General features: G+C 50.4%; 51 protein-coding genes (2 of these 51 cut by a window edge). 27 read left to right on the forward strand and 24 right to left on the reverse strand.

What is annotated here, in order from left to right; translation table 11 throughout:
• The 3 genes in view from csm3 to csm5 are tightly spaced (at most 7 nt apart) and all read left to right on the forward strand, a layout consistent with a single transcriptional unit that may run on beyond the window.
• On the forward strand, positions 1-545 hold the 3' portion of the coding sequence (csm3, locus tag ACV7NC_RS13710; protein ID WP_458153163.1) for a type III-A CRISPR-associated RAMP protein Csm3. It extends 253 nt beyond the left edge of the window; only the last 545 of its 798 coding nucleotides appear in the window; the start codon falls outside the window, past its left edge; it ends in the stop codon at positions 543-545.
• Position 546: 1 nt separating this feature from the next.
• Complete coding sequence (gene csm4 / locus ACV7NC_RS13715; RefSeq protein ID WP_458153165.1) at positions 547-1,503, forward strand: type III-A CRISPR-associated RAMP protein Csm4; 957 nt, start codon at positions 547-549, stop codon at positions 1,501-1,503.
• A gap of 7 nt (positions 1,504-1,510) precedes the next feature.
• Positions 1,511-2,683 carry a type III-A CRISPR-associated RAMP protein Csm5 gene (gene csm5, locus ACV7NC_RS13720; protein WP_458153167.1) on the forward strand — a complete coding sequence of 391 codons (1,173 nt, stop codon included), beginning with the start codon at positions 1,511-1,513 and terminating at the stop codon, positions 2,681-2,683.
• Between the two features lie 402 nt (positions 2,684-3,085).
• On the opposite strand, the gene ACV7NC_RS13725 is transcribed toward csm5, so the two are convergent.
• The 3 genes from ACV7NC_RS13725 to ACV7NC_RS13735 form a co-directional block, all read right to left on the reverse strand.
• The gene (locus ACV7NC_RS13725) at positions 3,086-4,573 is read right to left on the reverse strand and encodes a protein adenylyltransferase SelO (RefSeq protein ID WP_458153169.1); all 1,488 of its coding nucleotides are present in this window, start codon (positions 4,571-4,573) and stop codon (positions 3,086-3,088) included.
• A 139-nt stretch (positions 4,574-4,712) separates the two neighbouring features.
• Positions 4,713-5,429, reverse strand: a complete 717-nt coding sequence (locus tag ACV7NC_RS13730; protein ID WP_458153171.1) for a hypothetical protein — start codon at positions 5,427-5,429, stop codon at positions 4,713-4,715.
• Between the two features lie 204 nt (positions 5,430-5,633).
• The gene (locus ACV7NC_RS13735) at positions 5,634-6,785 is read right to left on the reverse strand and encodes a class I SAM-dependent RNA methyltransferase (RefSeq protein WP_458153172.1); all 1,152 of its coding nucleotides are present in this window, start codon (positions 6,783-6,785) and stop codon (positions 5,634-5,636) included.
• 44 nt (positions 6,786-6,829) lie between these two features.
• Between ACV7NC_RS13735 and msrB the strand changes: the two genes are divergently transcribed.
• The 7 genes from msrB (at position 6,830) to ACV7NC_RS13770 (ending at position 12,802) form a co-directional block, all read left to right on the forward strand.
• Positions 6,830-7,300, forward strand: coding sequence for a peptide-methionine (R)-S-oxide reductase MsrB (gene msrB / locus ACV7NC_RS13740; protein WP_458153174.1), 471 nt, complete (start codon positions 6,830-6,832; stop codon positions 7,298-7,300).
• A 9-nt stretch (positions 7,301-7,309) separates the two neighbouring features.
• On the forward strand, positions 7,310-8,731 hold the full coding sequence (nhaC, locus tag ACV7NC_RS13745) for a Na+/H+ antiporter NhaC (RefSeq protein WP_458153176.1): 1,422 nt from the start codon (positions 7,310-7,312) through the stop codon (positions 8,729-8,731).
• Positions 8,732-8,996: 265 nt separating this feature from the next.
• The gene (locus ACV7NC_RS13750) at positions 8,997-9,605 is read left to right on the forward strand and encodes an FxDxF family PEP-CTERM protein (RefSeq protein ID WP_458153177.1); all 609 of its coding nucleotides are present in this window, start codon (positions 8,997-8,999) and stop codon (positions 9,603-9,605) included.
• Between the two features lie 134 nt (positions 9,606-9,739).
• Positions 9,740-10,138 (forward strand): lysophosphatidic acid receptor, encoded by a 399-nt coding sequence (locus ACV7NC_RS13755; protein WP_458153178.1) that lies wholly within the window; start codon positions 9,740-9,742, stop codon positions 10,136-10,138.
• 8 nt (positions 10,139-10,146) lie between these two features.
• Positions 10,147-10,608, forward strand: a complete 462-nt coding sequence (locus ACV7NC_RS13760; protein ID WP_458153180.1) for a methyltransferase family protein — start codon at positions 10,147-10,149, stop codon at positions 10,606-10,608.
• Between the two features lie 206 nt (positions 10,609-10,814).
• Positions 10,815-11,429 carry a PEP-CTERM sorting domain-containing protein gene (locus ACV7NC_RS13765; RefSeq protein ID WP_458153182.1) on the forward strand — a complete coding sequence of 205 codons (615 nt, stop codon included), beginning with the start codon at positions 10,815-10,817 and terminating at the stop codon, positions 11,427-11,429.
• 335 nt (positions 11,430-11,764) lie between these two features.
• Positions 11,765-12,802, forward strand: a complete 1,038-nt coding sequence (locus ACV7NC_RS13770) for an IS630 family transposase (protein ID WP_458151853.1) — start codon at positions 11,765-11,767, stop codon at positions 12,800-12,802.
• Between the two features lie 24 nt (positions 12,803-12,826).
• On the opposite strand, the gene ACV7NC_RS13775 is transcribed toward ACV7NC_RS13770, so the two are convergent.
• From ACV7NC_RS13775 to ACV7NC_RS13815, 9 genes are all read right to left on the reverse strand, one after another.
• Positions 12,827-13,129, reverse strand: coding sequence for a hypothetical protein (locus ACV7NC_RS13775; protein ID WP_458153183.1), 303 nt, complete (start codon positions 13,127-13,129; stop codon positions 12,827-12,829).
• 186 nt (positions 13,130-13,315) lie between these two features.
• Positions 13,316-15,691 (reverse strand): endopeptidase La, encoded by a 2,376-nt coding sequence (gene lon, locus ACV7NC_RS13780; RefSeq protein WP_458153184.1) that lies wholly within the window; start codon positions 15,689-15,691, stop codon positions 13,316-13,318.
• Between the two features lie 138 nt (positions 15,692-15,829).
• The gene (locus ACV7NC_RS13785) at positions 15,830-16,279 is read right to left on the reverse strand and encodes a CBS domain-containing protein (protein ID WP_458153186.1); all 450 of its coding nucleotides are present in this window, start codon (positions 16,277-16,279) and stop codon (positions 15,830-15,832) included.
• A 182-nt stretch (positions 16,280-16,461) separates the two neighbouring features.
• Entirely contained in the window at positions 16,462-16,965 is a 504-nt protein-coding gene (locus ACV7NC_RS13790) for a BCAM0308 family protein (protein ID WP_458153188.1), read from the reverse strand.
• A 165-nt stretch (positions 16,966-17,130) separates the two neighbouring features.
• Positions 17,131-18,498, reverse strand: coding sequence for a nicotinate phosphoribosyltransferase (locus tag ACV7NC_RS13795; protein WP_458153189.1), 1,368 nt, complete (start codon positions 18,496-18,498; stop codon positions 17,131-17,133).
• Positions 18,495-19,079: an isochorismatase family protein gene (locus tag ACV7NC_RS13800; RefSeq protein ID WP_458153191.1), complete on the reverse strand. Its 585-nt coding sequence runs from the start codon at positions 19,077-19,079 to the stop codon at positions 18,495-18,497. The genes ACV7NC_RS13795 and ACV7NC_RS13800 overlap by 4 nt, the downstream gene beginning before the upstream one ends.
• A 171-nt stretch (positions 19,080-19,250) precedes the next feature.
• Positions 19,251-19,808 (reverse strand): ribosome hibernation-promoting factor, HPF/YfiA family, encoded by a 558-nt coding sequence (gene hpf, locus ACV7NC_RS13805; protein ID WP_458153192.1) that lies wholly within the window; start codon positions 19,806-19,808, stop codon positions 19,251-19,253.
• Positions 19,809-19,842: 34 nt separating this feature from the next.
• Entirely contained in the window at positions 19,843-21,270 is a 1,428-nt protein-coding gene (locus ACV7NC_RS13810; RefSeq protein ID WP_458153194.1) for an RtcB family protein, read from the reverse strand.
• On the reverse strand, positions 21,267-21,674 hold the full coding sequence (locus tag ACV7NC_RS13815; RefSeq protein ID WP_458153196.1) for an archease: 408 nt from the start codon (positions 21,672-21,674) through the stop codon (positions 21,267-21,269). The genes ACV7NC_RS13810 and ACV7NC_RS13815 overlap by 4 nt, the downstream gene beginning before the upstream one ends.
• Before the next feature lie 138 nt (positions 21,675-21,812).
• Between ACV7NC_RS13815 and polX the strand changes: the two genes are divergently transcribed.
• The 4 genes from polX (at position 21,813) to ACV7NC_RS13835 (ending at position 25,300) form a co-directional block, all read left to right on the forward strand.
• Positions 21,813-23,543 carry a DNA polymerase/3'-5' exonuclease PolX gene (polX, locus tag ACV7NC_RS13820; RefSeq protein WP_458153198.1) on the forward strand — a complete coding sequence of 577 codons (1,731 nt, stop codon included), beginning with the start codon at positions 21,813-21,815 and terminating at the stop codon, positions 23,541-23,543.
• Positions 23,544-23,563: 20 nt separating this feature from the next.
• Positions 23,564-24,211 (forward strand): phosphoribosyltransferase, encoded by a 648-nt coding sequence (locus tag ACV7NC_RS13825; protein WP_458153200.1) that lies wholly within the window; start codon positions 23,564-23,566, stop codon positions 24,209-24,211.
• Between the two features lie 34 nt (positions 24,212-24,245).
• Entirely contained in the window at positions 24,246-24,746 is a 501-nt protein-coding gene (locus ACV7NC_RS13830; protein WP_458153202.1) for a hypothetical protein, read from the forward strand.
• A 104-nt stretch (positions 24,747-24,850) separates the two neighbouring features.
• Entirely contained in the window at positions 24,851-25,300 is a 450-nt protein-coding gene (locus ACV7NC_RS13835) for a hypothetical protein (RefSeq protein WP_458153203.1), read from the forward strand.
• Between the two features lie 70 nt (positions 25,301-25,370).
• Here ACV7NC_RS13835 and ACV7NC_RS13840 read toward each other — a convergent pair whose 3' ends face one another.
• From ACV7NC_RS13840 to ACV7NC_RS13870, 7 genes are all read right to left on the reverse strand, one after another.
• A complete protein-coding gene (locus ACV7NC_RS13840; RefSeq protein ID WP_458153205.1) occupies positions 25,371-26,099 on the reverse strand; it encodes a PEPxxWA-CTERM sorting domain-containing protein in 729 nt (242 codons plus the stop codon).
• Positions 26,100-26,353: 254 nt separating this feature from the next.
• Entirely contained in the window at positions 26,354-27,052 is a 699-nt protein-coding gene (locus tag ACV7NC_RS13845) for an SDR family oxidoreductase (protein ID WP_458153207.1), read from the reverse strand.
• Between the two features lie 27 nt (positions 27,053-27,079).
• A complete protein-coding gene (locus ACV7NC_RS13850; RefSeq protein WP_458153209.1) occupies positions 27,080-28,174 on the reverse strand; it encodes a DUF6765 family protein in 1,095 nt (364 codons plus the stop codon).
• Positions 28,164-28,937, reverse strand: a complete 774-nt coding sequence (locus tag ACV7NC_RS13855) for a radical SAM protein (protein ID WP_458153211.1) — start codon at positions 28,935-28,937, stop codon at positions 28,164-28,166. Before ACV7NC_RS13855 ends, ACV7NC_RS13850 begins: the two co-directional genes overlap by 11 nt.
• Complete coding sequence (locus ACV7NC_RS13860; protein WP_458153213.1) at positions 28,927-29,577, reverse strand: hypothetical protein; 651 nt, start codon at positions 29,575-29,577, stop codon at positions 28,927-28,929. The genes ACV7NC_RS13855 and ACV7NC_RS13860 overlap by 11 nt, the downstream gene beginning before the upstream one ends.
• A 1-nt stretch (position 29,578) precedes the next feature.
• Positions 29,579-32,569, reverse strand: coding sequence for a pyruvate formate lyase family protein (locus tag ACV7NC_RS13865; protein ID WP_458153214.1), 2,991 nt, complete (start codon positions 32,567-32,569; stop codon positions 29,579-29,581).
• A 155-nt stretch (positions 32,570-32,724) separates the two neighbouring features.
• The gene (locus tag ACV7NC_RS13870; RefSeq protein WP_458153215.1) at positions 32,725-35,193 is read right to left on the reverse strand and encodes a hypothetical protein; all 2,469 of its coding nucleotides are present in this window, start codon (positions 35,191-35,193) and stop codon (positions 32,725-32,727) included.
• A gap of 219 nt (positions 35,194-35,412) precedes the next feature.
• On the opposite strand from ACV7NC_RS13870, the gene ACV7NC_RS13875 reads away from it, so the two are divergent.
• From ACV7NC_RS13875 to ACV7NC_RS13890, 4 genes are all read left to right on the forward strand, one after another.
• Positions 35,413-37,437, forward strand: a complete 2,025-nt coding sequence (locus ACV7NC_RS13875) for a CopD family protein (RefSeq protein ID WP_458153216.1) — start codon at positions 35,413-35,415, stop codon at positions 37,435-37,437.
• Complete coding sequence (locus ACV7NC_RS13880) at positions 37,427-38,050, forward strand: hypothetical protein (RefSeq protein WP_458153218.1); 624 nt, start codon at positions 37,427-37,429, stop codon at positions 38,048-38,050. Before ACV7NC_RS13875 ends, ACV7NC_RS13880 begins: the two co-directional genes overlap by 11 nt.
• 124 nt (positions 38,051-38,174) lie before the next feature.
• Positions 38,175-40,259, forward strand: coding sequence for an NACHT domain-containing protein (locus ACV7NC_RS13885; RefSeq protein ID WP_458153219.1), 2,085 nt, complete (start codon positions 38,175-38,177; stop codon positions 40,257-40,259).
• Positions 40,214-42,235, forward strand: coding sequence for a hypothetical protein (locus tag ACV7NC_RS13890; protein WP_458153221.1), 2,022 nt, complete (start codon positions 40,214-40,216; stop codon positions 42,233-42,235). The genes ACV7NC_RS13885 and ACV7NC_RS13890 overlap by 46 nt, the downstream gene beginning before the upstream one ends.
• A 240-nt stretch (positions 42,236-42,475) precedes the next feature.
• Here the strand turns inward: ACV7NC_RS13890 and ACV7NC_RS13895 are convergent, their stop codons facing one another.
• On the reverse strand, positions 42,476-43,066 hold the full coding sequence (locus ACV7NC_RS13895) for a DUF3617 domain-containing protein (protein WP_458153223.1): 591 nt from the start codon (positions 43,064-43,066) through the stop codon (positions 42,476-42,478).
• A gap of 129 nt (positions 43,067-43,195) precedes the next feature.
• Here ACV7NC_RS13895 and ACV7NC_RS13900 point away from each other — a divergent pair, with 129 nt between their 5' ends.
• Entirely contained in the window at positions 43,196-44,971 is a 1,776-nt protein-coding gene (locus ACV7NC_RS13900; protein WP_458153224.1) for an SLC13 family permease, read from the forward strand.
• Between the two features lie 202 nt (positions 44,972-45,173).
• Positions 45,174-46,592: a C13 family peptidase gene (locus tag ACV7NC_RS13905; RefSeq protein WP_458153225.1), complete on the forward strand. Its 1,419-nt coding sequence runs from the start codon at positions 45,174-45,176 to the stop codon at positions 46,590-46,592.
• A 190-nt stretch (positions 46,593-46,782) separates the two neighbouring features.
• Here the strand turns inward: ACV7NC_RS13905 and ACV7NC_RS13910 are convergent, their stop codons facing one another.
• Positions 46,783-49,188 (reverse strand): Lon protease family protein, encoded by a 2,406-nt coding sequence (locus tag ACV7NC_RS13910; RefSeq protein WP_458153226.1) that lies wholly within the window; start codon positions 49,186-49,188, stop codon positions 46,783-46,785.
• A gap of 353 nt (positions 49,189-49,541) precedes the next feature.
• Here ACV7NC_RS13910 and ACV7NC_RS13915 point away from each other — a divergent pair, with 353 nt between their 5' ends.
• Positions 49,542-50,135, forward strand: coding sequence for a cytochrome P460 family protein (locus tag ACV7NC_RS13915; RefSeq protein ID WP_458153227.1), 594 nt, complete (start codon positions 49,542-49,544; stop codon positions 50,133-50,135).
• A gap of 172 nt (positions 50,136-50,307) precedes the next feature.
• Here the strand turns inward: ACV7NC_RS13915 and gloB are convergent, their stop codons facing one another.
• Positions 50,308-51,081, reverse strand: coding sequence for a hydroxyacylglutathione hydrolase (gene gloB / locus ACV7NC_RS13920; protein WP_458153228.1), 774 nt, complete (start codon positions 51,079-51,081; stop codon positions 50,308-50,310).
• 56 nt (positions 51,082-51,137) lie between these two features.
• On the opposite strand from gloB, the gene ACV7NC_RS13925 reads away from it, so the two are divergent.
• From ACV7NC_RS13925 to dnaQ, 3 genes are read left to right on the forward strand one after another with little or no spacing between them, the layout of a single operon-like run.
• A complete protein-coding gene (locus ACV7NC_RS13925) occupies positions 51,138-51,887 on the forward strand; it encodes a class I SAM-dependent methyltransferase (protein WP_458153230.1) in 750 nt (249 codons plus the stop codon).
• A gap of 19 nt (positions 51,888-51,906) precedes the next feature.
• Positions 51,907-52,386 (forward strand): ribonuclease HI, encoded by a 480-nt coding sequence (gene rnhA / locus ACV7NC_RS13930; RefSeq protein WP_458153231.1) that lies wholly within the window; start codon positions 51,907-51,909, stop codon positions 52,384-52,386.
• 1 nt (position 52,387) lies between these two features.
• On the forward strand, positions 52,388-53,092 hold the full coding sequence (gene dnaQ / locus ACV7NC_RS13935) for a DNA polymerase III subunit epsilon (protein WP_458153233.1): 705 nt from the start codon (positions 52,388-52,390) through the stop codon (positions 53,090-53,092).
• A gap of 138 nt (positions 53,093-53,230) precedes the next feature.
• Here dnaQ and ACV7NC_RS13940 read toward each other — a convergent pair whose 3' ends face one another.
• Together ACV7NC_RS13940 and ACV7NC_RS13945 are read right to left on the reverse strand one after the other, a co-directional pair.
• Positions 53,231-54,742 carry a YifB family Mg chelatase-like AAA ATPase gene (locus ACV7NC_RS13940; RefSeq protein WP_458154951.1) on the reverse strand — a complete coding sequence of 504 codons (1,512 nt, stop codon included), beginning with the start codon at positions 54,740-54,742 and terminating at the stop codon, positions 53,231-53,233.
• A gap of 230 nt (positions 54,743-54,972) precedes the next feature.
• Positions 54,973-55,239, reverse strand: coding sequence for an accessory factor UbiK family protein (locus ACV7NC_RS13945; RefSeq protein ID WP_458153234.1), 267 nt, complete (start codon positions 55,237-55,239; stop codon positions 54,973-54,975).
• 225 nt (positions 55,240-55,464) lie between these two features.
• Here ACV7NC_RS13945 and ACV7NC_RS13950 point away from each other — a divergent pair, with 225 nt between their 5' ends.
• The 3 genes in view from ACV7NC_RS13950 to pepP are tightly spaced (at most 26 nt apart) and all read left to right on the forward strand, a layout consistent with a single transcriptional unit that may run on beyond the window.
• On the forward strand, positions 55,465-56,469 hold the full coding sequence (locus tag ACV7NC_RS13950; RefSeq protein WP_458153235.1) for an aminoglycoside phosphotransferase family protein: 1,005 nt from the start codon (positions 55,465-55,467) through the stop codon (positions 56,467-56,469).
• Positions 56,470-56,488: 19 nt separating this feature from the next.
• A complete protein-coding gene (gene murU, locus ACV7NC_RS13955; RefSeq protein WP_458154953.1) occupies positions 56,489-57,184 on the forward strand; it encodes an N-acetylmuramate alpha-1-phosphate uridylyltransferase MurU in 696 nt (231 codons plus the stop codon).
• A gap of 26 nt (positions 57,185-57,210) precedes the next feature.
• Positions 57,211-57,671, forward strand: the 5' end (the start) of a protein-coding gene (pepP, locus tag ACV7NC_RS13960) for a Xaa-Pro aminopeptidase (protein ID WP_458153236.1). Its footprint extends 847 nt past the window's final position; the window shows 461 of its 1,308 coding nt (coding positions 1-461); the start codon lies at positions 57,211-57,213; the stop codon falls past the right edge of the window.

Here is a 57,671-nt window from a genome sequence, read left to right on the forward strand (position 1 = left end):
TGAAAAACGGCAAATTGGAAGCTGCGGCGGGTATCAATCCGGAAACGTTACTCGGCAAACTCTTCGGTGTGTCCGCCGACAAAAACAATGGCCAACCGACCCGCTTGATGGTTCGGGATGCGCATTTAACCAAGGAAAGCAAAAAACAATTGGAAAACGCGCCCAATACCGATATGCCGATGACTGAAGTCAAAACCGAAGTCAATATCGACCGTATCACCTCAGCGGCCAATCCACGCCAATTCGAACGCGTGCCTGCCGGAGCGGAGTTTAACTTTGAACTGGTGTTAACCCTTCTGGAAGGTGATGACGAAAAGCAGTTCTTAAACCTGATCCGGGAAGGCTTGGAACTGACGCAGCACGACAGTCTTGGAGGTCACGGTTCACGGGGTTATGGTGCAGTTGAATTCCGCATCGAAACCTTGCAAGAGCGCACCATGCAGCACTATCAGCAAGAAGGCCATGCGGCAAGCGATGTTAGCGATCATCTGGTTGTGCTGTTCGCCAATTTGCGATCAAACGCCGCTACTGTTGCCGGAGCTTGATATGCATTGCTATCGGCTTAAGTTTACTGCTCCATTTCACGTCGATAGTCGCGGCAATGCTTTTTACGAAGAAAGCGGCAGTTTCATTCATTCTGACACACTAAGCTCTGCGATTTTGGCGACTTGGGCGTTGATTTGGCCGGAGCAAATAAACCAACAGGCGCAAGTACCCTCATTTCGCCTCAGTTCCGCGTTTCCGTACTATCAGGATTGTTACTTCTTACCGCGCGTACTCAGCAGTCAGGCTATTCGCTTGCCTGCGGATAAACTGAAGCAAACCAAAAAACTAAAAAAAATTCAGTGGTTGGATACGAAACTTTGGCTGGCATCGTTGGCCGACCCGAATTGGGCAAATATTATCGACCTGGAAAAAGGCATCTGCCAGAGCGTTCTGGTTAGCCAATCGAACGCGCTGCCGGAGAAACTTTGGCTGGAAGAAGAACGTCCGCGCTTGTCGATTAACCGCATTAACAATCAAGCCGCCGAAAACCAAATCTTCAATTTCAGTCGCATTTGGTTCGTTCCAGATGGTGGTTTGTACTTTCTGGCGGTATTCGAAGATGAAGCGAGTCGGCAACAATTTGAAACCGTGCTAAGAGTATTGGGCGATAGTGGCATCGGCGCGGATCGTACCAGCGGTAATGGCTGCTTTGCCCCGAGCGAAGGACAGATGCCGGAATTGCAACTGGCCGGACAGGGCCAAGCCGTAGCGCTATCGTTGGTCAATCCTGCTCCCGGCGATTGCCAAACTGGTTGGCTGGATGGCGCAGCCTACAAGCTGGTGTCGCGCGGCGGTTGGATTGGCGGTATTGGCAAACGTAAACAACGTGTGCGCATGTTTGCCGAAGGCAGCGTATTTAACCAGCCATTGACGGGACGAATGATTGATGTTTCGGTTGATCAATTGCCGCATAAAATCTTTCGAGACGGGCGCGGTTTTTTTGTGAAAGCGGGATGAGGTGTTCATGAAAGGTATCAATCACACGGTCAAATTGGGACTTGAAATCATCACGCCGACTCAATCCGGTTCCGGCGCTGAATTATATAAAGAACTCAATTATATCGAACGCAACAATAAGGTTTTTGTCGTTGATCAACAGGCTGTCTTTCAGGCTATAGCCTCCGGCAATCTGGCATTGGACGCGCAATTGTTGGCGGGTAATCGATTGAGCGATTGGGTCAATGTCGCAGGGCTGGATTTTGGTTATCGCCTGGACTGGATTGGCAGCCCGGCAAAAGTGCCGGAGAAATTCCGCGAGCAACTCAAGGATGCCATGAATCGGCCATACTTGCCTGGATCAGCGATTAAGGGCGCGATTCGCACGGCTTTGATTGCTGAGTGGTTGCGTAGTGCAACCGAAAATGAGGTTATTTCAAAACGGATTACTGGACTATTGCCTTACGCTGAAATAAACGGAAAGCCATCTAAGTCAAGAACATTTGCTTCATCGGATTTGATCAAATCTCTAATAGGAAAAGACGCCAAACAAGATATTTTCCGTTCCTTCAAAGTCAAAGATACATTATTCGCCAATTCAGAATTACGCCTAGCCGACATTCGATGGTTGAACGAAGCTCGTTGGCGTAGCATGAGTCAGAGAAAAAGTTTCAATGACTGGCAGCAAGCCGACGGCATTCATGCCGAAGTATTGCAACCGGGGGCATTGGGTTTGTTGGCCTTGCAATGGGACAGTTTTTTGCTGAGCAATATCAGCACATGGCAACAAAACGGAACGGTTTCTGCAATCGCGCCAAAGGATTTTGACGATTTGAGGCAACGCCTTAATCGACACGCCGAATACCGTTTACAGCGAGAAATCCAGTTTTACAAGCAACAAGGTAAACCAGCTCCAGAACATGAATGTCAGCGTATTTTGAATATGATGAAAGCGGACCAGCAATCGGCTTTCCTGCAAATGTCCTGGGGTAGCGGTTGGCGTGGCATGACCGGCGATTGGGCATCCGATGAACAGGTAAAAACCTTCAGGGAACTATTCAATCTCGGCCGTACTGGCAAGCCTTTCCCCAAAACCCGTCGTTTGGTGGTTTCGGGCGAGCCAAAACTACCTATGGGTTGGATACGTTTAGTGCCTTATGATCTTATAGTCGACAAATTAGAAAAACAGCAAACCTTGTAACAGGCTACTAATGCCCAATCCACCTGGGTAAATCAGAAACTAATACAAATTGCTCAGCAAAATCATAGCTCAGAAAAAGAGGCGTTACGCGGCAAAGCGCTAGCGGAAGCTTGGCAAGCTTTGCCGGATGGGGAAGAGAAACAAGCTGCATTGGCGGATATAAAAGCACGATGGCAAACGGAGGATTGGTGGGAACAGCCTAGCGGTAAATCGGCCAAGCAAGCTAAAATAATCTATGAACAGGGTTGCACATGAATTGTAGTTGCTCAGATCAAATTGTCCAATTTATTAGAACCACATTATCTGGAAATGGCGAAACGATCGATTCTTTTTTCAAAAGAAAAGATCGGCGATGATTCTAATTGCCGCCAATTTTTCATTATTCACATTGCATTAATCAGTTCATGTTCCGCAAAACGTTTGATAAACCCGTTCCGACGGCGCGGGCGGGGTGCGGTAGTCGAAGTGTTCCGGTTTGTCTTCATACGGTTGCACGAGCGCGTTGAGCAGGCGCTGTAAGACAGTGTAATCACCCTGTTCCACAGCGGCTGCCAGTGCTTCCTCGACACGGTGGTTACGCGGAATGATGGCTGGATTGTTCGCCTGCATCAATTGCAATGATTCGGATGCCGGTTGCGGTTGACGCGTCAGCCGTTGCTGCCAGCGGCTATGCCATTCCATGAAACTGCTTTCGCGGAACATTGCATCTTGCGGCAATGCCGGTTCGGTCAGCGCGCGGAAGGTGTTGGTGTAATCGGTTTGGTGTTGAGTCATCCAGTCGAGCAGACCGGCAGTCAGCTCGCTGTCGCCTTCCTCTTCTGTGAATAATCCCAATTTCTTGCGCATGCCGCCGATCCAATGCGTATGGTAAATCCCCGGAAATGCGTGGAGGCTTTCTTCCGCCATTGCCACGGCTTGTTCCTGCGACGGATCGAACAGCGGCAATAGCGTCTCGGCAAAGCGTGCGAGGTTCCATTGCATCATCATCGGTTGGTGACGATAGCGGTAACGGCCGTTCTGGTCGATCGAGCTGAACACGGTATCCGGATTGTACGCATCCATGAAAGCGCACGGGCCGTAGTCGATGGTTTCGCCGCTGATGCTGGTGTTATCGGTGTTCATCACGCCGTGAATGAAACCCGCCAGCAGCCATTGCGCGACCAACGCCGCTTGTCGCTCGATGACGCGGTTTAACAGCGCGAAATAGGGGTTCTCGCTGGCCTGCAATTCCGGGTAATGACGCTGAATGGTGTAATCCGCCAGAATCTGCACCGTTTCTTTGCCGCCGTGTCCGGCTGCGTACTCGAATGTGCCGACGCGGAGGTGACTGGCGGCGACGCGCGTCAGTATCGCGCCGGGCAGCATCGTTTCGCGCCGTACCTGTTCGCCGGTGGTCACGACTGCCAGGCTGCGCGTCGACGGAATGCCGAGCGCATGCATCGCCTCACTGATAATGTATTCGCGCAGCATCGGCGCCAGCGCAGCGCGGCCATCGCCGCGGCGGGAAAACGGCGTCTGTCCGGAACCTTTGAGTTGAATGTCGACACGTCTGCCGTCCGGTGTCAGATGCTCGCCGAGCAAAATCGCGCGGCCGTCGCCGAGCATGGTGAAATGGCCGAATTGATGCCCGGCGTAGGCTTGCGCGATCGGCTGCGCGCCGTCGGGCAGGGCGTTACCGGCAAACAAAGCCGCCGCTTCCTCGGCGGACAATGCGTTCAAATCCAGTCCCAACGATTCCGCCAGGGCATGATTCAACAGCACAGCCTGCGGCGCACGCACCGGCACCGGGCACAATTGCGCGTAAAAATAATCGGGCAGCCGCGCGTAGCTATTGTCGAAGCGCCAGCCCACGTTAGCGGGGGTGTATTGCCGATCGGGTTTCAATGTCATGTTGTGATTTTTTTAGGGAAGCTTGTAAACGAACGTATTGTAGGGGATTTACTATGGGACATGCGCAAAACCGATAGGTTTGGGTAGACCGGTAAATGTTGGGCTTTCTTTCGTAATTCAACCTACTGTGCTGCTGTGCTTATGCATTCCGATCACGGCGACCCGAAATGATTGCAACGAGATTTACAACGGACGTGGTTGCTTCTGCGCAAAGAGCAGCTTGTCGGTATGTAGCGGTACGGTGGTGCTGTAGATCATTAGCGAGTGACAAAGCCGCCTTGGCGTGTCGTCGCACACCTTCGTTCGGGTGACCAGACAATTCAGTTGCTAAGTAAGCGTCAAGCATTCGTTTTGCGTCTGTTTCCGAAGGTTGTGTCCCATCATCGGTTGGATGGCGCTGTGGTTCATAAACTACCTGAGCGACTGATATGAGAACTTCTCGGCAAAGCAGGCCGACTGCCTGAAAATGCTCTTCGACCTTGGATTGCTCTAGACGCCTTCGAATTTCTTCCACACCTCGATCAACACGAGACCATCCTGTTGGTTCTTCAAAGAGGCGTGTTCCAGAAGTGTTGGCCCGAATCTGGTCAATGAGTGGTTGATACATTTCAGACAGGTGGGCACGCCGTGACGCCCAACTGCCAAGGTCGCCAGCACTCCAGCGCCCATACCACGCCCATAGGTCACCATGGGGATTGGGGTCGGGAAGATTGCGGTGTCTAAGTTCCTGAGCAATGAGATTACGACGCTCTCTGTACTGATCGTTCACATCTTGGATCTTCGGCCCACCAGTGGCTACCGCAACCATCAGGCTGCGTTGAGCTTCAATTTCGGTAATAAGCTGATCATCAGTCATGGGTTCTATGCGCACAGCGTAATATACAAGACATTCTGTCCAATCATCTTGTGTGTGGTGCTGGATAATGTTGGTAATGATTAATTATAATCAACTATTTAAGTATCCATTAAAAAATTGAATAAGACGATTGATGCAGATACATCATCTATCGAGTCAATTTCATAATTTGGCTCCTGGTGAGTGATGAGTCAATAGTCCGGATTATCGTTTGCTAAACACAGCCAGCGTTTCAACATGCGCGGTATGCGGAAACAGATCGGCGAGCTGGATATCGTCGATGGTCCAGCCGTGCTGGCAAAAGAACCAGGCGTCGCGCGCGAAGGTTTCGGGATTGCAGGAGATGTAGTAAATCGCTTGCAATGCTTTAAAACACTCGAAGAATCCCTGATGTTTTTTTAGTCCGGCGCGTGGCGGGTCGAGCACCAGGATTTGCGCGTTGCCGGCTTGCGGTTGCAGTTGCTTCCAGATGCGCGGATCGTACAGATCGGCGATTCGCGGTTTCACTTTGGGAAGATGCCTGGCTTTTAGTTGCTCGATCGCGTTGGCATCGGCTTCATATGCCAGCACTTCGGTGCAGTTCGACGCGGCAATGATCGACGTGAAATTGCCGGAACCGCAGAACAATTCTACCGCCTTGGCCGCAAGCGGGCGGGCGGCAAGTTTTTCTTTAAGCCAATTTTGCATCCATTCGCTTTGCGCGGTATTGCCTTGTTTGAAAGGGCGCTTGCGGTCGATCGCGATTTCCTGCGGCTGCAAGCCGTCGTCCAGATCGATAAAATGCCACGGTTGCGTTAAGCCATCTTGCCACTCGGGATTCGGCAATTGTTGTTGCACCGATTTCAGCAATGCGCGGCAGGTATCGTTGAGCACCAGGCAATCCTCGATCGGTGCGATTTGATGCGAGTCCTCGGAGACGAAGCCAAGCTGCACGCCGTCGGTTTTGATTTGGCAGCGGTTGCGGTAGCCCAATTGTTGCGGGGATGGATGGACGTGACTGATCGCCAGTTGCGCGGTATCGAAACCGACGCGCCGCATCGCATAAACCACGCGGTTGCGTTTTTGTTCGAGCTGGCTTGTATAATCGGCAATCATCCACGGGCAACCGGTGCAGGCATGATCTTCCGCCGTGACATAACGGCAGGGCGGTGTTTGCCGCTGATCGGACGGTTGCAGCAGCCGGACGAGTTTGGCGTAGGCGAATTTTTTATTGTTGAGCGGTTTGTCGATCACTTCGAATTCGCCGTGATCGCCCGGCCAGGCGCCGTAGACGAAATACGACAAGTTGTTCTGGGTGTTTTTGACGACTCCCAGGCCTTTTTGCGACAAATGAGAAATGGTACCGGTAAATTTCATGATTAATTTTTAGAGACGCCCTTATCTGTTATGGAAACAATACAATGAGCAACAACCCCTTCGAGCATTTTAAAAAAGACCCCGAGTCTCTGGAACAAGCATTGACGCCGCTACAGTACGAAGTTACGCAACATGCCGGTACCGAGCCGCCTTTCCAGAACGAATACTGGGATCACCACGCCGAAGGCATCTATGTCGACATTGTATCGGGCGAACCGCTGTTTGCGTCGGTGCATAAATTCGATTCCGGCACTGGCTGGCCGAGTTTTTACCGGCCGATCAGCGAACAGTATATGCAATTCAAAACCGATTACGAGCTGTGGATGCCGCGCACCGAGGTGCGCAGCCGTTACGCCGACAGCCATTTGGGTCATGTATTCAACGACGGCCCGGCGCCGACCGGCTTGCGCTATTGTATCAATTCCGCGTCGCTGAAATTCATCGCCAAGCAGGATATGCAAGCGGCGGGTTACGGCGAATGGCTGGTTTTGTTTGAAAGCGGTACGCAAAGCTAGGCGATGGCAATGACCGATGAGCAACCCATGTTAGATGAATTACCGGTAACACAGCCGCTGCCATCCTTTTGGCAAGCGGCGCTTTGTTTCGGCGGCGTGTTGTTGTTGATCGCCTTTGGTTTGTTTGCATTTCACGCCAGTTTGCACGCATTGATTTTTCTGGCATTGATTTGGGCCGGATTGCACGCGCGAGGTCTTGGTTATTCGTTCATCGCCATTCGCGGCATGATGGACGAAGGCATTACCAAAGCGTTGCCGGCGATTTATATTTTCATGCTGATCGGCATGGTGATCGCCAGCTTCATGCACAGCGGCACCATCGCGACCTTGTTGTATCTCGGCCTGGATTGGCTTACTCCCGGCATGTTCTTAGCGACTGGATTTGTGTTATGCAGTCTGATGTCGGTCGCGACCGGTACGTCCTGGGGCACCACCGGCACCATCGGCGTGGTGTTGATCGGTATCGGCGATGCGATGGGGATTCCGCTGCCGCTGGTGGCGGGGATGATCGTATCCGGCGCGACGTTCGGCGACAAGTTATCGCCGATATCGGATACCACCAACCTCGCGGCAATGAGCGCGGGCACGAATCTGTACCGGCATATTGGTTCGATGCTGTATACCACGCTGCCGACGTTCGTCATCGTGCTGATTATTTTTACCGTGTGGGGCCTGCAATATGGCGAGAACCGCTTGCCCAACGAGCATTTGACCGAAATCCGAAACGCTTTGGCGGGGTCTTACCGGCTGGATGGGTGGATCACGCTGTTGCCGCTGGTGTTGATGTTTGGCCTGAGCATCAAACGCTACGCCGCCGAGGTCAGCATGTCATGCAGCATCCTGCTGGCATTGGCGATTGCCATCGGCTATCAGGGCAAGGACGGCGTCGACGCGCTCAATGCGCTGTGGCTGAATTCACCCGGTCAGACCGGCATCGCCAGCATCGACGAATTGCTCGGGCGCGGCGGCTTGTACAGCATGGCTTGGACCTTGCTACTGTCGATCATGGCGTTGGCGCTTGGCGGCATTTTGCACCACGCCGGGTTTCTGCGGGTGCTGCTGCTAAAAATGATCGCAGCGATCCACCGCAGCAGCACTTTGATCGCCGCGACCATTGCATCGGGCCTGGCCGGTAACCTGGCGATGGGGGAAGCGTATATCTCCATCATCCTGAATTGCCAATTGTTCAAGGATGCCTACCGGGAAAAAGACCTCGATCCGGCGGTGCTATCGCGCTCGGTCGAGGAAGGCTCGACTCTGACTACCGGTTTGATCCCGTGGACTACCGCCGGGACTTTCTACGCCGCGACCTTGGGCGTGCCGACACTCGATTACGCGCTGTATGCCTTGTTGAATGTGCTGAATCCGTTCGTTTCCGTTACGATGGCGGTTCTGGGGGTAGGGTTGTTGCGGATGCGGCCTAAGCTCTAAAATTATTAATGCTTATTCCAGTTGTGCGATTGAATGACACTTGGCCGCAAAGAACTAAAAATAGCCAGGTCGCAGATAGAGAATAAATGGTAAATAAGTTATTGATTATAGAGCTATTATACATTTATCTATGCCGCAATAATTCATTTCCATAATGAGACTATTGTTATATACTGGCAGCGGTTATACATAGACTTTTCAATACACGAATTGAGAATCGGTGCTAACCACAGTTACATTCCTTAATTGTTACAGGATATTAAAAATGAATAAATTCACCCGTCAATTGAAACTTTCACTTGCGGCACTGGCAGCTTGTGGCTTTGCAAGCTCGGCATCCGCAGCTACTACGATCGACTTTGATAGCACCCCTACGGGTACCTACTCATTACTAACCTTTGGTTCCGTAAACATCACATTCCTTGCAGGTGACGGTACTTTTAACGTAAGCAGCGATACTCCGGATCTGCCAGTGAGTGGTCATTCTCTCATAAGCTATTTTACGAATCCTGGCTCAGGTTCTTTCCAAGCCACTTTTGCTGGAGGCGCAAGTAGCGTTAGTATCGACGTTTCCGATTATAGTCCATCCGATGAGGACGAGCCTTCCTTATATGCGTACGACTCCGTCGGAACATTATTGGACAGCGATAGCATCTTCATACCTGGCGGCGGTCCCGGTGGTACCTTGACGGTATCGAGTTTAACTCCAATTGCCTATGTTCAATGGAACGAAGTAGGTTCCTTCGCAGGTGCGGTGTATTGGGATAATCTGGTATATGCGCCGGTTCCGGAACCTGAAACCTATGCTATGTTGCTGGCAGGTTTAGGATTGTTGGGTTTTGCTGCACGCCGCAGAAAAGAATCAGCTGTATAATAAACATTGGTTCTTTCATCCAAAACGGGAGCATGGGCTCCCGTTTTTTTTACTTTTTGTGATGGCTTCAATGGAAGCTGCAATAAGTTTGATTCAGAAGCTCAAATCTAAGTAAACATTCAATGGTGCTAACGATGCAAAATAGACTCGATCAACGCAATACATGGAGAAATCTATTGATATGGATTTCCGCTCTTGGCGGCGGTTTTTTATTGTCGTTTCTTGGTTTCGGATTATTGTGGAGCGGCATCTCCTGGGCTGTTCAAATGGTTCTGGCGTTGCTGTTTTTCACTGCGGTGTCCTACGGGCTTTCGCGCTGGAGTCATGGTGCGATCCTGCCGGAAGTGCTACTGGTGATCGGCGCTTTGCCGCTTGGGTTGCTGATGATGCAATTCCGCGATACCAGCGGATCGCATTTGCTGCCGGTGCTGGTTGTTCTGAGCTGGTTGCTCGGGATAGCGGCCGGTTATTTCTGGGGTAAATGGTCGCGAGGCGCTCAAACTGGCGTTTCGCAGGATAACGCTTCCGCTTGAGGAACACCATGCATCGTCTTGAATTGAAAATTCCTCCGGCTATGTTGGTGCTGATTTTTGCCGGATTGATGTGGGTTGCCGCGGAATTTGCGCCCTGGGCGGCAGTGGCAATTCCGGGCAAGGAATGGATTGCATTGGCGTTATGGCTGGCAGGATTTGGATTGATCGCGTGCGGAATAGCAACGTTTATCGCAGTGCGGACAACCGCCAATCCGTTCACGCCGGAACAATCGTCTTCGCTGGTCACGCACGGTGTTTACCGGGTCAGCCGCAATCCGATGTACGCCGGTTTTCTGTTGCTGCTGGCGGCATGGAATGTGTATTTGGAGAATGGCTTGCCGCTGCTGTTGCTGCCGTTGTTCGTGTGGTACTTGAACCGGTTTCAGATCATCCCGGAAGAAAACGTGCTGCTATCGAAATTCGGCGAGGATTACGCCAACTATTTGAAGACTGTGCGCCGTTGGCTATAAAAGCGACGGACATGCCGCATCAGGCATGATGCCATCATCCATCAAAATAATCCTTTGTTCAAACAGTTAACCGCAGGTAGGACAAAAATTATCTAAACCTCCGTGGCCGATCGTTCGAAATAGTCGTGCTGGTTTCTTACAGCAAAGGGTAAAAGTCGCTCGTTATTTGAATGACTTTTTTCGAGAAACTTTTTCGGAGATTAAGCATGAAGAAAATTTGCTACACCACGATCGCCGCTGCGGGATTGCTGGTTGGCGCAAGCGCCGCCAATGCCGCATTGGTGTTTGTGGAGACGGATACGGCAAAGCGTACTGAAGCGTTTGACGTTTCGGGATTCGCAACGCTGCCGGTCGGTTCTTTGGTCAGCCTGGGGCATCTCGATTTCACCGGACCCGGCGCACAGACGGTGACTTATACCTATCTGGGCCAAGAATCGGGATTCAACAATAAGTTTTATGATTTGTTGGGCGGTCATCAGTTGCTGGAATCCGATCCGGTCGGAACATCGGTCAGTTCTGTAGTGAGCGCGACCGGACCGCTGAGTTTCGAATTTGAAGGCAACGTTGGAAAATTTGCCGTCAACGGTGGCGATTGGGATAAAAATACCTCGATCGGATTGATTGGAACCAACATGCTGGTCGGTTCGGTGGTATACGACTACGTGCTGGGGTACAACGATAGCGCTGGTACAAAGAAACTGGGCGACTGGGATGACTTCGTGATCGGCGTCAGCGCAGTACCGGAGCCGGAGAAATACGCCATGCTGTTAGTGGGTGTCGGTTTGATCGGTTTTTCGCTGCGTAAACAAAAAGTCAGATAAAACAAACGGTTGAATTTTTCTTTTAAATCCCCTGATTGGTGCGCCAGTCCGGGGATTTTTCATTTGGGAAGCACTGATTAATTGATTGCACGAGCGAATTGCATCGTTGCACGGTACTCGCTCCCTCGTCTATCTGACTGATATGCCTCGGTTACTGCGTTCCGTGCGCCTTGCACTTCATCACGTTCGTCGAATTAATCAGCGCTTCCTTAAGTAAGCGCTGTTAATTGATTCGTGTTGGCCTTGCATCGATATCTTCGAAAGCATGTCCCGCTGGCTTATTGACTCGGCACAATAATACTTGAAATTTATGAATCGCCCCCCATCTTGTTGAAATGGAAAAAGACGACGCAAGATATTCGACGCTGGAGCAACTGCATGAACGGCGCAAGCAAGTGGTGCGGTTGCATCGCAAGGGCTACGGCGTGATGCAAATTGTTGAGCTCAGTGGGCTTTCGTATCCGACAGTTCGGTTTGCGATAGATCGGTATGAAGAAGGCGGATTTTCCGCCCTGAAGCCAGGGATGCGAGGCAAGCGTGCTGGTCAAGGGCGGGCACTGACAGAGGAACAGGAACAAGCCATCCGCAAGATCATTTGTGACAAGCGCCCGGAGCAACTGAAGATGGAATTTGCGCTGTGGAATCGGGCGGCGGTCATGCAACTGATAGAGAGGGAGTACAGCATCAAGCTGTCGGTGCGCGGCGTAGGCAACTATCTGTCACGTTGGGGTTTCACTCCCCAGAAGCCGATCAAGAAGGCCTATGAGCAGCGGCCTGAAGCCGTACAAGCCTGGCTCAACGAGCAATACCCGGAAATTGAGAAGCGCGCCAAGGCGGAAGGCGGCGAGATTCACTGGGGCGATGAAACTGCCTTGGTCAATACCGATGTGCGCGGTCGTTGCTATGCTCCGGCAGGCAAGACGCCAGTCACCTACGCGACTGGTGGTGCGCGACAGAAGCTATCGATGATTGCCGCAGTGACGAATCAGGGCAAAACACGCTGGATGATCATCGACGAGGCCTTCAACGCCGACAGGCTGATCGAATTCCTCGAAGCGCTGATCAAGGATGCCGGGAAGAAGGTATTCTTGATTCTCGACAATCTGCGGGTTCATCACAGCAAACAGGTCAAGGCATGGGTCGCTGAACGACAAGACAAAATCGAGCTGTTCTACCTGCCCAGCTATAGCCCGGAACTGAATCCGGAGGAACGCCTCAATGCCGACCTCAAGCATGCCATCGGGACGAAAGTGCCGGTGCGCACCAAGGCCAAACTCAAACTCGCTGCCACCGAACACATGGTTAAACTTGAACAATCACCCGAACGGGTCAAAAGCTTCTTTCAAGATCCGAGGGTCAAATATGCCGCTTGAAACTTCAAACTTAATCTGACCGGATCAATATGAATAATTTGCGAGTGAAACGCATATTTTCTGCAAATCTGAGCGGATTGCGGCAGGTGTCCGCTTTAACCATCCGGCCAGAACTTTTGAATCGGTAGTTTCCAGAATAATACTGGTTTCCAGCAATTGATACAGGGAAGGCGTTAGAACTTTCTTGTCGTCCAAAACTTCGATCATTCGCGCCGCGTGCATTTTTGCACGTCTTAATTGACCCGCTTCATAAATCGGTGGATTACTTTCAGGCCGCTTGGGTTGATAAATGGAATTAGCTTGGATCGGTGTTTCAGGATATTGCATGGTATTCCTCCTCTCATCAAACGCTAAATCAAGGATAGCAATAGCAGATGACAACAATATTTCAAGATTTTTGAAACTATAACTGTTGTTCAATGTAACCGATGAGCGAACAAACTACAATGTGGCAAATTGTCGCTACGGCTTCGAACACCGCAGCGGCAACGCAGAGAGTTTTTCAACGACCCGTTAAACAAGAATCAGATCTGTCGCAGCGGCATAGTTGTTGATTGGGTTTAACGCCGCCCGGACAGCATCATCGGCGGTTTCCAGAAAAATGAATTGCATCGCTGCGCGTGTTGTGACAGGTACGTCCTGCAAATCCTTGCGGTTTCGTGCGGGCAGCAGTACTCGCTGGATTCCGGCGCGTTGCGCCGCCAGTATTTTTTCCTTGATGCCGCCGACCGGCAATACGAAGCCACGCAGACTGATCTCGCCGGTCATGGCGGCATCGTGGCGCACCGCCCGGTTGGTAAACAATGACGCTAAGGCGATGAACATGGCTACGCCCGCGCTTGGACCGTCTTTCGGAATGGCCCCGGCTGGGACGTGTAAATGTACGTCGATACCGTCAAACGCCGATACCGGAATATTCAAATCGCTGGCACGCGCTTTTACCAGTGTGAGCGCCGCTTGCGCGCTTTCTTTCATGACATCGCCGAGTTGCCCGGTCAGGATCAGGCGGCCGCTGCCATTCACGCGCGTGGCTTCAATGAACAGAATGTCGCCGCCGACCGGTGTCCAAGCCAAACCGGTGGCAACACCGGGCATGTCGGTCAACAGCGCCAGCTCGTGCTCAAATTTTTCCGGCCCCAGGATGCCGCCCAAATTTGCGGAGTCAATCTGCACCTGCTGGAGCTCTCCTTGCGCAATGCGCAACGCGGCGTGCCGCATGACCCGGCCGATTTCCCGTTCGAATTGGCGCACGCCGGCTTCGCGCGTGTAATTGGCAACAATGCTTTGCAAAGCCTCCGGTGTCAGCACGCATTGATCGGTTTGCAAGCCGTTGGCTTCGCTTTGGCGTTGCACCAGATAACGTTGCGCGATCTGTAATTTTTCTTCTTGCGTATACCCCGGTAAATCGATGATTTCCATACGATCGCGCACTGGTGGCGGAACATTGTCGATGACATTGGCGGTGGCGATGAAAATCACCCGGCTTAAGTCGAACGGCACGCCCAGATAATTGTCCCGGAATGTCGAATTTTGCTCCGGATCAAGAATCTCCAGCAGCGCGGCGGACGGATCGCCATGCGCGCTGGCGGTCATTTTGTCGATTTCGTCGAGCATCATCACGCAATTGCGCGAACCGGCCTTGCGCAACCCTTGCACAATATTGCCCGGCATCGCGCCGACGTAGGTGCGGCGGTGGCCGCGCATTTCCGCTTCGTCATGCACGCCGCCTAATGACACGCGAACGAACGGGCGTTGCAACGCACGTGCAATGCTTTGACCGAGCGAAGTCTTACCGACGCCCGGCGGCCCCACAAAACAAAGAATCGGCGCCCGCCCTTGCGGTTTCAGCTTTTGCACTGCGAGAAATTCAACAATGCGTTGCTTGATACGTTCCAGCCCGAAATGGTCTGCTTCCAGAATTTCGCGTGCGGCATGGAGGTCGATTGGTTTTTCTTCCGGCAATTGCCACGGTAACTCCGTCATCCACTCAAGATAGGTATGCAGCATCGAATATTCACTCGATGCGGCGGGCATCCGTTGCAGCCGCTGCAATTCTTTACGGGTTTGTTCCTCGATGTCACTGGGCATACCGGCAGCGGCGATGGCGTCGTGCAATTTTGCAATTTCCTGATCGTTCTCGCCGTCTTCACCAAGTTCTTTCTGAATGGCTTTCAATTGTTCGCGCAGTAAGAACTTACGTTCGCGGTCTTCCATCTGTTCTTTGGTACGTTCGCCGATTTCTTGCGAAAGCCTTAGTACTTCGATGCGCCGCGTGATAATTTGCAAGACTTTTTGCAGCCGCGCTTCGGTATCGATCGTTTCCAGCAATTTTTGTTTTTCGCTGATTTCGGTGTCCAGCAGGCTGGCAGTGATATCGGCCAGATCGGATGGCGCCCGGGTCGCTTGCAAGGCGTGCGCCAATTCGGCGGGCACCCCAGGCAGCAACGATAAAATTTCGATCGCGCGCTCGCGCAATTGCAGCGCCAGTGCTTCTACTTGCGTGGTGATCGTAGCGGTTTCGTGGATGCGTTTGACGCGTGCGGCAATAAACGGATAGCCTTCAACCAATTCTTCGATCTGGAAACGCTCAACGCCCAAGCAAACGGCATGGTGTGTTCCGTCTTCGGAGGCGATGTGCCGCACCACGTTAGCAATGGTGCCGATGGAACACAGCGCATCCAGCCCCGGTTCGTCAGCCGCTGCGTCTTTTTGCAGCACGATACCGATCGGAGCTTTTGCTTGCAGGGCATGCTGAATCGTCGCAATCGACCGTTCCCGGCCAACGGTGATCGGCATTAACACATGGGGAAATAACACGACATTGCGCATCGGCACGAGCGCGATGACATCGGCGGGTAATTCAAACGGTGTGGCGATTGACTGTTCCATAATACGCATCTCAAGAAAATCATTAATTGACTTTAATATTGAGCGCTTCGCTGGAAATTCAAGAGAGCATCTCTTGAAGCATCAGTTGAAATAACCGCCGGTTATTGCATTTAACCGGCGGGGTGCGAGGATAATCGCTTACGGACGGTGCCGGGTTTCTTTCTTCTGTTCGTACCGTACCAGTTTTGCGAGATCAAGCATTTCTTCCGACAAGATCTCCAAGACATCATCCAGCGTCAGAATTCCGACCAGTTCACCGGCATTGTCGACGATTGGCAACCGGCGGATGGTTTTGCGGCGCATAAAATCGATGGCATCATGCGTGGCGGTGCTGTCTTTCACGGTAAACAGCTCTGGCGCCATAATATCGCCGACGGTAATGACTTTTTCGTCCAATTCGGTGGCCAGCACTTCCACCACCAAGTCGCGATCCGTCACGATGCCGACCGGGATCGCGGAGCCGTTGGGTTTATCGATTACGATGAGAGCGCCGACATGATATTGGCGCATCAGTTTGGCCGCTTCCACAACGGGCTCATCGCGTTGAATGACGATTACTTCACGGTTGCAAATTTCGCCGACGGTCATAATATTCTCCTTATTTCATAGCGCAGTTTATTTGATGGACAGTTTAGCTGGCTGTTGAAAAACGTTTTTGAGGCAACCGATACAAGGCAAAAACAGGCAGTACAATTTATGCAAAATAAATGAGTGTTTTGAGCTTGTTTTTAACACCGTAGCGGCAACGAAGTTGGTTTTTCAACGATTTGTTAGCGCGACCAATGCACGCGCAGTAAATTCTCATCCTGGTTATAGTGAAAATCCAGCTCGCCTTGATAAGCGCTATGAATTGCCTCGCCGATCCCGCGCGCCAAGTGGATATCGGTGGTCGTAATCAAAAACGAGCCATTCTGCTTTTCAGTTGCAATAATGCGCTGCAATGGGTGCTCGGCTTTTTCCTTTTTCTCGAAATTTTGCACGAGGTGCAGGATCTCATCGCGATGGCTGTGGAAAAACTCACCCTCCAGGGTCACAAAACCAGCCGGATAATGATCGATAGTACGCTGGCAAGCCGGACAATTATGCTGGTGAGCATTAGCGGCTGCCGCCGTCCATTGCCAACGGCCGTTATGAAACACTGCGCCACATTGCGGGCAAACGGTCGGTTCCGGTAGTTTTTCTTTGATTTTGTAAGCATCGTGCACGCGCTCTTTAAAAACAGCATCGTGACGGGTAATTTGACGAAAATTAGGGTGGATGCTTTGGGTGCCCATGATTATTCTCCTCTTATATAACTAACTCATTATGATAATAAAATTATATTTCTTGTTTGAGAGTGACAACTATTTTTTCGTCTGCTTACATATCTTTCATCTTGCTCCGTTTGATAATTTTGTCAAGCCTACACATGAAGCGATATTGCGTTGAAAATAGATAAATCAATATTCGGGGGGAACAAATATTGAATCGTGCAAGCGCTGTTCTCTATCCAATTGATCAGCCAATGCTTTTAATGCTTCCGAAATTGCCACCGGATACGGACTGGCTGTTTCGAGGCTGCTTATCGCCGGTGCCAGGCTTTGATAGTTGTTGAGCGTATGTTGGCGTAATTCGTGCAGCGATGGCTTCGGTTGCAGCCGTTTTCCGGCGTGCATGAATGGTCGTATCAACGGTGTACCCGGTTGCGGGTCGTTGTCTTCCAGCGCGATAGTATCGCCGCCGAGATAACCGTCTTCGGTGAACAGGCGATAAACCTGTTTTCTGCCCGGCCAGGTAGCTTTGCCTTCGGAGCGTTTGCGGCGGGCTTTCCCGGCAAATTCCTGCAATTTGTAAGCGCAATCGAGCGACGGCGCATCGATCGAAATATCCAATGCGGTACCGATGCCGAAACCGTCGATTGGTGCGCGGGCGGCTAATAATGTTTGCAGTTTGTATTCGTCGAGATTGCCGCTGGCAAAAATCGTGGTGCCGTGCAAGCCACCGTTATCGAGAATTTGCCGGACATTTTTCGCGTGCGCGGCCAAATCGCCGCTGTCGAGCCGCACACCCTTGATGTCGATATGATCCACTTTCAGCTTGTTGGCCAAAGCAACCACTTTATGCGCGGCGGCTTCGGTATCGTAGGTGTCGATCAACAAAATCGTATTGTCCGGGTGCGAGCGGGCGAAATGCTCGAAAGCCAAACTTTCATCGCCGTGAGCCTGGATGAACGAATGCGCCATAGTGCCGAAAACTGGAATATCATACAGCGTGCCGGCCAGCACCGTAGCTGTGCCGGAAAAACCCGCGAGGTAGCTGGCGCGTGCAGCCAGCAATCCTGCTTCCGCGCCATGCGCGCGGCGCATGCCGAAATCGACCAGCAATTTATCTGGCGCAACCAGCACCGATCGCGCCGCTTTTGAGGCAATCAGCGTTTCAAAGTGCAGCAGATTGATAATGCGCGATTCGACTAATTGCGCTTGCGGCATTGGCGCGGTGATGCGCAGAATCGGCTCGTTCGGGAAAAAGACCGTGACTTCCGGCATGGCATGCACATCGCCTTCAAAACGGAAGTGTTCGAGGTAATCGATCACCTGCGGCGGGAAGCGAGTCGCCAGCCAATCCAATTCTTCTGCTGAGAACCGCATGTTCTCCAGAAATTCCAGCACTTGCTCCAGGCCGGCGGCGACCAGAAAATTACGCCCAGGCGGCAGTTTTCTTACGAACAATTCAAACACCGCGGTTTGCTGCATGTTTTGTTCCAGATAGGTTTGCAGCATGGTGAACTGGTATAAATCCGCCAGTAACGGGCTGGATATCGGATTCATGCGGCAAGCTCCTGAAACTGAGTCAGTGTTGCGCCATGCGCGATCATGTCGTCAATGGCCTTTATTCCATCGTTCGGTCTGCGGTTGATTGCCTGGATGGCATCTTGCAGCACAGTGACGGCGTAACCCCGGTGCAGCGCATCGTTTACAGTCTCGTGCACGCAGTATTCGGTTGCAACGCCACCGACAAAAATCCGCTGGATCTGCAAGGATTGCAGCAAATCCTGCAAGCCGGTGCCGGAAAAGCCGGAATAGGCATCGGTGTCGCGTTCAGTTGCTTTGGAAACGATATGCGTATCAGCCGGTAATGCCAGGTCAGCATGAAAAGCCGCACCAGCCGATCCGGCGATGCAATGTGGCGGCCACGGCCCGCCCTGCTGCACAAACGAGCAATGATCCGGCGGGTGCCAGTCGCGGGTGGCGATAACCGGTAAGCGGGATTGCTGGAAACGGACGATATAGCGATTGAATACCGGAATGAGGGCATTCGAGCCGGGAACTTCCAGGCTGCCTCCTTCCAGAAAATCGTTTTGCATATCGACGATCATCAGCGCATCACCCGCTACAAGCTGAATAGCCATGCTAGTCATCCGCGATGCAGGACACGACTAACAGGGCGTTGAAAAACTATCTGCGTTGCCGCTGCGGTGTTAAAAACAGGCTCTAAATGCTCATTTATTGGGCATAAACTGCGCTTTTTCGCCTGTTTTTGCCTTGCGTCGGCTGCCTCGAAAACGTTTTTCAACGGCCTGTTAAGTTTCGCTGCCGGGGACATGATGCTTGCCGGTACTCACGCGCTTGGCTTGATAACCTTCGCTGCCGATGTCTTGCAAAAATTGCACTTCTTCGCCAGTAGTGAGCTGATCAAAATCATGGCCAGCCAGATTATCGCGATGAAAATACAATTCGCGTCCATCGGCGGTTTCAATGAAGCCATAGCCTTCGTTGCTGACCAGACGGGTGATTTTGCCATGCAGCACGGGTGCATGGGTTTTGGTAGCACCATGCTGTTTTCGTCCATAATCTTCCAATTGGCGTTTCGCGGCATCGAAGGCATCGCGTACCGCGACATAAACATCTTCGTTGGCGACACGATTAACCACCAGCTCTCCGCCGGGCACTGTCATGTCGATGTGCACGTCAAACAACCGGCCTTGATGATGATGTTTATGCGGCAATTCGACCACAATCCGGCAGCTCATGATATGCGGATAGAATTTTTCCAGCTTTGCCGCTTTTTCACGGATATGTGTTTCCAGGGCATCGGAATGCGGAATATCTCGTGTCGTGATTTGCAAAGTGACTTCCATGATGTTTCTCCTTATGAACGAGGTTATTGCGAAGTTATCCTTTTATACATACTTTCGGGCGTAAGAAAGCGACCCGGCGAGCAAGTCCAGCCTGTTCCGTGACTTCCGCGACCACATCGACATCCTTGTAGGCGCCTGGTGCTTCTTCGGCTGCGCCGCGCATCGAACGGGTACGGATCAGGATGCCTTGTTGCAATAATTCCTGGATCAGCGCCTTGCCTTGCCACTGCTTCAATGCTTGGCTACGACTCATGGCGCGACCCGCGCCGTGACTGCACGAGGCAAATGCCGGGTTGTCGCGGGTGCCGACGAGTATGTAGGAACCGGTTCCCATGCTGCCGCCGATAATGACTGGCTGACCTGTATCCCGGTAGCGTTGCGGTAACCGCGGATGCCCCGGTCCGAATGCGCGCGTCGCGCCCTTGCGATGCACATGCAAAACTCGGGGTTTGCCATCGACTTCGTGCGTTTCTTCCTTGCAGGTGTTGTGGGACACGTCGAACAGCGTTTCCAGCGCCGTTTGCGGAAAGACCTCGGTAAACGTTTCGCGCGTCAGATGCGTCAGGATCTGCCGGTTAGCCAATGCGCAATTGATCGCGGCATTCATCGCGCCTAAATAGCGCTGTCCTTCGGGTGATTTGATCGGGGCGCAAGCCAATTCCCGGTCGGGTAAACGGATGCCGAGACGATTGGCTGCTTTGGCGAGCATTATCAGATAATCGGTGCCGATTTGATGCCCAAGCCCGCGGGAACCGCAGTGGATGGAAATCACCAATTGTCCTTCCTGCAATCCAAAAGCCTGGGCGACTGGTTGATCGTAAATTTTTTCAACCACCTGCACTTCCAGATAATGGTTGCCGGAGCCTAATGTGCCCATTTCGCCGCGCTGGCGTTTTTTGGCGAGTTCCGACACATTGTCCGGCACTGCGCCGCCGACCCGGCCGTTTTCTTCAATAAATTCGAGATCGGTTGGATTGCCGTAACCTTGCTTGACAGCCCACTGCGCGCCGCCGGTCAAGACTTGATCGAGTTGTTGCGGATTCAAATGAATGTTGCCTTCCTCGCCGACACCAGCGGGGATGGTTGCGAACAGCCGGTCGGCCAGGCGTTGCAACAACGGTGCGGCATCGGCAAGCTTCAGATTGCTGCGCAGGCAGCGGATGCCGCAGGAAATGTCGAAACCTACGCCGCCAGCGGAAATGATACCGCCTTGTCCGGCGTCGAAAGCCGCGACACCACCGATGGGAAACCCGTAGCCCCAATGCGCATCCGGCATGGTCATCGCAGCGCCGACGAGCCCAGGCAATGCGGCGACGTTGGCGATTTGCTCCAGCACTTTATCGTCCATGCTAGCCAGTAGCGGCTGACTGCCGTACAGCAAAATTTCCGCTCTTGCTTCATCTTTCGATTTAGGCAACGTCCACAGATACGAATGCAATGCTTTTAGTGATTGGATATTCATACATCGACCACACAACGTGATTCCCAAATCGGTCCGATTTGCTTGACCGACAACATAGTCAGGGTGGCGCCTTTGACTTCGACGCCGCGCTCCAATCCATCCCGCCACGGTTCGCCAAGAACTTTGCCATGCCAATGATCATCCTGACGGTGGATATAAAAATGACCGAATACCATACCTAATTCACGCGACTTTCCCAGGATTTGATTCAACCAAATCACCAAGGCCAGTTCCGGATCGGCTTCTTCAAATTCGATCGCTACCGCCGTTTGCGGTTTGATCGCCTCGATATTGGTGATCACAGCGAACACCGCGTGTGCCGCCGCTTCGAACGATTGCTCGATAGTCAGACCGCGGCCGATAATCCCGATATCCGCATCATGTTCAAAATACGAAGAACTCATATCATTTAGTAATCGCTGAGTATATTTTCATTGTAGTAGTTTTGTTGATGCGGATCGCATTTATCTGTGTTTTTTTTGCGTTAGATCAATTGTGCAAGACTTGGAAGCGAAGTAAAGTGAAGGCCAGGAGGAGCCACTATGCCGAAGCACAATGCCGATATCGCCAGTAGCTTTGAAGAGATCGCGGATTTGCTGGAAATCCAGGGGGCTAATCCGTTCCGCATCCGTGCTTACCGCAATGCTGCACGCATCCTTGGCGAATTGCCGCAAGAAGCTTCGCGGCTGCTGGAAAAAGGTGAGGATCTGACTCGCTTGCCGGGGATCGGTGATGATCTGGCGGCAAAAATCAAGGAAATTGTCACGACCGGGCATTGCAGTTTGCTCGATCGCTTGCATACCGAATTGCCACCGGCGATTACCGAGCTGCTCAAAATTCCCGGACTCGGCCCCAAAAGAGTCAAAGCGTTGTATCACGACCTTGATGTGCAAACGCTGGAGCAGTTGCACCGGGCGGCGCGCGATGGCCGGATCCGGGCTTTGCCTGGGTTTGGCGAGAAAACCGAGAACAATATCCTGCAAGCGATCGAAGCGCATGCTAATCAGACGCGGCGATTCAAGCTGGCGGTCGCGGCACCGTACGCCGATGCGCTGGAACGCTATCTCGCGGCGACACCGGGTGTGTTGCAGGTAACGATTGCGGGCAGTTACCGGCGCATGCGCGAGACGGTCGGCGATCTGGATATTCTTGTTACCGCTGCAACGGCTGCGGCCAGCGACATCGTGCAGCGCTTTACCGGATACGACGAGGTTGCCGAGATCTTGTCGGCAGGTACGACCCGTGCCAGCATCATTCTCAGATGCGGGTTGCAAGTCGATTTGCGCGTGGTTAAAGAAGAATCGTACGGCGCCGCGCTGCATTATTTTACCGGCTCGAAAGCGCATAACATTGCGATCCGCGTACTGGCACAGAAAAAAGGCTTAAAAATTAACGAGTACGGCGTGTACCGCGATGACACGCGTATCGCCGGCGAAACTGAGGCGTCGGTATACGCAGCGGTCGGTCTTGCATACATACCGCCAGAGTTGCGCGAAAACCGTGGAGAAATAGCCATCGCCAAATCGGGGAAATTGCCGCAATTGATTGAGCGCGCTGATCTGCGCGGCGATTTGCACGTGCATACCAAAGCGACCGACGGCCATCACTCGTTGCGGGAAATGGCGCTTGCCGGATTGTCGCAGGGGTTTGAGTACCTGGCGATTACCGAGCATTCCCAGCGGTTGACGGTGGCGCACGGGCTCGATACGGCACGGCTGTTGGCGCAATGCGATGCGATCGATGTTCTCAACGAAGAGCTGCAAGGCATCACCTTGCTCAAGAGCATCGAGGTGGATATTCTGGAAGACGGCAGCCTGGACTTGCCGGATAGCGCGCTGGCGCGGCTCGATTTGGTGGTGGCCGCGGTGCACAGCAACTTTAATCTGTCGCGCGCCAAACAAACCGAACGCATCGTGCGTGCCATGCAGCATCCGCATTTCACGCTGCTGGCGCATCCAACCGGCCGTTTGCTGCAACGCCGCGAGCCGTACGATGTCGATATGCTGCGCATTATCCGAGAAGCCCGACGACGTGGTTGTTTTCTGGAATTGAACGCACATCCTGAAAGGCTCGATTTGCTCGATACCCATTGTCAATTGGCCAAGGAAGAAGGGGTCTTGATTAGTATCAATTCGGACGCACATAGCATTTATGATTTTGCCAATTTGCGCTTCGGTATCGGCCAGGCGCGGCGTGGTTGGCTGGAAAAGCATAATGTGCTGAATACCCGGCCATTGACAGAGTTGCGTTTGTTGATTAACCGCACGATGTGACTGAACTAAAGGAGTAAGCCATGATTTTTAACGATCGTATCGCTGCTGCACAAAAGCTTGCGGAAGCGCTTTCCGATTACCGCGATAAACATGCGCTGGTGCTGGCGATTCCACGCGGTTCGGTGCCGATGGCTAAATTGATTGCCGAACGGCTGCACGGCGAGATGGATGTGGTCTTGGTGCGTAAGCTCGGTGCGCCGGGCAATCCGGAATTTGCCATCGGCTCGGTCGATGAAAGCGGCTGGGTTTACTTGACGGAGTATGCCGCCAAAACAGGGGCGGACGACCATTACATCCAACAGGAAGTGGCCGCCCAAATGGAAACCATGCGTCGGCGGCGCGCGCAATACACGCCGACACGACCACCGGTGGATCCTGCGGGACGCATCGTTATCGTCATCGACGACGGTCTGGCAACCGGTTCGACCATGATCGCGGCGCTACATGCGTTGCGTAACCGCAAACCGGCGCAATTGATTTGTGCCGTGCCGGTGGCGCCGCCCGAAACCATCCAGAAACTTCACGGCAAGGCGGATCGCATTGTTTGCTTGTCGACCCCGGCCGATTTTTATGCGGTGGGGCAGTTCTACCGCGATTTTCCGCAAGTTAGCGATGACGAAGTGATCGCCTGCCTGACTGAAACCAACCGCCCGGCGAGCGCTGAATGAAACCAGGAAATACCAATATTCATAGGAGCCTGTCATGATACGAAACCCGATCGACGTAGCCACCCGCGTCAGCCCGAATTTGTCAACCTTGATTGAGAATCGCGTGAACCGGGCAGAGCCCGGCCAAGAAGTCACGCTTGCAACAGTCCGAGAATTTCTGACCGGATTGCTGAACGAAGCGTTTACCGAAACCGAGCACTTGCATCATTTCGATATCAACGATTCGTTACTCGATGAGCTCGATGCGCTGATTGAGGAATTTGGTGACGAAGCCGTTGCGGCCGATTTTATCCAGAAAGCCGCGAGTGAAGCATTGTCGCGTGTTATCGAAGCGGTCATCAGCGGCCAAGATATGGATCATCCGCCGACGCTGGAAACCGTCGGGGACGCAATGACGGCAGGACTTACCGCGGCCTTGGTGGGCGAAGGGGCGCTGGAAGAGGATGAAGACGATAATCTGCTGGCCGAGATCGATGCGTTGATCAGTCGCTACGGCAGCGATGCTTTGGCCGAGGAATTTATCCGTTACGAATGAACATCATATTTTTTCTGGGCACGTTCAACTATAATGAACCTTAATTGGGATTCTCACTCGAATTGCTCATAAGCTTCGGCTGTTACCTTTTGATAATTTTAATTATGAGCCTCGATAAAATATACGTGTTACGAACGGGCGTCAGTCTTAAAGTATCGACTCTTGCCTTGCAAGCACTGATCGCTAATGCCATCGATCAGCGCCAATTTCCGGAACTCAAAAGTATCCACAGTACTACCGATTTATACGATTACCTGTCGGTTGTGGTGTGCGATGGCGTTGAAGGATTGATTGCCAGAAGGCAACGTTGGATCGACAGCAAAATTCAGGCGGATTTACTCGCCGGGCGGCCGGTTTCATTCAATAATTTCAGCAATCTGTTCTGGCGTAACCTTGACGAAGACGATCCGGACGGTGACGAATGGCAGCAATTACTCGGTAGCGATCAATTTTATTTTGAATTGACGGTATTGCTGAATAAACTGCGTATTGCTGAGCGCAGTCTGCAACATTACAAGGGTGCGATGCCCGATTTGTCATTAGGCTCTATTTAATCAGCCATCAAAAAAACAAACCCCGCTTCACGAGCGGGGTTGTTCATCGAAAAAAAACTCAATCGATCGGTTAACCGGCTTTGCTGCGGCGAACCGAGAATCCAAGCAATCCCAAGCCAGCAAGCAACATCGCCCAGGTGCTGGGTTCCGGTACCGCCGGTGTGATATCGCGCAACACATACGCATTCAGAATCGGGTTGATTGAACTATCGAATATTTGAATGGTTTGGCCAACATCGTCAGCGGTAAACGTTCCTACGATACTGGTGTAACTATTACCGTTGATCGGTGTCGATAAATTTCCTTCACCGTCGCCGAACCAATGCGTGCGTGTACTACAGCAGTCGGTACGGGCAGCAAAAAATTGCACTTGGTATTGATGACCGGCAATCAAGCCATCCAGGAAGTCGGTGGCTGTTACATTTGCTCCACTTTGCCATTCAAATGTATTCAAAATGGCCGACCATCCTGGATCGGTATTGCCGCCACCGGTAGCCGAAAACCAATTCAAGTTAAAGAACGGAGAGTCAATGGTAGTGAACGTGATGTTCAGCCCTGACGGGTCGACGGTGATCGGTGGTGCGGTGGAGCTGCCAGCCAAATTGATGGCTTCGACCAGCGAACCGTTGGTCAGAATACCCAAATGGCCGTTAGGCCCGCCGAAATTCGGGCCGGTGCTCCAGGTGATGCTGGCTGCCGATGCGGCAGAGATGCTCGTTACCATCAGCGCCGATACCGCCAGCATACGCGGGGCTGCCGCCGGAAGCTTTGTTGCTTTTTCAATCAAACCTTTAATCATTTCAGGCTCCTCAAAATTAACAATATGTTTCTTTGTCTGAATTTATAATAATTTTCACATTCGAATTGTATTGACTGCTACGGTTTTAATTAATAGTCAATCGATACCGAGTTTACTAGTACATTTGTCCTGGAAATATTTTCCGGAAGACTGATTATACATGGAAAAACAAGCGGTAAGAGGCGGTAGAAAATTCCAAAATCGCATGCATACCAATAGCTTGAACAATGCCAGCTTACTGCCTCAGGGTTATTTCACCACGGTATTTCCTGCCCGTCGAACGCATAAAACTTGCCGGATTCGGCTAGTGTGAGATTGCCGATCACGCGGCGCATGCCGGTGACGCTTTGTTCGGCAGTGATCAATGCGCCGGGGCCGCCCATATCGGTCTTTACCCAGCCGGGGTGCAACACGACGGCAATGATTTTTTGCGGACTGAGGTCGATCGATAAGCTTTTTACCACGATATTGACACCCGCTTTGCTCGAACGGTAAATGTAACTGCCGCCGCCGCGATTGTCGGCGATGCTGCCCATTTTGCTGGTAATGGTGACGATGGTTTTGAGTTCGCTGCGCGACACTTGCCGGATAAAAGCTTCGGTCATTTTCAGCGGCGCCATGGTGTTGACTTCAAAGGCATGCTGCCACGCAGCGTAGTCGGTTCTGCCAAATGCATCGCCGCGATCCTGCGGATAAACGCCGGCAATGTTGATCAGCAAGTCGACCGGTTGACTGGCCAATGTTTGCGATAATCGTTCGATTTGCTGATGATCGGCAACATCGAGCGCATGCACTTCAATCCGGCCGGGGTATTGTTGAGCCAGGCGATTGAGCGCATCGGCAGTTGCCGGCGTGCGGCAGCAAGCGAAAACCCGCCAGCCGTCCATCGCGTATTGCCGCGTAAATTCAAGTCCGATGCCGCGATTGCAGCCAGTGATTAATGCAGTTTTCATATTTGCTTTTGCCGGTTTTGTGAATGACTAAGCTGCGCAAATTCCGTATTGGGGAAGTATAACGTGCAATAGATGGAATCGATGCGCTTGCAAAGCGTCATGGAATAATTTCCAGTTCTCCCTTAGAAATGTATCTTTGTATTCGAATTTTTCCGACTTGCTGTCAATCGATTTTGACGTGCCAAGTGCAGTGTGCTTCCAGGAACCTTCACCTTTCTCGATATAGTTAATGGCCACTGCGGGAAAGCTGAAATAACCGTTGGCAATATGCTCCAGCCACTTTTTATGCCGCTTTCCGCCATCCTCATCGCGGATGTTGCGGAGCAGGGATTCAATTTTGTTCCGATCGGCAGCTTGCAATCCGGGTACTGCCGCATCGGCATCTCCGGCGATAAAACGTTGCATGGCTTGACACATTTTGTCGCATGCCTCCATGAAATTCTTTGTGTTATCTCTCTCGACGAGGATTTTGTTATGGTCTTTATAGCGCCATTTAAGGTATGGACGATCCGGGTAGGATAATGCCGCGCCGTGACCCAAGGGCAAGGCATCCCCGACTAACTTGCTGGTTTTAATATCAAACAGGTCGCCAAAAAAATCTTTCAATCTGGAAATCAGGGAATTCCCTGGATTATCGATATCCTCCAGATGGCTGATATCGTTCACTTTATGATTGACGCCGGCAAAGCCCTGATGCGCCCAGGTATCGGCATAGACATGCATCGTGATACCAAGCCGGTGCAATGCATAAGGGCTATTTTTATCCGCGATGCAACTCCTGATCATATCTTTCGCGACATGGCTATCTGGTTTGCAGATAATTTTTTCAATGAAGCTGCCGGCCGGGTTTTGCCCCGCTGGCAGACAGCCATTGCCTGGCAGAAAGTGAAACGGAATCCAGACGAGGTGATTGGCGAGTTCATCGAAATTCCTATAGTCCGCGGTTTTGTGCGCGGAACTGACATGTCTGTACATGGCGCCATTGTTGAAACAAATGACACCCGAGTTGGTCGCGTCGTCTACATATTGGGCGGAATAAGCGATGATATCCGCTTCCGCATGTTTGAATCCGGCCAGACGCGCCAATACGTAGGTGGTGGCATGATGGAAATCAATTTGCATGTTTTTCCTCCGTGTGCGGATGTTGTGTAAACCGGTTGATACAGGCTTGCTGTTCGGCCGGGGTCATAAAGCTTTTCCGTTGATAAAGCGGGGTCACGCCAAGTTTCTTCAGTTTGTCGAGCCAAAGCGGGTTATAAGGCATTAACTCGCACGTTTGGATACCGTGCTGATTGAGAAAGGCCGCGATTCCTTCAAGATTTTCTGCGGTCGTTGTGATGCCGGGAATCAATGGGATTCGAGGGATAACAGGTATTTTCGCATCGGCAAGCAAACGGGAAAAATTATTTAGCACGCGTTTGTTGGAACGGCTGGTAAATTTTTTGCTGGCTGCTTCATCGATCAGTTTGATATCAAAATAAATGAGATCCAGCCATGGCAGCATCTTTTTTTTGAATGACTCATAGCGGAAAAAACCGCTGGTTTCCAAGGCAGTGTGGATGCCTTCGCGTTTTAGAGCTTGCAACAACTTGCTGGCAAAATCCATTTGCAAGGTCGGTTCACCGCCAGAAAGCGTGACGCCTCCACCGGTGGTATCGTAGAAAGGCTTATCCTGGAGCAGGCGGTACATCAGTTCTTCGACGCTAACCCATGTGCCGATCTGTTTATTATGAATATCTTTCTCCGGCAAAAACTTTTTGCCTTCCGGGTTTTGACACCAAATACACGATAGCGGACAGCCCTTGAAAAAAACAGTGGTTCGAATCCCTGGGCCATCTTCGCTGCTGTCGCGTTTGATGTCAAAAATCAGGCCTTTATCGTCCATAATGTTCCATCAATATTTTCTGCACGTTTTTTCCAATCGCTCCGAATTTGAACATGTGCCCAAAGTTACCGGTTATCTGCACAAGATTCTGCAGTAATAGTTGCACAACATCCGCATCGGGGCGTTCCGCCAGATCCAGGATCGATTTCGCATCCTTAAAACGGATGACCAGATCCACTTTGTCCGGATTTTGCTCGATTTGATCGGCCTCTTCCTCACTGAGTACTTTCGTTTCAACGATAGCGCCAGGATTAAACCGCTTGCCCAATGGAGTATCGATGTATAGCGCATCGGTGTTAGGGCAGAATCGAATCAGTACATTCATGTCATCTTCCGGTTTGCGCGTGCGTATCAGGATTTTTCCCTGGTAATAGCGGATACCGCCGGTGGCCAGGGGATCCTTGATAACAAAGTTATCTTGAAAAAAATCCTGCGCTTGCTTGGCTTTGGTTTCACTTAATCCTTCGCTGATTAGAAAACCAAAACCCAGTTTGATCAAGATAGCCATTCCATTCGCCAATAGCTTTCCTTCAGCCCGGCTCAACAGGCTGGCTAAATTTCCACTGGCCTCACCAACCTGAAAACCGTTTCTTAAAATCTGATGAATGCCTTGAGGTAATGCGGGTAGCGTTGCATGCATATTAAACTCCTGCGGTTTGATGCTGTTCGATACCGCTGGCCATGCCAAAATTAGCGCGATCGATAATTTCCTGGCGCATCTGCGGGCTTAACGTTACATAGTAAGCCGAGTACCCGGCGACGCGAATCATCAAATCTTTATAAGGCGCCAACGCCTTTTGTTCTTCCTCGCCGGCACCGGCCTGGCTGGCTGCTGTTGCAGCCGCATGAGCGGCAATGAAGTCTTCGATCGAAGTCACACAAAGCTGCACCAGCACGCCGTCTTGATCCATGAATGTTTTCATATGTGTGGCGAATAATTCCGTATCTTCATTGAAATAGTTTTTTCCGCGCGGTGTCAGGCTGAGGTTATAGGTATAGCCGTTTTGCACGGTATCAGGGTTGACGCTGGCGACCGACAGCATATGATCCAATAATATGACCGGCTCGCCATTGGCTTTGACAATGCCTGGACATGGCGTAATGCCGCTGGCGAACGATGCATTGTCGTGGCGGCCATTCGGCGTTGCCTTGTATAACATACCGAACCCGGCATGGTTAGTCATGCTCCAGTAGCCGGTTAGATACCGGCCACCGCGGTGGGTACGGTATTTGAAAAATACGTCTTGGATCATTTTGGTGAGCATGCGCGTATATTTAACCGCCATCGCGTTATTAAAAATACCTCCCGGCGTTTCATCGACGCCCGCGCCATATTTGGGCGCTACACGGATCAAGCGGATGCATTCTTGCAGCCGTTCAGGCTTAAGTGAAGCCTGGGTCTTTTGGCCGTTGCCGGAAAATTGCTGTTTGATCTGATCGATCAATGTCCTGAGAAAATTCTGGCGCGTATTCTCGGGAAGCCGAGTCGCGTCAAAATTAGCATCCAGCACAGCGATCAGTTCACCGGCTGTCATTTTTCCTCCAAACACCAATGCGTCGATCACACAGAACGAATCGATCACGTCAGCTAATCCGATAATTGCAACGCCTGATGAGTTATATTTCGCGCCGCCGGACGACACATCACGGAATTTTGCGCCCGTTTCGCCGGGTTTGTTGGTGGGGCCATCGAAAAGACCTGATAGAAGCGGTGAGGGGCGGACTTTTTCCAGCGTGCGGCCAAGGTAGTTATTGAACTGCACGCAATGCCGCGCCATTTCGTCTAGTTGAAAGCGGAAGCTGTCAATGAATTCCTGCATCGAATGCATTTTTCTAAGCGGCGGCGAAGTGAATTCTTTTTTACCGTAAAACAGATTCGGATCATCCGCGCCGATGCCGTCACTCCGATGCTTGCCGCCAAACATTGCTAATTCCAGAACAGCCGGCAAAACCAGTAATGTGGAACCGGTATGACCGTAATGTTTGTGATCGGCATTCTGTTCGATGCAGCCAATCGAGGCATAATCATTCGCGTCGGTCAGCGCTTCTTCTAAGCTGATATTTTGATGTCTGGCGTAATAATTGGCCATGCTGCGAATGACCGGCGCATCGCCATGCAACGCTGGTGTTGCGCGCGTGACCAAATTGACCTGGCAAATGCGTCTTAGATACGGAGAAATCTCATGCACACCAAGCGGTGTGCCATCCGGCGCGCGATGATGCACATCCTTGTGGTAGCGGGCGTGCACATTCGGATCGCGAATGGCAAGAATTTCAGTGGCTTTCAAAATGATGTAGGTCATGTCATTGACCGCGTCGACGGTTTCTCCATTGACATAGCGCGTGCCGCCAACAGTTAACGCCTGATTGGAGCCGCTGCCGGCAAACAGCACTTCGGCTGTTTCAGGTGATAACGGGACATGATCGGAACATCGCAGGAAGAAATGACACATCCGTTCCACTGCTTCTTTGGTATACGCGGCTTTTGCGTCATCGCTGGTTAATCGTTGCCAGTCGTTCAAGTAATAGTCATTGAGGGTTTGATCAAGTCTTCCCAGCGACAAGCCAAAATTCGTATTTTCCTGCAGCAGCAGGTGATAACAGATCCATACGGTTGTTAGCGCTTCAGCAAGTGTTTCTGCCGGTCTGGCAGGTACTTTGCGGCAGATGCCGGCCAATTCCAGGTTTCCGGCTTTTTCAGCGGCATCGGCAAGATGTTCGGCGTATATTTTGACACCTTCATAAACTGCGATAACGCCTTCGGCAAATTCCTTTTGTTCCGCTGTAGCCGTGACGCCATTGGCAAGGTCCTGGTGTAACTGAGCCATTAATGCATCCAAACCATAGCTGAGCACACGGCCGAAATCCGGCGTGGTGTGCGATACAGCAGTCGCTTTATCGGATAAATAAAACGCGACGCGTTCGAATAATTCCTGACATTTAGGCGTTTCACCCGCCCGTTTTTTTAATGGCGGATCAATCGATGGTTGATCGCCAAACATACCATTATCAACCGTGTCTCTATGATCGTTCAGATAATGTGCGGTGTCGTAATCCGAATAGCGAGCAGCTTCCTGCACGGTCCGCCGTTGCAACCAGAACGGAAAAATTTCTTCGTTCAACCGTTTTGCCACTTCTGGTTTTATTTTGAATGGATTCTGCGGCCGTGTAGCGATCGTATCCAGTTCCGGCCAGATGCAATAGCCGCTCATGTCCATATGCACAACCGGTCCGACAAAGCTAGTCGTTGTTTGTCCTGGCAGCTTGTCGGTGTTTCTCACTAATGGCGTTTTATGACTGAAAATATGTTTCAGCGCCCTTGCGCGTCGAGTGAGCGCTGGCAGACGATCATTTTCCGGTTGCTGCAAAAACTCTGTCAGCAAGCGCGGGAGTTCATCGCATACTTCCGGTATCCATTCAGGATCGAACAGTTGGTTGCGCCAGGCTTCAACGACCGGGAAATCGCTCAGTTTGATATAGCTCAGCGCCAAATCATTCAATGTCTTGATTTTATCCGGCGTGTCATTGGGAATCGGAAAAGACGTAATTTTGTCATTGAAAGCCGCAATGTTGGCCGTGCCATGTTCGAGATCGATATGAATACCGCCCCGGTTCACATTTGAAGTACGCATCTATGCCTCCTTTCCAATTAATGTAAGGGAAACACTGATTAATTGCCTGCGCAAGCGATTTTCGGCGTTGGGTGGTGCTCAAAAACTCGCCTATCAGATTGATATGTCTCGCTTCTTGCGCTCCGTCCGCCTTGCAACTCATCTTGCTCGGTAAATTAATCAGCGTTTCCTAAGGTATCAAGTCCGATTGCCAGCCGATGATATTGCCAGGCATCATCGAGCAACAGGAAATAGCCAAATAGCTGATACTGATACTCGCCCGGATCTACCGACGAATGAAAGGGCAGATGCAATGCGGTCGAGTAGATCAATTGACCTAAATATAGACCGTCCGCAATTTCGACCAATTCATCCAGACAAAAGCCGATTGGCGTCGGCCCACCGATCATTGGGAAACGATAATGAAATTGAAAAACTTTTTTCTTTTTCCCAGTACCGTTGTTCATCGGTAAAATCGAATCCCTGTCATCGGTACCGAGAAAAATATAGCCCTGTCTGGCGAAGGGCGATGGCCCGCTGGCTGTAGCTGCAAGCAAGGAGGCGTCAGGCACACGGTAATTCATATCGATAATGCGCATCAGGGGGTCGGCAGCGACAATTCGCTTGTCCTGAATGTTATTGCCATCCACCCAATGCGCCGCGGCTTCATTTTCCCAAAATTCTTTATCTTCCGAGGACATATCCTTATCCCAGGCGCCGCTCTTCAGGTGTTGAGCATGAACGCCTTCTGCACCCCAGTGATGGGCCTTGTTTTTTTCGATGAGCAGATAGTGCGGCCGGCTTGCAAGAAAAGACTTAAGGGTGTGTACGCGCTCCGGATACCTTTCCGCCAAGTCGTCGCTTTCGTCAAGCAACATGCTCAGTTTGCGCCCCGAAATTTTTTCGAACGACTTACCCGCCCAGGGGAAGATAAATTTTCCGATCGAATGCCACGTCATGTTAAGCAGGTTGGGTTGCGTATACTGGTCGAGCAGACTGGCCAAAGCGCTGGGGAAAAGTCCGGGTTCGTCCGGCCGGGCCGATAAATCCGGCGAGAAGGTTTCGGTAAAGCCGCAATGTAAATTCAGCGTGGCGCCATGATAGTAATCGAAGCCGGTGGTGCGTCCGGATTGACCATACCAGTCATTCGTTTCCGTGCTGTTGATGCGTGTGTTATAACCCCTCTCGCCATGACCCTGAAAAAGCCCATTACTAACGGTAGGGGCAACGCCGCGGCGGAACAACCGGTTCAATTTTTCAAAATGTTTTAACTGATCGTCGGGATTGCTTTGCGCTGAAATCTCATGACTGATCCGCTGCAACATTTGCAAAATTGATTCGTCATCCTTGCGCATGCCGGTAACCTCGTCATCTTCTGCACCGCGTGGCGATTCTTCCAGGATAAAAGTGGTGAATTTCCGTTTCAAGGCGGGATCTTGTTTCCAGCCCTCAACCCAGTTAGTAATTTGCGGCCAGCTTTGCGTAGCTGCCAAAGCTTCCGTCCTGACAGTCTTAGCCGTTGTTTGAGGTTCGCGGTCATAACCCAATTCGGCGAATCCGATTTCACCGGGTCTGGGACGCAATTGCGGAAATGCATCGTCGGCGTAAAATGCTTTGGCATAATCCGGGTCAACCATCAGAAAGAAACCATTGTTTTGATAGCCGTAATAGTCGGCATCGTCTTGTTGGCTGCTAACAAAGAGGTTTTTTATTTTGTTGAAAAAACCGCGTTCCGGGTAATTTTCACCGATCGACAGGGTTTGCCCATTGGGCAAAGCAATGTTTCCAAGGCTGAAATGGCGCGTAGCAAAAACCAATTGGCCCAAATAAATACCCTCGTCGATACGGACCAGTTCGTCGATTAGTCGTGTCATCGGATAAGTCGGGCCCAGGGCAGGCCAACGGTAATTCAGTTGATAAACCTCTTTTCCGTTCATTTCGGGCACGACCGATTGACCCGCATTGCAAAGAAAATAGCCACCCGTTTTGCTATATGGGATCGCTTGTTCTTTCGCAAGATTTTCCGCCAATAACTCACAATCAAAGCCTTCTGTGCCGGTTTTCAAGGGACGGTCTTTCAATCGCCACAATTGTGTCAAAGCAGGTAAGCCGATCGCCTGAATGATATTGGGTTCCGGCGGTTCGCGGAAAAAGTTACGGCCAATCCGCGTGGTATCCGGGTTATAGACACGCAGGAAGCGGGCATCATTGGCGGTTTTCTTGGCGACGGTTTCACGAGTGACCGGTTCAAAGGTTTTTCCCATCCATAATCCGGTATCGGCGTACGTGGCGTTCCAGGCAGTCGCCATCCATTCGATATTAGCAATCGCAGATCGCTCCGTGGTTAGCGATTCGCTGGTATTCTTAAAGTAATCGCTGTCGCGGATAGATACCGGAATACCGATCATCGGGCCGCTAATTACCTCGGCTTTTCCGCATTTGAATAAGGTTTCGAGTTTTTTATGAATTTCCGGCCAGGAATGCTTTTGCCGGTTATCTGCCAGGATGCGCTGATACTGAGCCAGCATCACAAAGAAACTGCCTTTGAAATCATGCACTAGAATATCATTCAGGGCATTTTCAAGTAACAACGGATCATTGCCGGGACCGGCTGGGAAGTTGCTGCTGCTGAGAAAGGTTGTCATCGCTTTTTTCCCCCCTCTACATAATGATTCATCATTGCATATTTCGTTTGGCAATTGCAAGTAAGTTGCTTGAATATCCGTCGGCTCAGCGTAAAATGTTTATCAGCTCGTGAAACCGCAAAATTAGTTAATTTTCAGCCGGTCGGCTGGTTTTTATGACTTTTACGATTCGTTTTGCAAATACCACTTACATCACCTTAACGTTTTTATCGAATAACCATGATTGAAATCATTGCAGCAGTGGCCCGCTGGTCACAATTAACCGCCAATTTGATCGTTTTTGGCAGTTGCGTGTTTCTTGCCATCATCTGGCAGGCAAACAACATTCAGGAAACACCCTGGATGGCGCGGCTGGAAAAGCTCTTCCCGTGGCTGGCCGGGATTACCGTGATCGGGTTGATCGGCATTCTGGCGACGACTACCGGTGATGCCACCGGCGATGCCAGCGACGCCTGGAATCCGGCGGCTTGGATGGATGTCGTGCAGCGCACGCAGATCGGCCATATCTGGGCTGCCAGGGAGTTTCTCGCGATCGTGCTGTTGTGCGCGGTGGTTAAAATGCAGGGAACCGGTCGCGCCCGCTGGCATTATGTATTGTGCGCGTTGCTGGCGGCATTGCCCCTGATCGCCGGCACGTTGATGAGCCATTCGAGCGCTGATGAAATGTCGTTCGAAGCGATCGCGCCGTATGCCATTCATATTTTGCTGGCGGGTATTTGGTTCGGCGCGTTGCCGGCATTCTTACTGATCCTGCTGAATTTGAACAAAGATCTCGGCAGATCCGCCACGCTCGCCGCAACCGGGTATTTGCAGAAATTTTCCGCCATCGCGTTACCGGCGATGATTTTGATCATGGTGACCGGTGTGATCGTGACCGACCGCCTGGTCGATGAAAAATACCATACGTTGGTATCGAGTCCTTACGGATGGCTGCTGGACAGTAAACTGGTGATTTTGGCGATTATCCTGTTCATTGCCTATCAGGCGCGCAATCGCTGGCTGCCGAAACTGACGGCTGCGGAAAATCGTCCGGATAACGATAGCATTGCGCATTTGAATCAATGGGTACGTATCGAATTCGTGCTGGCATTGGTGCTGGTGCTGGTCGCGACGATTCTGGCGAATACTTTGCCAGCCAAACATACGATGGTCGACAACTGGCCGTTTCCGTTCCGCTTCTCGATCAATGCGACGTGGGACGATCCGGATGTGGAAGGAAAGGTGTGGTTCGGGCTGGCGTTGCTGATCCTGGCGATTGCGACGGCGTGGTTCGCGATTCGCGAGAATACCGGCGGCAAAACCTTGAAATTTCTGCTGCCGGGGGCGTTCGGCATCAGTTCTCTGGCGTTGGCATTGCCGCCGCTGGCGATCCAAGCGTATCCGGAAACGTACAAAAAACCGACAGTGCCGATCGACGCGATCTCCATCGTCGCCGGTTCGCAGTTATTCGCGGAGCACTGCACCGCTTGTCACGGTCCCCAAGGTAAGGGCACCAAACCGGTGCTCGATCCCGACCTGCGCGATCCGACCGATTTACTGACGCAGCAACATACCGCGAAATACACCGTCGGCAACGTTTTTCATATACTCACGCACGGTATTACCGGAACCGAGATGCCCGGATTCGCCGATAAATTGTCGGAAGAAGAGCGTTGGGATTTGATCAATTTCCTGCATGCGATGTCGCGAGGCTTCGATGCGCGCCTGCTCGGCACCATGATCGTGCCGGAAACGCCGGTGATCGGCTCGCCGGTGTTTAATTATTCCGCCAGCGACGGCACCAGCGGCAACCTGAAGGATTTCCGCCTGCAAAAAAATGTGCTGATGGTGTTGTTCGCCTGGCCGCAAGCGAAAGACCGCTTTTTTCAGTTGGCGGCGTCGTATGAGCGGATCCGCGATTTGAACACGGAAATTTTGGCGATACCGATTCATCCGCTGAGCGACGAGCAATTGCAGCAGATTACCGCGATTGCGCCGTTCCCGATCGTCACCGAAGGCTGGGAAGAAATTAAGAATGCTTACTGGTGGTTCCGGCGTATCCGCATGGTGCCGGATTTATCGGGCAAAGGCATGTTCCCGCAGCACATGGAATTCCTCACCGACCGCTTTGGTTACTTGCGCGCGCGCTGGGTGGCCCAATTCGAAGGCTTCGGCTGGCAAAACATCGGCGCGTTGACGCTGCAAATCACGCAACTGAATGAGGAAGGCGAAATCATGCCGCCGCCGGGCGAGCATGCACACTGACGATGGCAAGGAGATGATCATGAACGGATCGCTGCAAAGTGGCTGGAATGCGGTATGGCGGGTGTGGATCAGGCGTTGGAGCACCGCCGCGGTTTTAATGATAGCGATACCGGCAGCGGCAATCGCCGATTCGCCGAAGCACCCGCTGGCGGCGGTTGAAATCGCCGGCATTTCGCTCAATACCCCGGCGGATACGATAGCAGGTATTTTGCAAGCGCAGGGCTATACCCAGGTCAATCCGTCGCTATACACCAAAAGCGAAGCGGCAGAGAACGGCCGCAGCACCGTCTACCGTGTCGAAGTCGACGATACCGCCGGTTCGCGTGAATTGAGTTATGCCCGCAGCCTGACCGGCGGCCGCAACAAAAGCCCGTCGTCGCGCGACGCTGCGATCCCCGATAGCGAAATCGCGATGGTGCGGCAACTGTATGAGGCCGTGTGCAACGTCGATGAAGACTTGCAAAGCGAACGCAAATGCGCGCCGCCGCAACCCGCTAGCGTGATGATCAACCACGGCATGATGCTGACCGTCGATGTGCATTATGCGGTACTGCTGAAAGCATCGGATTCGAGCACGTCAGTGGCGGTTAAGGGAAGCAGGGCGGGACAGTAAATTTCATCTGCTACAAATTTCTCACGCTCTAAACTCTCTGATGTACCCGTACATAAACACGATAGGGAACTAGAAATTATCTTTCGATTGATGGGTCTCTCTGATATCCAGTGGAATCACGGTTTTGAACAAGATAAATGAATCTTTTCTCGTACGGCGCACCTGCACGCGCAGATCGGATAATGTGCAAGAGCCAAGAAGCTTTCCTCTGGAATCCTTTCGTGATCAAGCTGCATACGTGCTACTGGGCGATCCGGGCTCGGGTAAAACTACATCCTTCAAGCAAGAAGCGGAAAAATCCGGTGGCAGGTGCATTAGCGCGCGAAACTTTGCCGCTCTCGGACTTGGAATGGAATATCAAGGCGAAACCCTGTTCATTGATGGATTGGATGAGATGCGTGCCGGTGGAGGCGATAGCAGGATACCACTTGATGACATTCGTAAACATCTGGCAAGGCTCGGCCGCCCGCGATTCCGTCTTTCATGCCGCGAAGCGGACTGGCAGAGTGCAAGTGACAGTGAAGACTTAAAACAGGTTTCGCCGGATAGCGAAATCATCGCGTTGCATCTTGATCCCTTGAATGATAGTGACATCGCCGAAATTCTCCGGCATAAGACTGCTGTTTCAGATCCGGCTGAATTCATGCGCCAGGCGCGCGAACACCGGCTGAATGAACTGCTCCGCAATCCGCAGGTATTGAATTTGCTGGTTGAAGCGGTAGGCAGTGATGAATGGCCGCAAAGCCGTATGCAGGTTTATGAAATGGCTTGCCGGAAGCTCATAAAAGATGAAAATTGCGAACACCGCCGGGCGAAACGCGAACAGCCGCTTCCCGAAGCCATATTGTTGGATACTGTGGGTTATTTGTGTGCTATTCAGTTGTTATCGGGGGTGGCTGGTTTCTCGCTCGATGAAGAACGAGTAGACGATCAACATCCTTGCTGGACGGAATTGATAGCGTCTGATTTTCCACTGCTTGCTGCACTGAAAACCAATCTGTTTCAGAGCGATGGTGAAGAATTGCGCATCCCGGTTCACCGCAGCATCGCTGAATTTCTGGGCGCACGCTACCTTGCTTCACGTATCGAGAATGATGGTTTGCCGTTTGGCCGAGTGCTTACATTGATAACCGGTGTGGATGGCGGGGTAGTCACCGATTTGCGTGGGCTTGCCGCGTGGCTTTCGGCGCATTGTCTCAATGAGTCGCGCCGCCTACTAATCGAACGTGATCCATTGGGTGTGGTGCTGTATAGCGATGTGCGGCATTTCCCGTTGGCGGATAAGCAGTTTGTTTTTGCCGCTTTGAAGAACGAGGCGCAGCGCAATCCGTGGCTCCATGCGGAAGATTGGTCTTCCTCGCCTTTTGGCGCATTGGGCACGAAAGATATGGAGCCGGTATTGCGTGAAATACTGATTTCGTCTTCTCGCGAGCGAGCGGATCAGGGAATATTGAATTGCGCGTTGGACGCGATCCATTACGGCGAACCGCTATCAAATTTTAATGATTTACTGGAAGCTATTGCGCGCGATAGCAGCTACCACCGATTCGTAAGGACAAGCGCCATAAAAGCTTGGATTCGCAATGCTGCAGAGGATTGCTCAGCAGTACTGAAGTTGGCGGAAGATATTCGCGCCGGTATTGTCGAGGACAGTGACGATGAAATACTCGGGACCGTTTTAAAAGAGTTTTATCCGCAGCTTATTCCGCCTGTCAAAATATTTGATTACTTGCATGTTCCAAAAGTTGAAAGTTTGATTGGCAGCTATCGTGTTTTTTGGATTCACTATCCTCCGGAAAAATCTTCCAAAGAAATTCTCTCGGCATTGCTGGATAGATTTATACAAATAAAACCGGATATCGATCATGTTCTCAAATTTCATCATCAAAACCGCATGCCGGGAAATTTGCTGGTGCGAGGATTAAAAGAGTTCGGTGATACGATCGCCACTGAACGTCTTTATGAATGGTTAGGTATTGGTCTCAACGAATATGGTTATTCAAGGCTTGATAGGGAAAGTACCGAATTTATTGCGGCGTGGTTTGCTACTCGGCCTGAACGTTATAAAGCCATGATTGAATTGGGTGCTGCACGATGCGTCACCCATGAGAATACCCGGATTTGTATGCATTGTACCGGTCACGGCCTCCAAACGGAATTGAAATGTGGTATCTGGAGAAAGCGGCAACGGAACAACATCGCGGATTAGCGGAATTTTATTTTGATCAAGCCATTGGAATGTTGAGGCAACGCGGGAAACAACAGGAATTGACGCTTCCGATGCTGGAGTTTCTTGAGAAATGGATTGCGGATCATCCCAATTTTCAAGTCCAGTTTGAGCAAGTTATAACTTGTCCCATTGGAGATTGGCAACATAAATTTGCCCTCGAAGATCGTCAACGCAGAATCGAACAAGATGCGCAGAAGAAAGGCTGGATTAAATTTTTTCGTCAGCATATTGCAACAATTCGTGATGGTAGTGCGCATCCAGAGATATTAGATGAACTTGCTTTGACATATCAGGGATTAAGTAGCGATACTTGGGGGGAGACACCTCGTGAACGTCTTCTGAATTTTCTGGATGGTGATGAGGAGTTGGTCGAAGCGGCGTATTCAGGTTTTCGCCATGCGCTTGATCGCCACGATTTACCGAGCGTGAGTGAAATCGTAGATCTAGAAACTAAAGGACAAATGCATTTTATTCGCTCCGTTTGCTTAGTTGGCATGGAGGAGTTGTTTCAGAACGATCCAATTAATGCATTACAGCTTGAAGGTGCTGTGTTATCGCGTTTAATAGCGTTCCAGCTTACTTATGGCAATTACAATGATTCGGAATGGTTTAAAGTGCTTGCCAAGCAACGTCCTGCATTGGTGGCGGAAGTGCTGCTGGTTTACGTCCTGGCCATGTTGCGTGCAGGAAAAGATCATCTTTCTGGGCTGCATTTCTTGGCGTATGACGACGCATATAGTGGAGTCGCGCGCGTGGTGTTGCCGAAACTGCTGGAAAGGTTTCCGCTACGTACTCGAAAACTCCAGTTGTCAGATGTCCTTGTTCCGCTGCTAAAAGGCACATTGCGTTGCCTTGACCGGGAAGAGTTGGCAGAATTGATCGCTCGAAAACTTGAACTGAAAAGTATAAGTGCTGCGCAGCGAGTGTACTGGTTGAGTTGTGGCTTGTTGCTTGATCCGGATAGTTATGAGACTCGGCTGTTTCAGCATGTTGGTAAGAGCGCCGTTCGGAAGGGATATTTGGTAAATTTTTTATATCACGATCACATAGAACGTCATTTGCCCGACTGGGTACTTTTTCCCGTGACTGCGCTTGGTGGTTTGATTGAATTGCTAGCACCTGATTGTTCTTCCGAACGTGTAATTGGAGCTTATAGGGCCAGTTTGTCAACGAACGCAGCCGATTTGGTACGTTCCTTTATCAATAAACTCAGTAATTACCCTACGGAAGCTGCTGCCCGTGAGCTTGAGCGCTTACAGAATTTACCTGAGCTTAAGTCTTGGCAAAATCATTTGCGCAACGCTTCGCATTCACAGCGTATTACTCGGCGCAAGGCATCGTTCAGACGCTTAAGCACCAAGGAGATTGACCGCACGCTAGCCAATCTTCAACCTGCTTGTGCTGCCGATCTGGCTGCTCTGACATTTGATCATTTACGCGGCATTGCACGAAAAATTCGTCATGGCAGTACCAATGATCACCGGCAGTATTGGAGCTACGACACGAGCAATAAAAAACTGGAAAAATCCAAACCAGAGAACGATTGCCGTGATGCATTGCTGTCCGATTTGCAGGAACGGCTTGGAAAACTCAATATTGATGCTCAGAGGGAAGGTAGTTATGCGGACGACAAGCGTGCTGACATCAGGGTTTCATTTGGCGGTACCAATGGATTCAACATTCCTATCGAAATCAAGAAAGACAGTCATACTGATCTTTGGCGTGCAATTCACGAGCAGTTGATCGCCAAATATGTTCGCGATCCCGGGACGGATGGGTATGGCATTTATGTGGTTTTCTGGTTCGGGGGAAACGGGATGCCATCTTCATCCGGTGGCGGCAGGAAGCCCCGTAGCGCCCAAGAACTGGAAGATTGCTTACAGCAAACGCTCTCACTGGAAGAAAAACATCGAATTCAAGTTTGTGTGATTGATTGCGCGCTCCCGCAAAGATAAGCAAGAATCAAACCTTGATGCAATAAGAATTTTTTCCTTAATAGATTGTATTTAAATTAGAAATAATCTTCCAATAAGTTGCAAAATTTACGGTAATGACTCGGGTATGAGCTTCTCACATCAGGTATGACTCGCACTTTCCCGAATTTAACTGCGTACAAGCATGTGAGCGCACTGCCGAAGGCATCATCACAAAGTGTGCTGCTAACGTCCAGGGAATTCATTCGAAGTCATCGAAGGTCATTGCAGCGGATTGACCGCGGTGCAGCGTTCGCCGATCCAGTGTGCCGCGGTTTGCGCCGATGCGTGTACCGGCATGCCGCTGACGGTGCTGTCGAATTCGGTGCTGCCAATGAAACGTTCCGGGTTGGTGAAGCTACCTTCGGCGGTGCCGGTTCCTTGAAAATGCTGGTTGTCGCAGGTCAGTTCGAGTTGATAGCGATTGCCGGTGCGGGTGGCGTTTTGCACGGTGCAGCCGGAGCGGTGTTCGTAGAAATACCGGGGGATGTCTTCGTTGGCCATGGCTTCGGTGATGCAGAGGTGCGAGGTGGCGGCGCCGTTTTCTATTTTGGGGAGTTTTAATCCATAACGCCGGGCGAGGTCGCTGAGTTGTTGCATATGTTCCGTGGGTATGTGCGGCACCAGCGACAGCAGGTCGGAACGGGTGGTGACTTCCCATAACCCGGGGCGAATATGCTGGTGCGCGTATACAGGCGTTATGATGAAGCTAAGGAGCAGGGTGCAGAGTATTGTTCGCATGATAGCTTTGCCGTTCGAAGTGATAGTGAGCGTTTCATAAATTATTGCATGCCAGTTTAGCGGAAAACTCATTCATTCTGCGGAAATCCACGGGACGTGCGGATTTCCTATAATTCATTTCTATATCATTATAATCAATTATTATTTCTGGTTATAAGGTGTTTGCTGTATATTCCGTAGCTTTGCGCGGAATGTAAGACTATGGAATGGCAAGGCTGGTTTACCTTGGGTTTGTGCGGCACGGTGCTGGCGACATTGATTTTTACCAAGATCGGTCCGCATTTGATCATGATCGGCGCATTGACGATCCTCAGTGTAACCGGGATTTTAAAAAGCGGCGATGTGCTCAGCGGCTTCAGCAATTCGGGTTTGATTACGGTGGCGGGGATGTTCGTGGTTGCCGCCGGGATGCATGCTTCCGGCGCCATCGATTTGCTGGTGAATACCCTGTTAGGCCGCCCTAAAACCTCGCGCGCCGCGCTGAACCGGATGTTCTGGCCGGTTGCATTTTTAAGCAGTTTTCTCAATAACACGCCGGTTGTCGCGACGATGATCCCGGCGATTTACAGTTGGTCGCGCAAAATCGGGATTTCGCCTTCCAAGTTGATGATTCCGCTGAGTTATACGGCGATTCTGGGCGGCACCGTGACGCTGATCGGCACCAGTACCAATCTGATCGTGAACGGCCAATTTCAAACCTTGACCGGTGAAGCCGGTTTTTCCCTGTTTTCAATTACGCCGGTCGGCGTGCCGGTGGCGATTGCCGGTTTTTTATTCATGTGGCTGGCTTTTCCAAAATTGCTGCCTGACCGCAAGCAAGGCGAAGCTTTTTCCAATTTGCGCGAGTTTACCCTTGAAGTTTCTATCGACCCGAACGGCCCGTTGGTCGGAAAAACCGTCGAGCAAGCCGGACTCCGGCATCTGCAGCGGGTTTATCTGGTGGAAATCGAGAGGAACGGCACCGCGCTGGCGGTCGTTTCTTCGGAAGAAGTGCTGCAAGGCGGCGACCGGCTGGTGTTTGCGGGCGATACCGACGCGATTTCCGATCTGTTGCGCATCAATGGCGTGATTCCGTCCAGCGACGACGGGCAAGTGCATGCGTTTACGCAAAGACATCCTGAAAGACGATTGGTCGAAGCAGTGGTATCCCCGCATTGTTCGGCGATCGGGTACGCCATCCGCGAAGCCCGTTTCCGTGCCCGCTATGGCGCAGCGGTACTGGCTGTGGCGCGAAATGGCGAACGCATTAAAGGGAATCTCGGCAGCATCATTTTGCAGCCGGGCGATACTTTGTTGCTGGAAGCCCGGCCGGCGTTCGTTACGCGCCAGCGCTACAACAAGGATTTTTTACTGATTAACGATCTGAACACCGAAGCGCCGCGGCATGACCGGGCTTTTATCGCGTGGGCTATTTTGCTGGGGATCGTGACGCTGGCGAGCTTTGAAGTGATTACCATGCTCAATGGCGCTTTGATCGGCGCTTGCATGATGATCATTACTGGCTGTTGTTCACCCAGCCAAGCGGAAAAGAGTCTGGACTTGACGGTTATTTTGACGATCGCGGCGTCGTTCGCGCTCGGCATGGCGCTGGAAAAAACCGGTGTCGCCAAATTTCTGGCGGGCAATATTGTCGATATCAGTGGAGGAACGCCCTGGTTGTTGTTAATTCTCACGTATATCGCTGTGTCACTGTTAACCGAGGTGATTACCAACAATGCGGCAGCGCTGCTGATGCTGCCGATTGTGCTGGAAATCACTGCGGAGGCTGATTTGAACCATGTTCCCTTTGTATTGGCTATCATGATGGCTGCATCCGCCAGCTTTGCAACGCCGCTCGGTTATCAAACCAACATGATGGTGTATGGCCCTGGTGAATACCGTTTCTCGGATTTCCTGAAAGTTGGGATACCGATGAATATCATCACGGGGATTGTTACGATTACGGTGCTCTTGATCGGTTGGCCATTGACCAAATAGAGCCGTCTGGAGCAAGTTCGCTTTATTTTTTATTCCTGATTAACTTTGGATTTGTATGATGGTCTAACTTCCGGCTTAGAATTTTGCCGGCGAAGTTAATCCATAAAAAACCGACCTTATTCCTGTCTTTACTGACTTTAACAATCGGTTCTTTTGCCGTTAATAGCAAGCTATATTCGCAGATCGGGAACCGGAGTTTGAAATGGACTTATATGCAGGTATTGCCAAAGAATCAAATCAATCCACGTTAGTTAGAGAATTTCTGGGTCTCATTCAAAATCTTTTTTGCGGGATCCGATTGCTTTGCTTCCGCCGGAATGCGATCGCGCATGCGACGGCTACGCATAATCAATTGGCTCTGCTCGTGGTTTTCTACAGCTTAACCGCACTGGTCATTTCCTATTCGCTGACATCCGAGCCGATCTTCGATTTATTTGGGTTAAGTTATCTTGGAATTGAATTACTGGTTGTGCTGATGGTCGGTTTTGTGGTGACAAAGGTTACGCACAACCGGGAGCATTTATTGCTGTTTTTGGTGTTGGCATACAGCGTCTTACCGTTTCTTTATTTGATATCTTTTGTTGCGTTGCCTCAGTTGCCGGATGATTATCTGGAGACGGGTTACACGATTTATGCGGTCTGGAGCTTTCTCGTTTGTTTTTTTCTTGCATTGCAACTGCTGGATTACCGCAAAATCAGGGCATTCCTATTAGCGATTTTTTGGATGAGCGCAACCTATCCTTTGGTGAATGTGCCATTCAGTTTTTGGTACGAAGATTTTGACTATTCAAGGGTGATGGATGCGTATAGCAATGCCGATTTCAGCTACATTAACCAGGAAGAGGTTTACTACAATCAGTATAGGCTTCTGAATAACGCCCTTAGCCCTATCGAACCCGGTAAGGAAGGCGTCACTGATTTGTTTTTTGTAGGATTTGGCTCCGATGCCGCTCAGGATGTCTTTATGAGAGAAGTCGATCATGTGCAGCGTGCCATGAATAAAAACCTGGGCGCATCAGGGCGGTCAGTGGTATTAATCAATAACCTGAAAACCATCGATAACATCCCGCTCGCGTCGGCTTCAAATTTAAGGATCGCTTTGAGTCATGTAGGCAATAAGATGAACCGTGAGGAAGACGTGGTGTTTTTGTACCTTACCAGTCATGGATCGATTAACCACGAGCTTTCAGTCAATATGTGGCCACTCGAACTCAACGACGTGCGGCCTGAAGATATCAAAGCTTACCTGGATGAAGCCGGTATCCGCTGGCGCATTATTCTGATTTCAGCGTGTTATTCCGGTGGATTTATTGATGCTTTGCAGGATGATCACAGTTTGATTCTCACTGCCGCCGCCGCCGATAAAGCATCCTTTGGCTGCGCTCATGAGAACGAGTATACGTATTTTGGTGAAGCGCTTTTCAGAAGTATGGATGACAGGCCCTACCAATTTATTGAAAACTTCAGCGAGGCTATTGAGAAAATCCGGCAGCGTGAGTTGTCTGAAAACTTAATCCCGTCCGAGCCTCAGTTATTTATCGGTAACGCTATGCGTGAGAAACTGAAACTGTTGGAACAGGATATGATCCGGTATGCACCCGAAAGATTTGCTGCCTACTAATAAAAAACTGAGATGAGTTTTCTAAGGAAATGCTGATTAATTGACTATACAAGCGAATCACTTCGTTGCGCGGTACTCGCTCCCTCGCCTATCTTATTGATATGTCTCGGTTGCTGTGTGCCGTGCGCCTCGTGCTTCATCTCGTTCGCCGAATTAATCAGCGTTTTCCTAATAGCTTATCCGGTGGTTGTTAACCTTTAGCTTTTCCGCTCGTATGTTCAAATGATTGGCTGATTCTTGCTAATTCCGTCAATCGTTTGGATATTTTAAAATTAATACTTTCTTCGGGGTAATTGCCGTCCTGGTCCGCTTCCCCCGGCTGTATTGCGGTGAGCAGCATGATGGCTTGATCGACGGTTTCCACTGCGTAAATGTGAAATGTTCCGGAAGTAACCGCATCGACGACATTTTTGCGTAACATCAGGTGTTGAACATTGGCCGCCGGTATTAACACGCCTTGGTTACCGGTTAGTCCGCGAGCCGCACAGATATCAAAGAAACCTTCTATCTTTTCGTTCACCGCGCCAATTGCTTGGACCTGGCCGAACTGATTGACTGAGCCAGTGATGGCCAGGGATTGGTCAATGGGCGCATTGGCAAGATTGGAAAGCAGTGCGCATAGCTCTGCGAGTGAGGCGCTATCGCCTTCAACCATGCCATATGACTGTTCGAATACCAGACTCGCCGACAACGCCAATGGTTGGTTTTTTGCATAACGCGCTGCTAGAAATGCGGATAATATCAATACGCCTTTGGAGTGAATAGCACCGGAAAGTTTGACTTCGCGTTCGATATTAATCATATCGCCTTTGCCAAAGCGGGTCGTAGCGGTGATCCGGGCGGGTTGCGCAAAAGCGAATCCGCCCAATTCTATTACCGATAGCCCGTTGACTTGTCCGATCACAGACCCTTGCGTGTCGATCATCAGAATATTGCGCTGGATCGCTTCGTAAAGACGATCCCTGATACGATCCTGACGACGAATCTGAGCATCGATCGCTTGTTGAATGTCGCTTGCAAGTACAATATCGTGCTGCGCTTCGCGCGCCCAGAAATCGGCTTCAACAAGTAAATCGGCGATATTGCGCATATGCATGGACAGCTTCTCCGAATCACTCGCTAAACGTCCGCTATATTCGATAACACGCGCTACGGCACGTCGGTCGTAAGGCAATAGTCCTTGTTTGCGGACTAATGTGGCGATCAGTTGTGCATAAAGGAAATGATTGTCGGCATTCCACTCGATAGTTTCTTCGAAATCAACAGCTACCTTAAATAACTCGCTAAATTCCGGGTCATATTCCTGCAAAAGATAGTAATAAACACGATCGCCGAATAATATGATTTTGACATCGAGCGGGATTGGTTCGGGTTCGAGCGAAACCGTGTTGACAAGACTATAGAGCTGTCCCAGTGATTCGATATAAATTTTCCGTGCTTGCAGCGCACGTTTCAGTCCTTCCCAAGCAAACGATTGCATCAGCACCTTGCGCACATCCAGGAGCAAATACCCGCCGTTGGCCCGGTGCAAGGCACCTGCTTTGATCAAGGTGAAATTGGTAACCAGTGCGCCGAACTGGGAAAGATATTCGACGCGGCCAATCAAATTGCTATAGGTCGGGTTGTCTTCAAAAATGATCGGCGCACCCTGAGTCTGCGCGTTAGAGCTCAAAACATTGATCTGATAATTGTTGAATGTCTGATGCGTGACGATCGTCATTCCGGAAATGTTGATGGATTCATCAGGTTTACGGAAATCATCAACATGGATAACCATGTCTTGTTGAACGGCATCAAAATACTCGAGCACATCGGGTAGATCATTGTAGATCGCACGCAATTCGTTGATCATATGCGCAACGGTTGACAACATCGTGTCGCGGTTTAGTTGCTTGATGCGCTCGCTTCGTTCGCGGCGGCGCATGGGTAAATGACTGAGAATTTTTTCCAGCTCTGTTTGCAGTTCCGTGATTGCGGACTCAATCCGGTCTTTTTCAGCTTGTGGCAGTTTATCGTATTCTTCCGGTGGAATGACTTCGTGGTCTCGGCTAGGGGCTAACGCAAAGCCTTCGGGCGTTCGCAGCAGAATGATTTCCTTTTTCTGGGCTTCCGCACCCAGTTCGCTGATTTCACGTTCTTGTTGTTCGTTGAATTCCTGGTGAATCGCATTTAGCCGGTTACGGTAGTCTTCACTTTCGAACTGTGCGGGAATCGCAGTCCGCAAGTAATCCACCAGGCGCTCCATGTGCAACCGTAATTCCTCTCCTTTTCCAGAGGGGAGTTTTAACATTTTTGGTTTGTGCGGCTGAGAAAAATTATGCAGATAGCACCAGTCATAGGGTCTCGATTCAGAGCCAGCCTTGCTCTCCAGAAATTGGTTTACCAGGCTGTGCTTCCCCATACCGGGCGGACCCAGCACAAAAAGGTTATAACCATCCTGACGAATGCCGGAACCGAAACGTATGGCTTCCAACGCCCGTTTTTGTCCGATGATATCCGTCAGATCCGCTAATTCCGCTGTTGTTTGGAAAGTAAATTGATTCGGATCGCATGAACGGGATAGTTGATGCGGTTGCAGTGGTGGAATCGCGGTCATTGTTTATTCATGTATGCGGCTAGATGGATGGTAACGATGTACGATGAAGATTTAATAGAAATTTTCACCCGATGACTCGATCGAAGTTACTGTCAAGTTTAATGCATCAATGCGGCTATTCTACCTTGGTATGTAAATAAAATATCTGTTCTTCAGATAACTGAGGATATTCATTAAATTTACAATGTGGTGCAAGGGTATTGAAAAGCCTGAATTCAATGGATCAATGGATGTGTTTCTATTATTACGTTTACTCTTGACGAAGGTAGGTTGTCTGAATACTATTAGGGCCGATAGCAGTCCGAGAATTTGCTGCTTTCTTTGTAATTCTTTAACTATTTTAAGGGCTTATTATGTTACAGTTAAAAAAAACGTTATTAGGTGGTATTGCACCAGTATTGTTATCCATTGCGCTGGCAAGCCCAGTAATCGCTTCTGATGCGCACCATGCACACGGTAAAGATCATAATTTTGGAAGATTTACTAAAGATAATTTATTGTTGACTCCAAAAGACTACCGCGAATGGGTTTTTGTTGGTGCACCGGTAACTCCAAATGATATGAACGAAGGAAAAGCAGCTTTCCCGGAATTTCATAATGTTTATATTGATCCAACCAGCTGGAATCATTGGAAGAAAACGGGTCAATTCCGTGATGGAACCGTTATCGTTAAAGAATTGGTCGGTGTAGGAACCAAAGAAGCATCAAGTGGACATGGTTATTTCCCTGGTGAATTCAATGGAATTGCTGCCATGGTTAAAGATTCGAAGCGTTATGCAGATAGACCTGGGAACTGGGCGTTCTTCGGTTTTGAATCTTACGAAGCCAAAAACGGTGCAATCCAGGCCGATGAAGCTTGTGCCGCTTGCCACAAAGAAAATGCAGCGCAAGATATGGTCTTTATTCAATATTACCCAGTGTTACGTGCTGCTAAACCTGCAAAATAAGTAATATTATTTTTGGCTGTATTTGTTAATTAATTTGGCATATTCAATTCATTGAATATGCCATTTTTATTCAGCATATCATCTTCATTTTTCTTTAAAGTAATGCTTGTGGGCAGCTCGTACAAGCTCCCCGGGTTTTCAAGTGCTTGCTTAATCAATACGGATCATTGTGTTAAAAATTATTTTTCCAATTCCGTAAAGCCGTGAAAATGTCGAGTGGATCCGGTTGTGAATACCCGTAATGTTTTTGTACGCTGGCGATGATCTCCTGATTGTCACATCGTAGAAACGGGTTCATTAATTTCTCATGGCCGATGGTTGTCGGTATTGTAGGTCTGTCATGGTCACGCTGTTTTTGTGCAGCAACATCAAATGCCAGCAATTCCGCGTTCTGAGGGTCGGCAGCAAGGGCGAACTTAATATTGCTAAGCGTGTATTCATGTGCGCAGTAGATGAGTGTTTCATAAGGTAGCTGGGAAAGCTTTTGCAGTGATCGATACATTTGTTCTGCAGTTCCTTCAAAGACTCGTCCACATCCGCACGCGAAAAGCGTGTCACCGCAAAACAGCATGCCGAATGGGTGGGATCCATAGTAAGCAATATGATCGAGGGTGTGGCCTGGGATTTCAAAAACGCTAAGAGTTAATGGCAATTCCGGAAAGAAAATTGCATCATTTTCTATGACTGGATGAGTAATGGCTGGAATATTTTTGGAGCGCGGGCCGTATACCGGCACCTCAGAAAATTGCAGCAGATCAGTAATGCCACCGGTATGATCATGGTGATGGTGAGTAATGAGAATTGCAATTAACTGTAATCGTTCTGATCTAATATACTCAATGACGGGTATAGCCGTTCCCGGGTCAATCACGATCACAGCGTTACGGTTGCGAATAACCCAGATATAATTGTCTTTAAATGCAGCTATCGGATGTACTTTCAGCATAGCGTTTCCAGGAAATTGAGCGTGAAACTATTCGTGCGGAAAAATAATCGACCAAAATGAATATTCAATATGATCAACAATGGTTCCAGTCCTCGCTTGGTCAATATTTGATCGAGCATGAATATCGCTACTTTGATCAAGTGGTTGCAAATATATTTGGTTACAATGCAGTGCAGATTGGTTGGTCACAGTTTAATTTTCTTCGTCTGAATAGAATGCCATTCCATTTTACCGTGGGATCGGAAAATGGCACTTCAATTCTTGCCGAACCTGGATTCTTGCCAATTCAAAGTAATAGTATGGATCTGGCCATTTTGCCGCATACCCTTGAGTTTAATTCAAATCCTCATCAAATTTTGCGGGAAGTGCATCGAATCCTGATTCCAGGTGGACATATCGTCATTTCTGGTTTTAATCCAATGAGTCTGTGGGGAATTTGCCATTATTTAAAACCAACCCGTGAAGAATTTCCCTGGAATGGCCACTTTATTTCTTTAGCACGCTTAAAGGATTGGTTAAAGTTACTGGATTTCGAAATGGCCGGTGGCCGTCTTGGTTGTTATGTACCGCCTTTCAAACAAGAAAAGTGGCGGCGGCGTTTCCATTTTATGGAAGCTGCGGGCGATCGCTGGTGGCCTATTTCTGGAGGTGTTTATTTTTTACAAGCCATTAAATATATGCACGGAATGCGTGTTATTAAACCCGGGTGGAAAAACTGCCTGGATGGTAAAAGGAGAATGGTGCCCGCTGCCCAAAAGATTGAAAAGAATTCGACGCAAGATCGATCATCGGGAGAATGTGATTAAGTTCACTTGGGAATGAGTTATGAATCGAGAAACGCAGAAGGTGGTCGAAATTTTTACCGACGGGGCTTGTAAGGGAAATCCCGGTTTGGGCGGATGGGGGGCATTATTAAAATACCAGGGGCATGAGCGAGAAATTTTTGGCGGGGAAGAACAAACGACAAATAACCGCATGGAATTACTGGCAGCAATCCGGGCGCTAGAGGCGCTAAAACGCCGTTGCAAAGTGCATTTACATACCGATTCGCAATATCTTCAGAAAGGTATCAGCGAATGGCTTGAAGCATGGAAAGCGCGGAATTGGCGTACTTCCAATAAGAAACCGGTTAAAAATGAAGATCTCTGGAAACTGCTCGATCAATTGTCGCAGCAGCATGATATTGAATGGTGCTGGGTTCGTGGCCATTCCGGGCATGTTGATAATGAGCGCGCCGATCAACTAGCAAATCGTGGAGTTCAAATGGTGAGTTCTCCTGCTATCAAAACTTATCAAGAATCTTAGTATGCGACAAGTTGTACTGGATACGGAAACCACCGGTTTGGAGCATAAACTGGGGCATCGCATCATAGAAATTGCTGCGGTAGAGCTTCATCACCGGCAGTTGACGGGTAATCATTTCCACTATTACCTGAATCCTGAACGTGAAAGTGATGAAGGAGCCTTGCAAGTTCATGGCCTTACTACCGAATTTCTACAAGATAAACCCAAATTTATCGAGATATCCGCTGAGTTTCTGAGGTTTATCGGTGAAGCTGAGCTGATTATCCACAATGCCCCCTTCGATGTTGGATTTCTTAATTATGAACTGAGCCTGGCTAATCTAGGAGCGCTGGATCGTTATTGCGCATCCATAACGGACACATTAAAACTGGCTAAAGAACTTCATCCGGGTAAACGAAACAATCTGGATGCGCTGTGTGAACGTTATAGTGTCGATAATTCCAAACGTACCCTCCACGGTGCATTATTGGATGCCGAATTGCTAGCGGAAGTCTATCTTGCAATGACACGCGGGCAGGAAAGTTTACTCATTGAGATAGAGCAAGCTGAACTGGCTCAATTTTCAGTAACCGATCTTGATGGCAGAAACCTTAAAATCATTAAAGCAACCGATGAAGAGATGCTTCAACATCAAGCCGTACTAACTCAAATCGCACTTGAATGCGGTAACAAGTGTATATGGGATAAACTCGAATTAGGAAGTTAAGCACTGGTTGATTTAAAAGAAAATGGTTTTTTCTTTCTGTTTTTTTCTGACATTGAACTTCGATTAATTCCATTGGGATAGAAAACTCTATTGTGTTCAGTATTAAGAGAAGAGAGATTGCCATGCGCAATATGAAACCTAGTTTTTATCAAGCTTCCGATACTGTATCGCTTCCGCAATGTGCTGATTGTTGATTATCTTGATGCCGGATAAATCCGCAATGGTTCGTGCAACTTTTAAAATGCGGTGATACGCGCGGGCGGACAGGTTCAAACGGCTGATGGCTTGTGTTAATAGATTTTCACTGAAGCTATCAAGCGCGCAGAATTGATCGATTTCTTTCACGCCCAAGCGGCTATTCGTTTTTTCTTGCCGGTTGAGTTGTATTTGATGGGCTTTTTCAACGCGCTGGCGGATCGTTTCGCTTTTCTCAGCGGCAATCTGCTGCTTCATCAATTCCTGTTGTGGCACCGCCGGAACTTCGATTTGCATGTCGATTCGATCGAGTAAAGGACCGGAAATTCGTCCGCGGTAGCGGGCGATTTGGTCGGGAGTGCAATGGCATTTGCCGGAGGGGTGTCCGAGGTAGCCGCAGGGGCAAGGGTTCATCGCAGTGATGAGCTGGAAACGGGCGGGGAATTCGGCTTGACGGGCGGCGCGGGAGATGGTGATTTTTCCGGATTCGAGAGGTTCTCTGAGTACTTCCAGAACTTTGCGGTCGAATTCGGCGAGTTCGTCGAGGAACAGTATGCCGTGCATTGCGAGTGAAATTTCACCGGGACGCGGGTGGCTGCCACCGCCGACAAGCGCGATGCCGGATGCGGTATGGTGAGGGGCGCGAAAGGGACGTTTTTTCCAGTTGCTAATGTCAAAGCTGCCGAAAGCGAGCGATTGGATTGCGGCGGATTCCAAGGCTTCGGCTTCGGTCATCGGCGGTAAAATACCGGGAAAACGTGCTGCCAGCATTGATTTGCCGGTACCTGGCGGGCCAATCATCAGTAGACTGTGACCGCCGGCAGCGGCAATTTCCAGCGCGCGTTTGGCGTGTGCTTGTCCTTTGACTTCATCAAGATCGGGGTAACTGCCGGTATGTAAGCACGTGCTATTTCCTGCGGGATTCTGGTAAATGGGCAGCAGTTTTTGTCCGCTCAGGTGCGCACAGATTTGCAGCAACGATTGCGCAGCGTAGATTGTGGCATTCTTGACCAACGCGGCTTCTGCGGCATTCTGTTGCGGCAGCACGAAGCTGCGTCCTGATTGCGACGCGTTATAGGTCATTGCCAGTGCGCCATGAATTGGGCGCAGTTCTCCGGTCAGCGCCAGTTCTCCAGCCCATTCGTATTGATCGAGCCGATCACTTGGAATTTGACCGGTGGCCGCCAGTATTCCCAGGGCAATCGGTAGATCGAAACGGCCGCTTTCCTTGGGTAGATCGGCAGGCGCCAGATTGACGGTAATACGTTGCGGGGGGATCTTGAATTGCGCGTTCTGCAACGCTGAGCGAACGCGATCTTTGCTTTCTTTTACTTCGGTATCGGGTAGACCTACGATCGTGAAACTCGGCAGGCCGTTGGCAATGTGCGTTTCGACCGTCACCAGCGGTGCTTGTACGCCCGATAGCGCCCGGCTATAAAGAACAGCAAGTGACATCGGCGTGACAACCGAGAAAGCTCTGATTAATTGCTCGCGCAAGCGATTTACTGCGTTGAGTGGTGCTCAGAAATTTGTCTATCTTGATGATATCTGTCATTTCTTGCGCTCCATTTGCTTTGCATTACATTGAGCTTGGATAGGCAGCGTAATTGGAAACCATCAAAGGGCTATCCATTACGTGTGATGCTGCGAGGCCCTTCGATGGATCTTTGAGTCGATAACTCGGATTAGTTGGCGGATTCGGATTTGGTTGCGGGCGGATTCAGCCGTGCTTCGAGTTCGGCCACTTTCGCTTCGAGAATAATTAATTTTTCTCGCGTGCGCTGCAGCACTTCCTGCTGGATATCAAATTCATCGCGAGTCACCAGATCCAGTTTTGAAAATGCGCCTGATAACAGCATCTTGACGTTTTTCTCGATATCCTTGGCAGGGCTGTTTTGCATGATTTCGCTGACTTTGGCATTGATTTCGTCGATAACATTTTTGTTTAACATGATTCTTCTCCTTATAAATGGATTTACCAGTTGATCAGCAAATATAGGCTACGTGTTAAAATTTGCGATGGCCCGTCTTTACAAAGTTTGATTATCCACTGTTATTGAACAAGGTTCCAGTAGTAGGGCGCAATTGTAATTCTGCCATGTGCAGCGCTATTGCTGAATAGAGGTATCCCCTTAGCTACAGGACTTTTTATAACGGTTACTTGTCCGAATACATAAATGGAACGTTTACACTTGCTTGAAAGTTGGATAAAAGAACAATTTCCAACACAGCCTTTTACGCTACAACCGGCATCGGCGGATGCCAGTTTTCGCCGTTACTTTCGTATTATCTTTAGTGACCAAACGATGATTGTCATGGATGCGCCGCCGCAGCACGAGGATTGCGCGCCTTTTTTGCGAGTTGCAGAGATTCTAGCAGGCAGCGGTGTGCATGTGCCGGTGATCGTGGCGCGGAATCTGGAGCGGGGATTTTTATTGCTATCGGATCTCGGCAATACAACCTTTTTGCAGGCATTGACAGATCAGCCAGAGAATGCCGATCAGTTGTACCATGCAGCCACCGATGCGCTGGTCAAAATGCAGTTATCGCATCACGCCGAAAGCTTGCCGCCGTACGATGAAGCCTTATTGCGAAGGGAACTCGATTTATTTGCGGATTGGTATATCGCCAGGCATTTGCAATTGAATTTGAACGATAACCAGCAAGGGGTGCTACACGCAGTCTTTGCCAAAATTCTGCAAAACAATCTCGCGCAACCGAGGGTTCTGGTTCATCGTGATTATCATTCGCGCAATCTCATGGTAACAACGCCGAATCCGGGAATCATTGATTTTCAGGACGCGGTATTCGGCCCGATTACCTATGATTTGGTCTCGTTGCTGAAAGATGCGTATATCCGTTGGGATGAAGAGCGGTTGTTGGACTGGGTGATCCGTTACTGGGAAAAAGCGCGTAAAGTCGGCCTGCCCGTTAGCAATGACTTTGCAGCTTTTTATAGGGATTTTGAATGGATGGGGGTGCAACGTCATCTCAAAGTGCTGGGAATTTTCGCCCGGTTGAATTATCGTGATGGAAAAACCATGTACCTAAATGATATGCCGCTGGTGATGGAGTATTTACGGAAAGCCTGCGAGCGCTATCTCGAGTTGAATCCATTGCTGAATTTACTCGATGAAATACATCCGGCCGCGCCGGACCGGAAAATTGGCTATACCTTCTAAGCGGGTTTCGTATAAGGCGATGATTCTCGCCGCTGGTCGCGGGGAACGCATGCGGCCGTTGACCGATGCTGTGCCGAAACCATTATTGAAAGCGGGGGGCAAAGCGCTGATCGAGTATCAGCTCATCAACCTGGCGCGCGCGGGTTTTGTCGATATCGTCATTAACCATGCCTATCTCGGTGAAAAGATCGAGCAAACCTTGGGGTCTGGCGAGCGGTACGGTGTTAATATCCAATACTCACCGGAAGCTGTGGTTTTGGAAACCGCCGGCGGGATTGCTAATGCATTGCCTTTACTGACAAAGCAAGCGGAGAGCATACCATTTCTGGTTGTCAATGCGGATATTTACTGTGAATTCGATTATGCCTTGTTAATACCGACTCTGCGTGCGATGGAACGCCAACCCAATCAGCGATTGGCACACTTGGTTCTGGTTGATAATCCAAGGCACCATAGCGAAGGCGATTTTGTATTGGGGGATGGTTTGGTAACTCTGACAGGAACGGAGCGATTGACGTTCAGCGGTATCGGCATTTATCAGCCGCAACTATTCCGGGGTATCGAACCGGGACAAGCTGTGAAACTGGCGCCGTTGCTACGGCGCGCAATCGCTGAGGGCAAAGTCACCGGGCAGCATTATTCCGGGCAATGGATCGATGTGGGCACCCCGGAAAGACTGGAATTACTTGATAAACAACTGAGCATTCAATATTAAGCTCAACGACACCTTGATATGTGACTATGACGCAAATACAACCGTTTATCACACGCCGCAAACTTTTTGCTGAAAAAATGCAGAACGGTGTTGCGATTATTCCTACGGCGCCGGAACGGGTGCGCAATCGGGATGCGCATTATCCCTATCGGTTCGATAGTTACTTTTATTATTTGACCGGCTTTCGTGAACCCGAAGCGGTATTGGCGATTGCGGCGGCGACCGCTCAGGAACCTGCAAAACATATTTTGTTTTGCCGTGAAAAGAATGTAGAGCGCGAAATTTGGGATGGTTACCGCTTCGGGCCAGAGGTAGCTAAAGAAGCTTTTTATTTTGATGAAGCTTATCCCCTTGCCAGGCTCGATGAATTGCTTCCAGGTTTGTTATCCGATCAACCCGCGGTTTACACTGCGTTGGGACAGGATCAGAACTGGGATCAACGCGTTGTCGGCTGGTTGAATCGCGTGCGTGATTTGGCGCGGACTGG

The organism is Nitrosomonas limosa, assembly GCF_054188085.1.

Coding starts and splice junctions, on each gene's coding strand:
- ACV7NC_RS13835 (WP_458153203.1), top strand. CDS start 24,851: ATGAGCCTCGATAAAATATACGTGTTACGAACGGGCGTCAGTCTTAAA.
- gloB (WP_458153228.1), bottom strand. CDS start 51,081: ATGCTGAAAGTACATCCGATAGCTGCATTTAAAGACAATTATATCTGG.
- msrB (WP_458153174.1), top strand. CDS start 6,830: ATGAGCAACAACCCCTTCGAGCATTTTAAAAAAGACCCCGAGTCTCTG.
- polX (WP_458153198.1), top strand. CDS start 21,813: ATGCCGAAGCACAATGCCGATATCGCCAGTAGCTTTGAAGAGATCGCG.
- ACV7NC_RS13785 (WP_458153186.1), bottom strand. CDS start 16,279: ATGACCGTCGGCGAAATTTGCAACCGTGAAGTAATCGTCATTCAACGC.
- ACV7NC_RS13925 (WP_458153230.1), top strand. CDS start 51,138: ATGAATATTCAATATGATCAACAATGGTTCCAGTCCTCGCTTGGTCAA.
- ACV7NC_RS13890 (WP_458153221.1), top strand. CDS start 40,214: ATGTGGTATCTGGAGAAAGCGGCAACGGAACAACATCGCGGATTAGCG.
- ACV7NC_RS13840 (WP_458153205.1), bottom strand. CDS start 26,099: ATGATTAAAGGTTTGATTGAAAAAGCAACAAAGCTTCCGGCGGCAGCC.
- ACV7NC_RS13810 (WP_458153194.1), bottom strand. CDS start 21,270: ATGAATATCCAATCACTAAAAGCATTGCATTCGTATCTGTGGACGTTG.
- ACV7NC_RS13760 (WP_458153180.1), top strand. CDS start 10,147: ATGCATCGTCTTGAATTGAAAATTCCTCCGGCTATGTTGGTGCTGATT.
- ACV7NC_RS13900 (WP_458153224.1), top strand. CDS start 43,196: ATGGAATGGCAAGGCTGGTTTACCTTGGGTTTGTGCGGCACGGTGCTG.
- ACV7NC_RS13725 (WP_458153169.1), bottom strand. CDS start 4,573: ATGACATTGAAACCCGATCGGCAATACACCCCCGCTAACGTGGGCTGG.
- ACV7NC_RS13875 (WP_458153216.1), top strand. CDS start 35,413: ATGATTGAAATCATTGCAGCAGTGGCCCGCTGGTCACAATTAACCGCC.
- ACV7NC_RS13865 (WP_458153214.1), bottom strand. CDS start 32,569: ATGCGTACTTCAAATGTGAACCGGGGCGGTATTCATATCGATCTCGAA.
- dnaQ (WP_458153233.1), top strand. CDS start 52,388: ATGCGACAAGTTGTACTGGATACGGAAACCACCGGTTTGGAGCATAAA.
- ACV7NC_RS13830 (WP_458153202.1), top strand. CDS start 24,246: ATGATACGAAACCCGATCGACGTAGCCACCCGCGTCAGCCCGAATTTG.
- hpf (WP_458153192.1), bottom strand. CDS start 19,808: ATGGAAGTCACTTTGCAAATCACGACACGAGATATTCCGCATTCCGAT.
- ACV7NC_RS13855 (WP_458153211.1), bottom strand. CDS start 28,937: ATGGACGATAAAGGCCTGATTTTTGACATCAAACGCGACAGCAGCGAA.
- murU (WP_458154953.1), top strand. CDS start 56,489: ATGATTCTCGCCGCTGGTCGCGGGGAACGCATGCGGCCGTTGACCGAT.
- ACV7NC_RS13940 (WP_458154951.1), bottom strand. CDS start 54,742: ATGTCACTTGCTGTTCTTTATAGCCGGGCGCTATCGGGCGTACAAGCA.
- ACV7NC_RS13815 (WP_458153196.1), bottom strand. CDS start 21,674: ATGAGTTCTTCGTATTTTGAACATGATGCGGATATCGGGATTATCGGC.
- ACV7NC_RS13825 (WP_458153200.1), top strand. CDS start 23,564: ATGATTTTTAACGATCGTATCGCTGCTGCACAAAAGCTTGCGGAAGCG.
- ACV7NC_RS13845 (WP_458153207.1), bottom strand. CDS start 27,052: ATGAAAACTGCATTAATCACTGGCTGCAATCGCGGCATCGGACTTGAA.
- rnhA (WP_458153231.1), top strand. CDS start 51,907: ATGAATCGAGAAACGCAGAAGGTGGTCGAAATTTTTACCGACGGGGCT.
- ACV7NC_RS13800 (WP_458153191.1), bottom strand. CDS start 19,079: ATGGCTATTCAGCTTGTAGCGGGTGATGCGCTGATGATCGTCGATATG.
- ACV7NC_RS13790 (WP_458153188.1), bottom strand. CDS start 16,965: ATGGGCACCCAAAGCATCCACCCTAATTTTCGTCAAATTACCCGTCAC.
- ACV7NC_RS13915 (WP_458153227.1), top strand. CDS start 49,542: ATGTTACAGTTAAAAAAAACGTTATTAGGTGGTATTGCACCAGTATTG.
- ACV7NC_RS13850 (WP_458153209.1), bottom strand. CDS start 28,174: ATGCAAATTGATTTCCATCATGCCACCACCTACGTATTGGCGCGTCTG.
- ACV7NC_RS13795 (WP_458153189.1), bottom strand. CDS start 18,498: ATGAATCCGATATCCAGCCCGTTACTGGCGGATTTATACCAGTTCACC.
- csm4 (WP_458153165.1), top strand. CDS start 547: ATGCATTGCTATCGGCTTAAGTTTACTGCTCCATTTCACGTCGATAGT.
- ACV7NC_RS13735 (WP_458153172.1), bottom strand. CDS start 6,785: ATGAAATTTACCGGTACCATTTCTCATTTGTCGCAAAAAGGCCTGGGA.
- ACV7NC_RS13730 (WP_458153171.1), bottom strand. CDS start 5,429: ATGACTGATGATCAGCTTATTACCGAAATTGAAGCTCAACGCAGCCTG.
- ACV7NC_RS13770 (WP_458151853.1), top strand. CDS start 11,765: ATGGAAAAAGACGACGCAAGATATTCGACGCTGGAGCAACTGCATGAA.
- nhaC (WP_458153176.1), top strand. CDS start 7,310: ATGACCGATGAGCAACCCATGTTAGATGAATTACCGGTAACACAGCCG.
- ACV7NC_RS13895 (WP_458153223.1), bottom strand. CDS start 43,066: ATGAGTTTTCCGCTAAACTGGCATGCAATAATTTATGAAACGCTCACT.
- ACV7NC_RS13765 (WP_458153182.1), top strand. CDS start 10,815: ATGAAGAAAATTTGCTACACCACGATCGCCGCTGCGGGATTGCTGGTT.
- ACV7NC_RS13750 (WP_458153177.1), top strand. CDS start 8,997: ATGAATAAATTCACCCGTCAATTGAAACTTTCACTTGCGGCACTGGCA.
- ACV7NC_RS13950 (WP_458153235.1), top strand. CDS start 55,465: ATGGAACGTTTACACTTGCTTGAAAGTTGGATAAAAGAACAATTTCCA.
- ACV7NC_RS13910 (WP_458153226.1), bottom strand. CDS start 49,188: ATGACCGCGATTCCACCACTGCAACCGCATCAACTATCCCGTTCATGC.
- ACV7NC_RS13870 (WP_458153215.1), bottom strand. CDS start 35,193: ATGACAACCTTTCTCAGCAGCAGCAACTTCCCAGCCGGTCCCGGCAAT.
- ACV7NC_RS13775 (WP_458153183.1), bottom strand. CDS start 13,129: ATGCAATATCCTGAAACACCGATCCAAGCTAATTCCATTTATCAACCC.
- ACV7NC_RS13860 (WP_458153213.1), bottom strand. CDS start 29,577: ATGCATGCAACGCTACCCGCATTACCTCAAGGCATTCATCAGATTTTA.
- ACV7NC_RS13755 (WP_458153178.1), top strand. CDS start 9,740: ATGCAAAATAGACTCGATCAACGCAATACATGGAGAAATCTATTGATA.
- csm5 (WP_458153167.1), top strand. CDS start 1,511: ATGAAAGGTATCAATCACACGGTCAAATTGGGACTTGAAATCATCACG.
- ACV7NC_RS13945 (WP_458153234.1), bottom strand. CDS start 55,239: ATGTTAAACAAAAATGTTATCGACGAAATCAATGCCAAAGTCAGCGAA.
- ACV7NC_RS13880 (WP_458153218.1), top strand. CDS start 37,427: ATGCACACTGACGATGGCAAGGAGATGATCATGAACGGATCGCTGCAA.
- lon (WP_458153184.1), bottom strand. CDS start 15,691: ATGGAACAGTCAATCGCCACACCGTTTGAATTACCCGCCGATGTCATC.
- ACV7NC_RS13905 (WP_458153225.1), top strand. CDS start 45,174: ATGGACTTATATGCAGGTATTGCCAAAGAATCAAATCAATCCACGTTA.